Below are 55,671 nucleotides of genomic sequence, written 5' to 3'. Positions count from 1 at the left end.
CTGTAGCCCGGGGTGGGGTCGTCGCAAGCCTGCCAGCGCTTGCCCTTGAGTTTGAAGCCGGCGGCCTTGAAGGCGGCTGCCTCGTCGGCGGCGGAGAGTTTCCCGGCCGCAGCGACTGCCGCCGTGCCGTACAGGAGCGCCACTGCTCCCGCGGCCAGGATGATGGCTTTCATCGGGCTTCTCCCTCGTTGTGCGGGATTTAAGGACAGGTGCGGCCGGCCCTGTTTGCCGCGTCTGGCGGCCGCGCCCCGTGCTTGTCGTTGAAGTCTAGTAGACGGTGACCGCTCCGGCCGCAGGGCTTCACCGCCGCGTGCGCTCGTGTTCGTCGCCGGTCATCAGGCCGAAATGCCGCAGCTTGCGGTAGAGCGTGGCGCGCGCTATCCCGAGTTCGCGTGCGGTGGCGGAAAGATTGCGGCGATTCCGTTCCAGCGCACCGCGGATCGCTTCCAGTTCCGCGTGTTCCAGCGTCGTCTGCGGCGCGACACCGTCGTCGCGCTCGGCCGGTGCCGGGCGGAGGAGATCCCGCGGCAGGTGCTCCGGCGCTATCCGTTCGTGTTCGGCCAGCGCCATTCCCAGCCGCAGTACCTGCTGCAGTTCGCGGATGTTGCCCGGCCAGTGGCGGCGCCGCAGCATTTCCGCCGCACCGGGCGAGAGCGCGGGTACTGGACGGCCGCCGGCCTCGGCGCGCATCAGGTGGCCCACCAGCGCGTCGAAGTCATCGCGTTTGCGCAGCGGCGGCAGTTCCACCCGCAGCCCGTTGATCCGGTAGTAAAGGTCTTCGCGGAACTCGCCACGTTCGACGAGGGTGCGAAGGTCGCGGTGGGTGGCGCAGATCAGCGAGCAGTCGACGCGTTGTACGCGGCTGCCGCCCAACCGGGTCAGGCTGCGTTCCTGGAGTACGCGCAGCAGGCGGGCCTGCAGTTCCTTCGGCATGTCACCGATTTCATCGAGGAAGAGCGTCCCGCCGTCGGCCTGTTCGATGCGGCCGGCCATGCCGGTGCGGCGTGCACCGGTGAAGGCGCCGCCTTCGTAGCCGAAGAGCTCGGATTCGATCAGGCCGGCGGGGATGGCCGAACAGTTGATCGCGACGAAGGGGCCGCGCTTGCGCGGGCCGCTGTCGTGCAGGTGGCGCGCCAGCATCTCCTTGCCGGTGCCGGTTTCGCCGTTGACCAGGATGGGCAGATCCCACGCGAAGGCCCGTTCCGCCTGCCGGATGGCCGGTTCGCTGCCTGAATCGATGCACATTGCCCGCAGCGTGGCGGGCGCCTTGGCGTCTGCCGTGCGCGCTGCGTGGCTGCGCACCGCGCCACCCGGCTCTTCCAAACGGGCGTACAGGACAATGCCGTTGCTGCAGCGGACCGCTTCAGGCCGGCCGCCGGCGTGCCGCAGGCGGTCGAGCAGGCGGCCGAGCGGTTCGGCGAACAGCGTCTCGACCGCTTGTCCGCTTGCCGCTTCCAGACCGAGCAACTGCCGCGCGGTGGGCGTGGCGCCGAGCAGCCGGCCTTCTGCGGAGATCGCCAGCAGGCCAGCCAAGCCGGACAGCACCATTTCGGCGCTGTAGTGCAGGTGCAGCACATGGGCGGACGGAATGCCGGCGAGCATGCTGTTTTCGATCGCGCGTGCCGCGAGCGCGAGGGGTTCGACGATGCCGAGCGGGCGGCCGTCGTGATTGCGGGAGGCGTTGAGCGCACCGGCCAGGCGGCCGTCGGGATGGAAGATCGGCACCGCCACGCAACTGAACTTGCGTATTTCCTCGAGGAAATGTTCGGCGCCGCAGATCACCGACACACGTTGTTCGGCCAGCGCGCAGCCGGGGCCGTTGGTGCCGACGACACGCTCGTTCAGATTGACGCCCGGCCGCAGCGCGGTGGCGATGCCGCGCAGTTCCGGCCGGTCGCCGCCCAGCGCGCGGATGACATGCCCCTGCGCTTCGAGGCAGGCGACGATCCAGTCCGCCCCGCCCAGTGCCGCGAACAGGCGCCGCATTTCGGGCTCGGCGTGGCAGGCGAGCAGACGGTGCTCCTCTTCCAGATTGCGCAGCGGCGTTCTGGAAAGCGGCTCGAAGACGATGCGAGCGTCTTCGTCCAGGCCGTAGTCGCGCGACCGCAGCCAGGAACGCTGGACGGCGTCGGCGACGATGGGGGACGGGATCTCGCGGCCCTCGCGGAACAGGCGGCGGGCGTGCTGGATGCTGCGGTCGAAGTCCGAACTGGGGTGGTTCATGTCTCCTCCTGCACCGGCCGGCTCGTATCGATCCAGTTGCCTCGCGGCGTTGACCAGGAACGATACGGTTTCCGTTCGCAGTGCCTTCATGGTGTGCCCGGATGTATATCCAGGCATATGTTTTTTAATGGTTTTTTGTTTTCTGGCACGGTGCCTGCGATAGAGGCTGCGCCCGCTTCGTCGCGGGTATGCAATCCAGACACCATGAAGCATTTGCCGTCAAAACATACTAACGGAGACAAGGCAATGAAGCGAAGAGGGGAGGTGGCCGTCGGCCGCCGACAGTGCGCATCGACACTCGGACGGCTGGGCGCCGCGGCAGCGCTCGCAGTGGCGGCGGTGGGGCCGGCCCATGCGGTCGATGTCGATGCGGGTGACTACACGGCGCTGCCGGCCGGTACCAATCTGGCGCTCGTCTATTACCAGCAGGCCACGCGCGATGCGCTTTACGCCTCCGGCAAACGGGTGCCGATCGATGCCGGGCTCGATTCGCAGGTCGGCATCCTGCGCGGCGTTCACTTCACCGAGATCGGCGGCTACATCGTCGATCCGCAGTTCCTGCTGCCTTTCGGACGGCTGGAGGGCAAGGACGACCTGTCGCCGTTGGGCAGCGCCAGCGGTGTCGGCGACTTGATCCTGGCGGCGACGGTATGGCTGGTGAACCGGCCGGACAGCGGCACCTATTTCGGCATTACGCCCTTCCTCTACCTCCCGACCGGCGAGTACGACCGCAAGGACGCGCTCAATCTCGGTGAGAACCGGTGGAAGTTCGCGCTGCAGGCCGGCTTCATCACCAAGCTGTCGGAGAACTTTACCCTCGATCTGGTGGGCGACGTCACCGTCTACGGCGACAACGACAAGTTCGGCGCCGCCGGCGTCACGATGAAGCAGGATCCGGCCTACCAGGTGCAGGGCTTCCTGCGCTATCACCTCTCGCCCGGTCTGGATCTGCGCGCCGGTGTGTCGCACAGCTTCGGCGGCGAGACCCGCGTCGCCGGCGTGGATCAGCACGACCGCCTGGAAACCACCAAGGCCACCCTCGGTTCGGCCTGGTTCGTCACGCCCTCGGTCCAGCTGATGTTCAACTACGGCCGCGACCTTTCGGTCCGCAGCGGTCTGCGCGAAGACAATCGCTTCAACCTGAGACTGCTCAAGGTCTTTTGATCCGCACCGGGGCGGGCGCCGGCCGCGAGGCGGGCGGCCTCGCCCCCGAACAATCAAGAAAAAACGAGGAGACACCGTGAATCGACTGCATATCGATACCTGCGCTTCATCTGCCGCGCACCGACGGGGGCGCCGCGTCCGTGTCGCAGTGGGGCTGGGCTGGCTGGCGCTGGCAGGTCTGACCTGCGCGGCGCCGCAGGGTGCGGAATGGCGCACCCACGGCTACGACGATGCCGGCACCCGCTTCAGCCCGCTCAAGCAGATCAAGCCGGACAACGTCAAGGAACTCGGCCTGGTCTGGTCCTACGACCTCGGCTCGACGCGCGGCGTGGAGGCCACGCCCATCGTGGTAGACGGCACGATGTACGTGACCGCGCCCTGGAGCGTGGTGCATGCGATCGACGTACGCACCGGCAAGGCCCTGTGGTCCTACGACCCCGAGGTGCCGCGTGCCGTGGGCAAGAACGCCTGCTGCGACGTGGTGAACCGCGGGGTCGCGGTGCATGAGGGCCGCGTCTACGTCGGGTCGCTCGATGGCCGGCTGATCGCGCTCGACGCGCGCAGCGGGAAGAAGGTGTGGGAGAAGGACACCATCATCGACCGCAGCAAGCCCTATACCGTTACCGGGGCGCCGCGCGTGATCAAGAACAAGGTCATCATCGGCAACGGCGGCGCGGAGTACGGCGTGCGCGGCTACATCACCGCCTACGACGCCGCGACCGGCGAGCAGGCCTGGCGCTGGTTCGCGGTGCCGGGCGATCCGTCCAAACCCTTCGAGGACGAGTCGATGGCCAAGGCGGCCAAGACCTGGGACCCCGCCGGCCGCTACTGGGAGGCCGGTGGCGGCGGCACGGTGTGGAATTCGATGGTGTACGACGCCGAACTCGACCTGATGTACATCGGCACCGGCAACCCCTCGCCGTGGTCGCATCGCAAGCGCAGTCCGGGCGGCGGCGACAACCTCTACACCGCGTCCATCGTCGCGCTCAAGCCGGACACCGGCACTTATGTCTGGCACTACCAGGAAACGCCTGCCGACAACTGGGATTACACCTCGACGCAGGACCTGATCCTGGCCGACCTCAAGATCGACGGCAAGCCGCGCAAGGTGGTGATGCATGCGCCCAAGAACGGTTTCTTCTTCGTCATCGACCGCAGCAACGGTGCCTTCATCTCGGCGCAGAACTTCGTGCCGGTGAACTGGGCCAAGGGCTACGACAGCAAGGGCCGGCCGATCGAACTGCCCGGCGCGCGTTCGACCGAAGAGCCGTTCGACGCGATTCCCGGCCCCTTCGGCGCGCACAACTGGCACTCGATGTCCTATAGCCCGCAGACCGGGCTGGCCTACTTCCCGGCGCAGAACGTGCCGCTGGTGCTGGCCGAGGACAAGGCCTGGGCCTACAACAAGCCGCAGCCCGGCCAGGCGATGGCCAACATCGGCTGGAACCTCGCGATGCAGGTCAACACCCGGCCGCCCACCAGCAAGCCCTTCGGCCGCCTGATCGCCTGGGACCCGGTCAGGCAGAAGGAAGTGTGGCGCAAGGAGCATGTCTCGCCGTGGAACGGCGGCACGCTGGCGACTGCGGGCAACGTGGTGTTCCAGGGCACGGCCGATGCCCGGCTGATCGCCTACGACGCGCGCGACGGCCGTGAGCTGTGGTCCTCGCCGACCGGCACCGGGGTGATCGCGGCGCCGATCAGCTACGAGGTCGACGGCAAGCAGTACGTCTCGGTCGCGGTCGGCTGGGGCGGTGTCTATGGCCAGACCCAGCGCGCGTCCGAGCGCAACACCCCGGGCACGGTCTACACCTTCGCCCTCGGCGGCAAGGCGGCACTGCCGGCCTTCACCGAGTACCAGCGCAACGGCCTGGTGGGCGGGGTCAAGTACAACGCCGACCACGTCGACGAAGGCACCGGCCTGTACGTCATGAACTGCGCCTTCTGCCACGGCGTGCCCGGCGTCGACAAGGGCGGCAACCTGCCCAACCTCGGCTACTCGGCGGCGGCCACCATCGAGCACCTGGACCGTTTCGTCTTCAACGGCCCTTACGTGTCGCGCGGCATGCCGGACTTCACCGGCAAGCTGAGCGCCGACGAAGTCGAGAAGATCAAGGCCTTCATCCTCGGCACGGCGGATGCCGTACGTCCGAAGAACTGAGCCTCGTCCCGGGCGGGCTGCCCGCCCGCCCATTTCCGAATCCCGAACGACAGGCACCGCAGGATGCGGTGCCGAGGAGACGCACATGCAAGCCCCCAATGAACTGTTCGCGCGGTTGGCCGAAGGCACCCGCGATTTCCTGGCGCAGGCCCGCCACCGCATGCTGATCGGCCAGGACTGGACCGAAGCCGCCGAGGGTGGCTGGCTGGAGGTGGTGAATCCGGCCGACGAATCCATCATTGCCCGGGTGCCGGCCGGCGGCGCGGCCGATGTCGACCGTGCGGTAAGGGCCGCGCGCGCGGCCTTCGACGACGGCCGCTGGAGCCGGCTGCGCCCGTCCGAGCGCCAGCGCCTGCTGTTGCGGCTGGCCGACCTGATCGAGCGCGACGCCCAGGTGCTGGCCGAGATCGAATCGATCGACAACGGCAAGGCCGCACAGATCGCCCGCGTGGTCGACGTCGGCGTCACGGTGGAGTTCTTCCGCTACATGGCGGGCTGGGCGACCAAGATCGAGGGCTCGACCAACGAGGTGTCGGTGCCTTTCATGCCGCGAGAGAGCGAGTTCTTCGCCTGCACGAAGAAGGAGCCGGTCGGCGTCGTCGCCGCCGTCGTGCCGTGGAACTTCCCGCTGCTGGTCGCGGCGTGGAAGCTGGGGCCGGCGCTGGCGGCCGGCTGCACCGTGGTGCTCAAGCCGGCCGAGCAGACGCCGCTGTCGGCGCTCTACCTCGGCCGGCTGATCGAGGAGGCCGGCTTTCCGCCCGGGGTGGTGAACATCGTTACCGGCGATGGTCCGTCGGCCGGTGCGCCGCTGGTGGCCCACCCCGGTATCGACAAGGTGAGCTTCACCGGCTCCACCGAGGTCGGCAAGCTGATCGGCAAGGTGGCGATGGACAACATGACGCGGGTCACGCTGGAGCTCGGCGGCAAGAGCCCGATGATCGTGCTCGACGACGCCGACCCGACGCTGGCCGCGGCCGGTGCGGCGCAGGCCATCTTCTTCAACCACGGCCAGGTGTGCTGCGCCGGTTCGCGACTTTATGTTCACAAGAAGCACTTCGACCGGGTGGTAGCCGACCTTGCCGTCCATGCCGACGCGCTGCGCATCGGCCACGGCCTCGATCCGGAGACCCAGCTCGGCCCGCTGGTGTCGCGCGAGCAGGCCGAGCGGGTGTGCGGCTATATCGACATCGGCCGCCAGGAGGGTGCCCGCGTCGCGGCCGGCGGCGGTCGCGCCGACCGGCCGGGCTATTTCGTGCGGCCGACGGTGTTCACCAGCGAGACCGACGCGCTGCGCATCGTGCAGGAGGAAATCTTCGGCCCGGTCGTGGTCGCCATGCCCTACGACGACATCGACGAGGTGGCGCGTCGTGCCAACGACACGCCCTATGGCCTGGGCGCCAGCATCTGGTCCAACGACCTGTCTCGGGTGCATCGCCTGATTCCGCGGCTCAAGGCCGGCACCGTCTGGGTGAACTGCCACAACGTGCTCGACGCCGCGATGCCTTTCGGCGGCTACAAGCTGTCCGGCTTCGGCCGCGACATGGGGCGGCAATCGCTCGAGTCCTACCTGGAGACCAAGTCGGTGATCATGGCCTTGTAGGAACAGCCGACGCGGCCGCCGCTGCGGCGTTCAGACTGAAGTCGGCACGCCGCAGCGGCGGCTTGCGCGGCGTGTTCTTCACATGCAGGCGCCACAGGAAGCCGATCAGGTTGTCGCCGTAGGCCACCGCCTTGCGCGGCAGGGTAAGGGGGTCGTCGCCGGGCGTGGCCGGGGCGCGGCTGCAGGTGGTGGCGGTGAGGTAGCCGGCGGCGGCCACGGCGTTCACCACCCGCAGGTCGTGGCTGCCGTAGGGGTAGCAGAAGTGGTGCACCGGTGCGCCGAGCACGTCTTCCAGCACCGCCTTCGAGCGATGGACCTCGTCGTGAATGACGGCTTCGCTTTGTTGCGCCAGCTTGACATGGCCGGCGGTGTGCGAGCCGAAGCCGATGCCGTTGCGATGCAGGCAGCGGATGCGGGCGGCGCTCATCAGCGGCGGGGTGTCGCGCCCGTCGGCGGCGAACCAGCGCGCCGGATGGCCCAGCATGTCGGCGATCAGGTACACGGTGGCCGGAAAGCCATGGCGTTCCAGCTCCGGCCAGGCGTATTCGTAGAAGTTCTCGTAGCCGTCGTCGAAGGTCAGCGCCACCGCGCGCGGTGGGATGGGACGTTCGCCGCGCAGGCAGGCGAGCACCGCGTCCATGCCCAGCACGGTGTAGCCGTGGCGGGCCAGCCACGCCATCTGCGCGGCGAAGCGGCGATGGTCGCAGTAGGTGGAGGGATGCGCCCGGCGCGGCCCGCGCATGTTGCGCTGCCTGAAGTCGCCGACCTGGTGGTACATCAGGATGTTGATGCCGCTGCTTGTCATCAGCGCCGGTCCGCCAGTTGTGCGTACAGCGCGCGGTATTGCGCTACCACGCCGGCTTCGGAGAAGTCCTGGCGGATGCGGGCGAGGCCGCGCTCGACCATCCGGGTCTGCAGCGCCGGGTCGCGCAGCAGCTGCTCGATGCCGGCGGCCAGTGCTGCGGCATCGTCGCAGGGCACCACCCAGGCGTCGTCCTGGTGGCGGGCGATCTCGCGCGCGCCGCGGAAGGCGGTGGCCACCAGCGGTTTGCCGTAAGCCCAGGCCTCGAGAATGACGTTGCCCAGGGTCTCGGCATCGCGCGAGGGGAAGACCACCATGTCGGCGAGGTGGAACCAGGGCGCCGGGTCGTGCTGCCAGCCGGCCCACAGGATGCGGTCGGCGACGCCGAGCTGGCGCGCCTGCTGTTCCAGCTGTTCGCGCAGCGGGCCGTCGCCGAGTACCGCCAGGCGCAGGCGGCGGCCGCCGATTTCCTGCGGCAACCGTGCGAAGGCATCGACCAGGTAGCGCTGGCCCTTGACGTCGATCAGCCGGCCGGCGGTGAGCAGCAGGCAGTCGTCGGCGCGCAGGGCGATCTGCCGGCGCAGGGCGTCGAGTTCGGTGGCCGTCGCCGGCCGGGCCGGGTCGGCGAAGTTGGTGATGTGGAAGACGCGGTCGGCAGGCAGGCCGCCACGGATCATCCAGTCGCACAGGCCGCGGGTGTTGCCCACCCAGGCATGGGCGTGGGCGAAGGGCGGCAGCCGGTAGTAGCCGCCCAGGCGCGACACATGGACCTTGCCGCGGCCGGGCGCAAGGTGGGTGAGGCGGGTGGCACGGCCCATGTAGGTCTGCACGATGGGCGCATCGCTGCGGGCGATCAACTGCGCCACTTCGTAGCGCGACAGCGGATCCCACACGGTGCGCAAGGGCAGCTGGTCGACGGGCAGGCCGTCGAGGTGGCGGCGGGCGAGGTCGGAGCCGCGCCGCACCACCGCCGCCACCGGCGCGCCGTGGCGCTGCATGGCGGCGAGGAAGCGGGCGAACCAGCGTTCGGCGCCGCCCATTTCCTTGCTGCCGATGATGTGCAGGGATTTCATCGCGTGCATGGGCGGTCGGGGCGGATCAGAGCAGGCGGCCGGCGAGCTCGACGTCGGCCAGCGCCGGCGACAGCACGCGGCGATAGACCGCGAGATTGCCCTCGCACATGGCATCCACCGAGAACTCGCGCAGCATCAGCGCACGGCCGGCTTCGCCCATGCGTTCGCGCAGCGCCGGGTTGTCGAGCAGGTGGTTGAGCGCCGCGGCCAGACCGGCGACATCGCCCGGTTCGATCAGCAGGCCGTTCTCGCCGTTACGTACCGCTTCGGGAATGCCGCCGGCGCGGCTGGCGACGATGGGTACGCGTGCGGCCGAGGCCTGCAGCAGCGACACGCCCAGACCTTCCATGTCGGCCGGGTGGGCGAGGACGTCCAGGCAGCCGAGGGTCTCGGCGAGATTGTCGACGAAGCCCATCATGCGCACCCTGTCGCCCAGGCCCTGGTCGGCGATGGCCTGGCGCAGCTCGCCATCGAGCGGGCCGCGGCCGAAGATCAGGACCTGCAGGCCGGGATGGCGGGGCAGGATGTCGTGCAGCGCCGCCAGCAGGTAGCGGTGGCCCTTGCGCCCGATCAGCTGCGCCACCATGCCGAGCAGCGGCGTATCGGCGGGCAGGCCGAGCGCGGCGCGGTAGGCCGCCTTGTCGTAGTCGCGCAGGTAGGGCTGGGCGGTGATCGCGCTGCGCACGCAGCTGATGCGATCGGTGGCGACGCCGGTGCCTATCAGTACCTGGCGGATGCCCTCCGAGATGGTCACGACGTGGTTGTAGAGCGGGTACTTGGCCGCCGCCAGGATGCGCGCCTCCGGGTTGTCCACCCGGCGCGACAGTACGCAGGGCGTGCCGGTGAAGAGCGCGGCGAGTCCGCCCCAGAGATCGGCGCCGCGGCGGCTGTGGACATGGATCAGGTCAGGCTGCTCGCGAGCGATCAGGCGGCGCAGACGAAACACCAGGCCGATGTCGGGGTCGCCGTGCATGGGCATCTCGACCACCCGGCCGTGCACCCGCGCCGGTCCGGCGATGTGCGCACCGGTCGGACAGGCCAGCAGGTTGTCGATGCCGCGGCGGGCGAGACCCTCCATCAGGTAGAGCACCTGCATGCCGCCGCCGTAGAGAAAGCGGCCCGATTCGATATGCAGGATCTTCATGCTGCCTTCTCCTTGTGGTGTCCGCGGCGCTGCGCTTGGTGCGCCAGCACCGTGCGCGCTTCGTCCATGACGCGGCCGGGGTGGATGTCGTGCAGACAGTCGTGGCTGCCGCCGCAACTGGGGCGGCGGCGGCAGGGTGAGCAGGCCAGGCCCAGCCAGATTACCCTGGCATCGGGACGGCCGGCGTCGAGGTAGGGGCGGGTGGAACCGAACAGGGCAACGGTCGGCGTGCCGAAGGCGCTGCCCATGTGGGTGAGGCCGGTGTCGACGCCGATTACCAGACCCGCCTGGGCGACCAGCGCGGCGGCTTCCGGCAGGCTGGTGGCGCCGGCCAGGGCGACCGCGCCCGGTGCCGCCAGTGCGATGCGGCGCGCGGCTTCGCGTTCGCTGGGGCCGCCCAGGATCACTGCGGCGAGGCCGAACTCCTCGCGCACCCGCCGTGCCAGCGCCTGCCAGCCGTCTTCCGACCAGTGCTTCTGCGGCCGCGTGGTGAAGGGGGCGAACACCGCGTAGCGCCGCGGTGCCAGCCCGTGCTCGGCAAGCAGGGCGCGCGCCTTGCGCGTGTTGTCGTCGGCGACGGCGAGGCGCGGCAGGAAGTGGTCGGTGTCGAGGCCGAGGTGCCGGGCGAGGTGGCGGTATTCCGAGCTGATCTGGCCGGGCGTGCCGCCGGCGGGCACCACTTCGGTCATCAGCCAGCGGCTGCCCTCGCGCGAACCGAGGCCGATGCGGCGCGGCGCGCCCGACAGCCAGGCGAGCCAGCCGCTCTTGAAGAGGCTTTGCATGTCGATCGCGGTGTCGAAGTCGCGCGCCTTGAGCGTGGCTGCGAACGCGCGCACCGCGCGGCGTAGTTCGGCCAGGCGCCGTTCGCGCCACAGCCGCTTCCACTCGGCCTTGGGCCACAGGATCAGTTCGTCGATGCAGGGGTCGGCGGCGAGCAGGCCGTCGAGGCCGGGTTCGACCAGCCAGGCGATGTGGGCATCCGGGTAGCGCCGCCGCAGGGCCGCCACGAAGGGCGAGGCGAAGACGAGATCGCCGATGGCCGAGGTGCGGACGAGGAGGATGCGGTTCATGCAGCGTTCGGTTCTTGCGGTTTCGATGCGTGTGGCGAAATGGGTCGCCCCTTGCCGGATGCGGCGGGCGTTTGCTTGGATACCGAGTCTGCGGTCCGTTTTTTGCGCACCGATGTCCACCGTGTTTGGGTTTGGTGACGTGTCCGGGTGCGGCAACCGGCGCCCGAGGGTGCGCGGTGCCGCAGGGTTCCGCTGCTGTCGGCCCCGGGTGGCAATGTGACGGGATGGGTGTGAAGAAAAAGCGGCTTGTGTGTGAAAAAGCCGTTGAAGCGTGAGCGGCCGGGTGGCCGCCGGGGGGGGATTCAGCCGCGCATGCGGCGGGCGTCGAGCCGGGTGCGGATGGTGTCGAACATGGCCTTGCTGCGGCAGTGGGCCGAGACGAGGAATTCGGTCAGCGCCGCTTCCTCGTCGGCGTGCCAGCCCTGGGCAGCGGGGTCGGCCATCTCGTCCACCTCGGCGAGCGGGACCACCCGCCGGGTGCTGCCGAACACGTCTTCCAGCAAGCCGGAGATCTTGGGCGTGTTCGATTCGACGGCGACGAAGGGCGTACGTGTCGCCAGCGCCAGGGTGACGGCATGGAAGCGCCCGGTGCACAGCAGGCGGTGGCTGGCGAGGTAGGCGAGGAATTCCTGCCGGTTGCGGGTGTTGCGGCCGGTGAGGGTGGCATGCAGCCACTTGGCCTGGCGCCGCACGTAGTCGTAGCGCAGGCCGCAGTCGGCCAGCCGCGGCCGGGCGGCGTGGGTGAGCTTGCTGTAGTGCCAGCCGTGCGCGCGGCACAAGGCCTTCATGCTGCTGGCCACCTCGCTCTTGACCGAATCGGTGCCCAGCACGCCGCTGCGTTCGGCGGGCGGCGGCGGTGCGACGAGCAGGGTGAGGTCGGGCACTACGCTGGCGGCGATGCCGCTGCCGGCAAGCGCGTCGAGCGAGCGGCTTTCGCGCAGGTAGATCGCGTCGAAGTAGCGCAGCTTGTCGACCACGCTGTCTTCCAGCGCGTAGAGCGAGCTGTTCACCAGGTAGGCCGGGATGCTGGCGCTGTGGTGGGCATAGCCGGCGATCTCGGCCAGGTAGTGGGCGCGGTCGCGTTCGGCGCTGTCGTGGATCGAGCCTTCGCCGTTCACGATCACCGCATCCACATGGCGCAGCGCCTGCTCGACTTCCGGCCGGCCGCGCCAGTCGACGCCCATCGGCCAGAAGAACACGGGGTCGATGTCGCGCGCCCGCAGCTCGGCGATCAGCGTTTCCATGACGAACTCGCAGCCGTAGTGCGAGGTGCGGCGGGTGTCGTTGAAGATGGCAACACGGTGCAGGCGACGCATGATCAAGCCCCCGTTGCGAGTTTGCGCAAGCCGCCGGCGGCGATCATCTCGCCTACCAGGCGTGCTTCGGCGTCGCCGTCGTGCGGCTTCGAGGCCTTGCGCGGATGTTTGAAAAGACCGAAGAAGCGGCGGTTGTAGAAGGTGCCGCTGGCGAAGAAGTCGAAGCCGGCAAAGGCCAGCTCGGCGCAGTCGCAGTGGTTGCGGAAGAAGTTGAGCGCGATCAGCCCGGTGGAGGGGCGCGCCGGCGCGATGCGGCGGTAGAGCCCTTCCCAGATGTCGAGCGGATGCATCACCAGGCGGTCGCCGAAGGCGGTGAGGTCGGGCATCTTCTCGCGCTTGGGCGTGGCCCACATCACCCACTCGGGCCGGTAGGCGCTGCGGATGGTCGCGGCGTCGAGCTTGTCGGTGGAAGTCAGCACGATGTCGGTCCGGCTGCCCTGGTGGCGGGGATCGCGCACCAGGCCGAGGTTCATCCGTACCACCCGGTCGTAGCCGTCGATGACCGTGCCGAGCGACTGGCCGAACTGGCTTTCGCTGTTGCCGACGACGACCACTCGCTGCCCTGCCACTGCGCGGCGCAATGCGGCGATGCCTTGGGGTGTTTCGCTGTTCATGTTCGCTGTCCGACTGCCTGGATGGGGCGCTGGCGCTGGCGGTGAGCGAGCGCGCCGGCCGGGACTGCCAGGCTCATTATCAGGATGTTGGTGCCGGCGATCGCGGGAAAAAACACGTTTGTGAGCGAAAACATCGCCGCCGCAGCGGTGGCGAGCAGACCGACGAGTGCGAAATAGCGGCTGTCGGCGTCGGTGGCGGCAAGCGCGCGGTGGAAGTAGCGCAGGAAGCCGAGCACGCAGGCCGCCAGCGCGGCCAGCCCGAGCACGCCGCCGCGGGCGGCCATGTCGATCGGGGCCGAGTGCAGGTGGGTGTAATGCAGCACCGAGGGATTGACCGTACCGGCGGCGGCACCGGCCGCGAGCCAGTCGTGGAGATTGGCGAAACCGATGCCGAGCAGCGGATGGGCGAGGAAGGCATCGAGCCCGAGACGGTACAGATGGAGGCGGGTGCCGATGGAAGACAGCGCCGTGCCGGCGGCCTCGGCCGGGAATGTGCTCCACAGGCGGTGCAGGCTGTCGAATTCCGCCAGGGTGCGCTCGTTGATGGCCGGCGTGGCCGCGGCCACGGCGAGCAGGGCGAGACCGGCGGCGGCGACCGCCAGCCGCAGGCCGGGCCGGAGCCCGGCGGCGCCCAGGCTCAACAGCCAGGCCAGCACCGGGATGCATACCCAGCCGCCGCGGCTGCCGGAGGCGAAGGAGGCGTACAGTGCAGCGGCCGCGGCGAGTGCGGTGAGCGTGGCCAGACCGGGGCGGCGGGCGGCGGGCGGCCTCGCCACCCAGCCGGCCAGGGCCAGGAAGCCGAGCAGCAGCGCATCGTTGCCGAAGGGAATGGCGTTCATCGTGCCGCTGGCGCGCTCGTAGCCGAGGCCGTACAGCTGCCAGGCCGCCAGCGCCGCCGCGGCGAGGCAGCCGATCAGCACGCCGAGGCGCAGGTGGCGCGCATCGAGGCCGATCCGGCTGATCGCCAGATAGATGAAGAAGCCGAGCAGCATGCGGCCGGGCTTGTCGAGCAGTTCGGCATCCCAGCCGGTGAGGGCCAGGTTGAGCGCGGTGTAGAGCGGCAGGACGAGAAAGAGCGCGCCGACGCGCAGATCGTCGGCGTCCAGATGGCGTTCGCGCAGCGCCAGCACGATGCCGCTGCAGGCCAGCAGCGCGCCCATGCTGCCGGGGCTGAAGGGGCCGCGCAGGGTGACGAGGCCGGCGAAGGCGATCAACACCGCGTAGTTGCAGAACCGGCGCAGCAAGGGCGGTGCGAGGGCGGACTGCGTACTGGTCGCGGCCGGCATCCTCAAGAACGGATCTCCACGCCGACCGCGGCGAAGCTGCGTGCCATGTCGTCCTTCTCGGCCGCGGACTTGAAACGGATGCGCGACCAGCCGCAGGCTTCCACCGCGGTGTCGGGGCCGTAGAGCTGGCGGGCGAAGAGCAGCGCCGACGAGCGCACGCCGATCACCGCATCGTAGCGGCGGCCGGCCATGAAGCGCTCCAGCGGCTCGGCCGGGGCGATGGTCCGGTAGTCCGGGTGGCAGAGTTCGCGCTTCCCGTCCTTGGGATGAGGCTTGTAGTCGACCTGGCCGATGTCGAGCGCCGTCAGCCGGGCGCGGATCTCGGCGGTGACGGCGGCGAGGTCGGCGGCGGACATCAGGCCGAAGCCGGTGAGCGGCTGGCCGATGACCAGGGCGCGGCGTGCCCCGCCCGCTTCCTCATCGCCGCCGACTGTCGCTTCGACCAGCGGCGGTAGCACCGCCACCTTGTCCGCCGGGTATTCGTGCGGCAGGCCGGGCAATACGTAGATGCGGTCGCAGAAGGGCGCGTCCGAACCGATGCGGTCGCCGCCGAAGCACCAGTAGTCGAGTTCCGGTGCCGCCAGCCGGCGCAGCTTGCGGCCGTACTGGGCGAGGCGTCTGGCGAGGCTCAGGGGATAGCGCCGGGTGCTGATGATGCCGTCGGGCAGGATGCGGGCGCGCATGCGGCGGGCGCCGCAGGCCGGCGGCAGCGCTCGCAGGAAGTAGTTGATCGCCTCGGTGTCGAACACCGCGCTGTGGATGCGGATGTCGTCGCAGCGGCCGACCAGTTGCGCCACCAGCCGGATGTTGGCGCGCAGCCGGCGATGGCGGCCGCAGGGGCCGGGCAGCGGCTCCCAGCGCGGCCAGGGCATGAAGCTGGCCGCATCCCATTCTTCCGGCCGGACGATGCTGGCGACGCCGTGCTTGTACCACACCAGCACCTGCCGGCTGCCGGCTTCGAAGCTGGCGGCGATGCGGCGCGCGGCGAGGTACTGCAGCGGCGAGGCGACGAAGTAGAGGGCGACGGGGTTCATGCTGCCTGCGCCGCCTCCTGTGTTCGCGGGGCGGCGGCGAACTCCGCCGGACTTGCCAGCAGCCCGGCATAGGCGCCGCCGGCCGCGGCCAGCTCGGCGTGACAGCCGCTCTCGACGATGCGGCCCTGCGCCATCACCACGATGCGGTCGGCGTCGCGCACGGTGGACAGGCGGTGGGCGATCACCAGCGTCGTGCGCTGGCGGCGCAGGCGGTCGAGTGCGTCCTTCACCGCGCGCTCGGAAGCGTTGTCCAGCGCCGAGGTGGCCTCGTCCAGCAGCAGGATGGGCGCATCGCGCAGGAAGGCGCGGGCGATGGCGATGCGCTGGCGCTGGCCGCCGGAGAGCTGGTCGCCGTCGTGGCCGATGCGGCTGTCCAGCCCCTGCGGCAGTGCGGCGATGAAGTCCCAGGCGTGGGCAGCGCGGGCGGCAGCCTCGATGGCGGCGCGTGGCGCATCCGGCCGGCCGTAGGCGATGTTGGCGGCGACGGTATCGTCGAACAGCACCACCTGCTGGCCGACCCAGGCGATCTGGCGGCGCAGCCATGCCAGCGGGAGGTCGGCGAGCGGCTCGCCGTCGAGCAGGATGCGGCCCTGCTGCGGATCGAAAAAGCGCGCGATCAGGTTCACCAGCGTGCTCTTGCCGCTGCCGGAGGCGCCCACCAGCGCCACCGTTTCGCCGGGACGTATCATCAGGCTGATGTCGGCGAGCGCTGCGGCATCCTGGCCGGGGTAGCGGAAGCACACGCCTTCCAGCCGCAGTTCGCCGCGTGCCGGCGCGCGCGCGGGGCCGGCGCTGTCTGCTTCCACCGGCGTGTCGAGCAGTTCGAACAGGCTTTGCGCACCGGCCAGGCCGCGCTGGATCACCGCGTTGATGTTGGTCAGCCGGCGGATGGGTTCGAACAGCATCGCCATCGCGGTGACGAAGGCGACGAACTCGCCCGGCGTCAGGCGATTGTCGGCCGACAGCAGCGAAGCCACCCAGATCACCGCCGACACCGCGGCGGCGGCGAGGATCTGCACCAGCGGCGCATTGGCGGCGGCCACGCGCACGCTGCGCATGGTCTGCTTGCGCAGGCGTTCGGTCAGCGCGGCGAAGCGGGCGTCTTCGATGTCGTGGCTGCCGAAGAGTTTGATCTCGCGGATGCCGGCGAGCGATTCTTCCACCGCGCCGGTGACCTGCCCGGTCGTGGCCTGCATCTCGCGGTTGGTGCCGCGCAGCTTGCGGCTGGCGACCCGCACCAGCCAGGCGACCAGCGGTGCGACGGCGACGATCAGCAGCGTCAGCTCCCAGGCGGTGTAGACGAGATAGCCGATCAGCCCGGCGATGATGCAGGCGTCGCGGATCACCACGATCCAGGCATTGGACAGCGCCGCGCCCACCTGAGGAATGTCGTAGAGGATGCGCGACAGCATGCGGCCGCCGGCTTCGGCCTGGTGTACCGCCAGCGGCAGTTGCAACTGGTGATGGAAGACCTGGCGGCGCAGGTCGGTGATGGCCTTGTTGGCGATCCACTGGCTGGCCACGCTGGCGACGTATTCGGCGATGCCCTTGCCGAGGAAGGCAGCCATCAGCAGCAGCGGCACCTGCCACTGGGCGGTGGCGCTGCGGGCGATCAGGCTGTCGTCGACCAGCGGCTTCAACAGCGCGGGCAGCACTGGCTCCAGCGCGGCGGCGGCCACCATCGCCAGCAGCGATAGCGCCACCACGCCGCGGTAGGGGCGCAGGCTGCCGAGCAGCCGGCGGTAAAGCGCGAGGGAGTCCGTCATTCGCGGTGCAGTACCTTGTCGACCACCACGCTGGCCCAGCCGTCGTCGCGGAAGGCGGCTTTCAGCGCCTTCTCGTCGTACATCGTGTCCACCCAGTCGATGAAGGCGATCGGCCGGCGGGCATCGCACGCAAGGTAGCTGGCGAAGAAGAAGTCGAGGATGCCGGTGCGGGCGCGCCTGGAGTGGCCGTATTTCCACGACAGCTCGCGCATCGCCTCGCGCACAGGGTGGCCCAGCTGCAGGATGCGGAACAGCGCGGCGCCCAGGCCGGCGCGGTCGGCGCCCGACTTGCAGTGCAGCAGCGCCGGGTATTCCAGCCGGGCGTAGAGTTCGCGCATGCGGTGGATCTCTGCCACCGAGGGCGGCGTGCGCGAGTAGAGCTTGACGCTGTGGAGTTCGATGCCGAGCCGGGCGCAGGCTTCTTCCTCGTAGAAGTAGGAGCCGTAGTCGTGTACCCCGCGCAGGTTGACGATGCTGCGGATACCGTGGCGGACGTGGTAGCGGCGGATCTGCGCCGGGCTGGGCTGGCTGCAGCGGTACATGCCGCCGCCCAGGGCGTGGAAGTTGTTGTACACCGCGCGGATGGCGCCGTGATCCACCAGGTGCATGTCCAGCCAGGCGCGCAGCCGGCGGGTGGGGGTCGATAGCGCGATGCTCATGCCGGATTCGTTCAGTAGCCCTTGAAGCCCTTCAGCAGCCATATTGACGCCCTTCTGTGAAAATCCGGATACAGCGCCACGTCGATGTCGCCGAGGTGTTCGGCGGAGTCGAAACGCTGCGTCACCTCGGCCAGCGCGGCAGCGTCGCGCCGTATCGAGACGAACAGCACCGGGCCGGTGTCGGCCGCGGTGAGCGGCGCGGTCAGGCCGTAGTGATCGACGATGTGCGGGTCCGCCTGCCAGCGCGCGTAACGCGCCGGGCGCAGGCCGTAGATGAGCTGGGCCAGCAGCTCGCGGTCGTCGCCCATGAGGATGGTGTCCGGCGCGATGGCGCGCTGCGCTTCCAGCCGCGGGGCCACTGCCTGCACCATCTCGCTCCAGCCGCGGGCGCGCTTGTAGGGGTCGCTGCGCCCGCTCAGTGGCTTGCCGGCGGCGGCGAGGATGTCCTGCCAGTGGTAGAGGCCGAGGCCGAGTGCCACATTGAGCGCGATCGCAGCCAGCAGCAGGCGGCGGCGCCCGCCCGGGGCGGCGTCCGCAGCCACCAGCACGCTCGCCGCGACGAAGACGGGCGCGGCCCAGTTGCCGTTGGCGCGGCCGGTGAGCGCCTGTGCGCAGACCACTGCGAACAGCGGCAGCACGAAGATCAGCAGGAAGCGCAGCCGCGGCTCGGCCCACAGCCGCTGCGGCTTCAGCATAGGCAACAGCAGGCCCAGGCCCAGCAGCGGACCGAAGGACAACCACTGGGCCGCGAGGAATTCGCCCAGTTCTTCCGGGTGCCAGCCGCGCGCGCCGACGCGGGTGATCTCGGCGGTGTGCTGGAAGGTCGGGAAGCCGTGCCGCCAGTTCCACCACAGGTTGGGCGCGAAGATCGCCGCAGTCAGCAGCAGCCCGGCCCACGGCGCCGGCCGCAGGATCTGGCGGCGGCCGGCCGGGTGCGCCAGCAGGGCGAGGAAGGTCGTGCCGACGAAGGCGATCATCGTGTACTTCGACATCAGCCCCAGCCCGGCGATCAGGCCGACGCCCAGCCACTGACCGAGCCTGCCCTGTTCCAGAGCGTGCCACAGCAGCAGCAGGCCGAGCGCCCAGCAGAACAGCAGCGGTGCGTCGGTGCTGGCGAACAGGCCGAGCGCCGAGACCGCCGGCAGCGTCAGGAAAGCCAGCCCCGCCCATAACCCGACGCGGGCATCGAACAGCGTGCAGCCTAGCCGGTGGATGAGCAGCGCGGTGGCCGGGTAGAGGATGAGCGAGGGCGCCTTGAGCGCGAAGAGCGTATCGCCGAACAGGCTTTCGGACAGCGCCAGCAGGGCGGCGATCAGCGGCGGCTTGGAGTAGTAGCCCCAGTCCAGCGCCTGCGCCCAGCCCCGGTAGTAGGCCTCGTCTACATAGGGGTCGAGATCCAGCCGGCCGAGCGCCACCAGCCGATAGGCGGTCACCAGCGCCACGCAGGCGAAGAAGACCCGCGCCAGCGTGCGGTCGGCGGCGGGGCGGTCGGTGAGGATGGAGGTGGTGGCTAGCATCGGCGAGCGATTGTAGGGCGCCGAGTGTGAGCGCTTTGTGAAGGTGCCCGCGCCGCAGCCGGCCACCGCGGCGTGCCCTCACCGCCTGCAACTTGCGGGCGACGAGGAACTACGACCGCTAATCCGCCGTGGCGGTGGACTAGTCTGACATTCGTAGCGACACGTTTGCGAAGGGCAGGGCAGCCATGAACATACCGGCGGCGTACTTCGGCCGACTCCGGTCGCGCCTGCCGACTGTTCGCCGCACGGCGGGCAGCGGTTCGCCCTGGCCTGAAGAGCACATGGCCGGCGCATACCTCGTGCACGCCGATGTCATCGACAAGCCTTCCGGCTGCGGCGGAGGGATGGCCCCCCGCCGCGAAGCTGCGGTGCGCCGCCGCTGGCGGCGTCGCCCGCCGGCAGTGTAGATTAGGCCATCATGCAAGCGACCAGCCCATCATCCCCGAGTCGTATGTCGCAACTGGTCCTGCAGTTCCGGCTGCTCGTTGCGCCGTACTGGCGCAGCGACCGCAAGTGGATCGTGCGTGGCCAGGTGATGCTGCTCGTCCTGTTGACGATGGCGCAGGTGGCCCTTGCCATCTGGATCAGCTACTGGCACCGCGAACTGTTCGACGCGCTCGAGGCGCGCTCGTTGTCGGACCTGCTGCGGCAGGCGCTGATCTTCCTGCTGATCTTCGGACTGACGATGCTGGTCACCGCGGTGCATCTGTACGTCAAGCGCTGGGTGCAGCTCGACTGGCGACGATGGATGACCAGCCGCCTGCTCGATGGCTGGATGGCGCACGCCCACCTCTATCGCCTGCATTATTCCGACGGCGACCACGACAACCCCGACGGCCGCATCGCCGAAGACATCCGCATCGCCACCGAGATGGCGATCACGCTGGCGCACTCGCTGCTGTTTTCGCTGCTCATCCTCGGCTCCTTCATCGATATCCTGCTCGAAGTCTCGGGCACCGCCACGGTGCCCGGCACCACCCTGGCGGTGCCGGGCTACCTGGTGGTGATGGCCTTCATCTATGCCGGCGTCGGCACGGTGCTGGGGCTGATGCTGGGTCGGCCTCTGATCCGTACCACCAACCGGCTGCAGGCGGTCGAGGCGAATTTCCGCTACGGTCTGGCACGCGCGCGCGAACATTCCGAGGCGATCGCGCTGATGCATGGCGAGCGCTACGAGCGGCGGGGCGCCGACCGCCTGTTCGCCGAGGTGGGGCGCGGCTGGAACCTGCAGACCGTGGCTTACCTGGGCATCGTCTCGTTTTCCACCGGCTACGGCACGCTGCTGCCGGTCTTCCCCATCCTGATCGCGGCGCCCCAGTACATCGCCGGGGCGATGAGCCTGGGCCTGCTGATGCAGGCAGCGCAGGCCTTCCAGCGCCTGACCTCGGCCCTGTCCTGGCCGGTGGACAACCTCGGCGATCTCGCCCGCTGCCGCGCCTCCATCGACCGCATCGTCGCGCTCTACCAGGACATGGAGGCGCTGGAGCAGGGCGGCTGGAGCAACCACAGCGGTGGCGAGCACATCCAGCTCTGCCATTCCCACCATCCCGAGCTCAGCATCCGCAAGCTGCGGCTGACGACGCCGAGCGGCCAGCTGCTGCTGGAAGATTTCGACCTGCATGTGCGGCGCGGCGAGCGCATCCTCATCACCGGCGATCCGGGGGTGTCGATCAGCCTGTTCAAGGCGGTGGCCGGCCTGTGGCCGTGGGGGCAGGGCGAGATCAGCCTGCCCGAGGGGCGCGACATGATGTTCCTGCCGCAGCGCCCCTTCCTGCCGGAAGGCACGCTGCGTTCGGTGCTGAGCTATCCGCATGAGGCGGACCACTACAGCACCGCCTGCCTGCATCGCTCGCTGGAATGCGCCGGCATCGCCTGGCTGGCGCCGCGCCTGGACGACAGCGAGGACTGGGGCCGCAGCCTGCCGCTGCGGGCGCAGCAGCGCCTGGGCATGGCGCGGCTCTTCCTGCAGCAGCCGGGCTGGGTGTTCATCGAGGAAGCCACCGACGCCTTCGACCTCAAGGACGAGGTGTGCACCATGGAAATGTTGCACCACGAACTGCCCAATTCCACCCTGCTCAACATCAGCCTGCACAACGGCCTGTTCCACTTCTACGACCGCAAGCTGGTGCTCAAGCGGCACCGGGAGGCGCAGCCGCTCCCCCGGGCCGAAGAAGAGCCGGCGCTACCGGAAGTCTGACGGCAGCCAGCCGCGTTCGACGCTGTCGCGGAAGCACCAGGCCGGCGTGGTCTCCGTCTTGTAGCTCCAGAAGAACCAGCCGAGGTATTTCTCGAAGGTCGCCAGCTGGCCGGCGGCATAGCCGCGGGTGGCGACGTTCTGCTGGAAGTCATCCATGTACTCCAGCGCGTGGTTGAACGGCCCTTCGGCCCACAGCGATACGACGCGCAGGTCCAGCCCCAGACTCCATTCGCCGCAGAAGGTGGGCAGGCCGAGTTCGGTGATGATCTCGTCCGCCTCCTGCTTCCACTCGCCGGTAGCCTTGCGGATGTGGCCGTAGATGTCCATGTCGATCTCGGCGCGATCGAAGCACTGGTAGCGGTGGATGTCGAAGATCACGTTGCGGTATTCCGGCTCCTGCATGAAGCCGAGGTATTCGCGGAAGGAGCGGAAACCGTCGTGGAACACCACCGCCACGCGCTCGGGCGGGCAGTGCTTGCGGATGCGCGCGTAGGCGGCCAGGTAATAGGCCTTGAGGTAGTCGGTCGGCACGTCCCAGCGCGGCTCGTTGAGCGCTTCGATGGCGTGCAGCGCGGGGTGGGCGCGGTAACGTTCGGCAAGGCGTTCGAGCACGTCGAGCGCATGCTCCAGGTATTCCGGCTTGGTGTGCCATTCGCACACGCCCATGATGCCGCCGTTGTCGAAACCGTTCTGGCAGCCGGGCGCGGCGTGCAGGTCCAGCACCACGTGCAGGCCGAATTCGCGCGCCCAGTCCATCGCGCGGTCCAGCACCTCGATGCCGCCGGTGACGAAGGGATGCGGGTTGCTGCCGTATTTCGGGTGATAGGGGTAGCCGGGGCCGAAAATCCAGTGGCCGACCGGAATGCGCACGGCGTTGATGCCGCGTTCGGCCAGCCAGGCGAAATCGTCGCGGGTGACGAAGCTGTTCCAGTGGCGTCGCAGCTTGTCGGTGGCGGCGCTGCCGAGCTCGGCGCACCAGGTGGTTTCGTCGGTGGCCTCCAGACCTTCGAACAAGCTGGGCACCATCCATTTTTCCAGCAGCAGCCAGCTTCCGAGATTGACGCCGCGCAGCTTCATGCCTGTCGCTTTCATTATTCGTCTCCCGTTTGTCTTGCCCCGGTTCATGCAGTGTGCAACGGCCGTGCGGCGCGGGGGCGCGTATCCTGTCACGGTCTGATGACAGCATACGCGCCCCCGCGTCCGGCGGGGAGCGGCGGCGGAGGCCGATCATGCAAAAGCGATGGTGGCGCGAGGCGGTGGTCTACCAGCTTTACCCGCGCAGCTTCATGGATGCCGACGGCGACGGCATCGGCGACATCCCCGGCATCCTCCAGCGGCTCGACTACCTGCAGTGGCTGGGCGTGACGGTGATCTGGCTGTGCCCGGTGTACCGCTCGCCGGACGACGACAACGGCTACGACATCAGCGACTACCGCGACATCGACCCGATGTACGGCAGCATGGCCGACTTCGACCGCCTGCTCGCCGAACTGCATCGCCGCGGCATGCGCCTGGTCCTCGACCTGGTGCTCAACCACAGCAGCGACCAGCACCCCTGGTTCCTCGAATCGCGCGCCGGGCGCAACAGCCCCAGGCGCGACTGGTACATCTGGCGCGACGGCCGCGATGGCGGACCACCCAACAACTGGGAGAGCATCTTCAAGGGGCCGGCCTGGCAGTACGACGAGGCCAGCGGCCAGTACTACCTGCACCTCTTCACCGCCCGCCAGCCCGACCTCAACTGGGACAACCCCGCGGTGCGCGAGGCGCTGTGCGAGATGGCGCGCTGGTGGCTGGACAAGGGCGTGGACGGATTCCGGCTCGATGCCGTCACCCACTTCAAGAAGGCGCCGGGGCTGCCGGATGCGCCCAACCCGCTGGGGCTGGCCTGCGCGCCGGCCTACGGCCAGCACATGTGCGTGCCCGGCCTGCTCGACTACATCGACCAGCTCGACCGCGATGTCTTTCACCGCTACGACATCATGACGGTGGGCGAAGCCAACGGCGTTTCCGCCTCCGACGCGCCACCTTGGGTGGGCGAGGACAACGCCGCCGGGCGCGGCCGGCTCGACATGCTGATCCACTTCGAGCACTGGAACCTGTGGTCCAGCCAGCCGCGCGCGGCACTCGACGTGCGTGCGCTCAAGACCATCCTCAGCCGCTGGCAGAAAGCGCTCGCCGGGCGCGGCTGGAATGCGCTCTACCTGGAAAACCACGACCTGCCACGGGTGGTGTCGCGCTGGGGCGATCCCGAACGCTACCGCAACGAAAGCGCCACCGCGCTGGCGGCGATGTACTTCCTGATGCAGGGCACGCCCTATCTCTACCAGGGCCAGGAGTTGGGCATGGCCAACACCCGCTTCGCCAGCCTGGCCGACTTCCAGGACCGCTACGCGCAGAACCGCATCGCCCAGATGCGCGCCGACGGCATGGACGACGCCGACATCCTCGCCGAGATGGCCATCACCGCGCGCGACAACTCGCGCACACCGATGCCCTGGGACGACGGCCCCAATGCCGGCTTCACCACCGGCACGCCGTGGTTGCCGCTGAATCCCGACTATCCCGAATGGAACGTCGCGCGCGAGCAGGCCGATCCGCGCTCGGTGCTCAACTTCTATCGGGAAATGATCGCCCTGCGTGCGGCCGAGCCGGCGCTGATTCATGGCCGTTACCGCCCGCTGCTGAAGACGCATCGGCAGATCTACGCCTACCTGCGCGTACACGAGGGCGTGCGCTTTGCCGTCATCTGCAATCTCAGCCCCAGCCCCGCGCACTACCGCCACCGCGGCTTCGCACTGCACGGTGACGGCCTGCTGCTGGCCAACTACCCGGTCGAAGCGCATGGCGAACTGCGGGCGCTGCGGCTGCGGCCGTTCGAGGCGCGGGTTTACCGGATTGGCGGCGATTGAGGAGGCGCCATCCCGACGTCCGCTCGGTCATGAGAGATGGATGTGGAAACCGGACTGGCCCGGTGCAAGCTCGGGCCGTAGCGTCAATTCCGGAACGAGGTAGTCGCCGGCGTTCTGCCGGCGGAAAGGAATGGGCGCCGTGCTCCACAGATCGTCCAGCCGCTGGCCGAGCGCCGCGCACACCGTCGGGAACGCTGCCTCGTCGATTCGGCTGGTCCGGTAGATCACATGCGGCGGCAGCACGTCGAAGCCGGGATAGAACAGGATGCCGTGCTGGATGGGGAACAGGATGTCGTCGATCGGCCCGTTGATGCCGCGTGGCTCGTAGTGCGACATCCAGCCGCCGGTCGTGACCACCAGCATGGCGCGCTTGCCGGCCAGCGTGCCTTCGCCGTAGCGGTCGCCCCAGTGCGTGTCGGAATGCTCGCCCACGCCATAGGCGAAGCCGTAGGCATACACGCGTTCGACCCAGCCCTTGAGCAGGGCCGGCATCGAGAACCACCACAGCGGGAATTGCAGGATGACAGCGTCCGCCCAGCGCAGCTTGTCCTGCTCGCGCAGGATGTCCGGACTCTGGGTGCCGTTCCGGAACGCCTGCATGGAATCCAGGGACGGGTCGAAGCGCGTGTCGGCCTGCCGCGCGGTATTGTCATCCGCATCCAGGGACGCCTTCCACTTCATGGCGTACAGGTCGGACACCGCAACGCGATGGCCTGCACGCTCCAGACGCTGGACGGCGAAGTCCTTGAGCGAGCCGTTCAAGGACTGTGGTTCGGGGTGGGCATAGACGAGAAGGACGTTCATGGCTGGGGGCTCCGTCAGGGAATGAGCGCACGATAGGTGTGCCTGAGATATTCTTGAAATGAATTCCTCGAATATCTGGTATTGCCATGAGCAATTCGCTAAGCCGTCTCGACCTGAACCTGCTGGTTACGCTCGACACCTTGCTGACCGAGCACAACGTCACCCGCGCCGCCGAATGCCTGCATCTGGCGCAGCCAACGGTGAGCGTGCAGCTTGCGAAGTTGCGGGAACTCTTCGGCGATCCGCTGCTGCTGCCCGGCCCGCGGGGCATGCGGCCTACCGCCCGCGCCGATGAATTACGCGAGCCGCTGCGGCAGGCGCTGCAAGCACTGGCGCAGGCGGTCGCACCTTCCACGCCCTTCGATCCCGCACAGGCCAGCAATACCTGGCGGGTGGCGGCGTCGGATTACGGTGAATCCACGATCCTGCTGCCGGCGCTGGCCGGGCTGCGGTCGGCCGCACCGGCGGCGAGGTTGGCGATCCTGGAACTGAATCCGCCGATGCTGGCGCGGCAGGCCGAGCAGGGCGGCATCGATCTGGCCTTCCACATCAGCGCGGAAGCGCCGCCCGCTTTGCGGCGCAGGTCGATGTTCACCGAGCGCTATGTGCTGGCCGGCCGCGCCGGGCATCCCCGCTTGAAGCGGCGCCCGACGCTGGCGCAGTTCTGTGAACTGGATCACGTCATCGTGTCACCGGACGGCGGCGGCTTTCACGGTGTGACGGATACCGCATTGACCGCGCTGGGAATGACACGAAGGGTGGTGCTGTCGGTGCCGCACTTCCTGTTCCTCGGTGCGGTGCTGAGCAGCACCGATCTGGTGGCCCTGGTGCCGTCGCGCCTGGTGCGCGGTAATCCCGCGCTGCAGGTGGTAGAGCCGCCGCTGGAGGTGCCGGGCTTCGAAATGCTCATGCTCTGGCATGAACGCGTCCACCGCGACCCGGCGCACCAATGGCTGCGCGAGCACATCGTCAGGTCGGTAAGCGTGTAGGTCGCTATTCCGAGGCTGCTTGCACTATCAAGGGCTTCAGCATGGCCACGCTCGGCCGCCCCTCAGGCATCGGGCGCAAGGCGCCGGTCTGTGGCGGCGTTCGCGGATGTAAAGAGCATCGTGCCGGGATGGCGAGGCGCTATTGCGTGACATCTGTCATTACCGGAGGTGCCTGTATCGGGCACCATGCAACTATCGATAATCCCATAGGCATGATGCTTCGTGAGTGTCATGTCGCGGAACGGGTTTGCGATGGCTGGCTGGCTCAGGAGGCGCTGTCTTAGGCGAGTGCCGATCTATGGATGAATGGATGTATGGATGTTCGCGAAGTTGTCGGAAATTACCGGAATGAGGCGGTAATCGTCGCGTGGCTGCTTATCAGTCAGGCGGTGATGCAGCTGGTGTTGCGAGGATATTTCGCCGACGAGCTGGCGCTTCTGGCCGATGTACTCCAGGGATATGTGCCAACTCTGCGCCGAATGGAAAACGACGCGCTTTTCAGTGTCGCGGCAGCGAAATCTCAGGCTGCATTGATGGTGTGCCTGATACCCGTCGTGTTTGCGACGTACTTCGTCGTCAGGGGCGATGAGGTGTTCGCTAGTGTCCGGAAGAGGGGCGTGGAAAATACCGCCGTATTCATGGTTTTCTATACCGTGCTTATTCTCGCGTTGGCTTTCCTGGGGTTGAACGTCAGAGGGCCCGGTCGGCTGTTCGAAAGCACTCCTGCGGGCTTTTCATTGTTGTCGGCCCAATTTTCCCTGTTTGTCGGGCATTACTTCAGGGCAGTCGTTGCGGTTGTGTTCGGTAGATGAAATCTCAATCGAGGACGAGTGGGATTGACCTGCTCCGGGCTTTTCGGACCATCTGAAACTAAGAGGATGGCTTCCAGGAGGAAGAGGAAGTCATGCGCAAGAGCCGTTTTACCGAAGAACAGATGGTCAAGATCCTGCGGGAGGCGGATCGCTCGCCGGTCGCGGAGGTTTCGAAGAAGCACGGCGTGAGCGAGCAGATGATTTACACGTGGCGCAAGCGCTTCGGTGCCATGAACTCGGATGAGGTCAACAGCAGTGTTTGGGATTTTAATATTGGGAGGTAGTGCTTGATGAGGAGAATAGGGGGATACGATTTATTTTGCCGAGATATAAGAAAGGGTGTTGATTGGTACGTCAACCGATCTGTTGAAATTAATGAGTGCGTTGGAATCCTGTCTTTGTTTGGATGGATTGGAGTCTATCTTTTTGCATATTTTTTTTCGGTGGTCTGCCAGAAAATGTCATTAAAATAGTTGCGCTGTTTTCTATGTTGGGTCTTATTGTTTCCTTGAGTATATATATCCGGGTGCAAGGCCGCGTATTGGGTGGTGATGTCAGCTATGACAATATTCAGATTGTTGTTTGCAATGCTTGGGCTTCGGGGGACGTTAGTATTAGGAGAATGTGTGTTCTGTTCGCGCTTTCTAGATTAATGAATGCATTCTTCGGTGGTATGGCTTGCGCATCTGTGTTCCTCCTGGTTGGTAAGGGAGGTGTATGAAATTAGCATTGTCTGTGTCGGGGAAGCGGCTACTCTAGCGAATAATCTCAATGTGATGATGCAATGGTGATGTCGTTCTTAGTATTTCTCCGGGCTGTGTGATGCCGGGGCATGCAATTTTATAGAAATTCTGATTTTTATTGGGGTGATCTAGAGGTGAGAGTCTTCCGTTACCCGAGTGTTTTGGATTTTGCAATTCCTTCTATCGCTTATTTTTTTTTCAGGAAGATAGTGGTCTTGAGTTTGTCATTATTTTGATTTTTCTTGCATGCGTAAGGTATCTACTCGCTTTTGTGTGGTTTGGTGCCTACCAAGAGAGGTCAAGTGATGGGGTTAAGAAGCAATTTGTTCTTGTGATGGTTTCAGCCTTCTCTGCTTATGTATGGCGGGAGGGTGGGTTTGCATTGATGGTGTCGATCTATTTTTTTGCTGTGTGGATTCTAGAACTAGTGTCTGGTTTTCTGTTGAGAGGCAAGAAACGAGCTTGAGTGATAGTGAGCCAGAGCGGCTTTCGGGCCTGGCAGGGCGGCGCCACACCGGACCGCAGACGACTGACCGACGGCCAGGCGTTGGTTCTGATCCGCACGATTCACCAAGAGGTTCGGCAGGCGTACGGCGCCAGGCGCATTCACGCCGAGTTGCGTGGGCGTGACTACCGGATCGGTTTGCCGCGCATCGAACGCCTGATGCGTGAGAACGGCATCCGGGCGCGGCACAAGCGGCATTACAAGGCGACGACGGACTCCAGGCACAGCCTGCCCGTGGCGGCATGTGCTGGATCGCCACTTCGCACCTGAAGCCCCGAATCGCGTGTGGACGGGCGACATCACCTACATCGCCGCGGCTGTATCTGGCAGTTGTGATCGATCTGTTCAACCGCGAGGTGATCGGTTGGTCGATCAAGTCGCGGATGACGACCGACCTGCTACTCGATGCGCTGTCGATGGCGTGGTTCCGCCGTCGGCCCGAACCCGGGGTGCTGTTTCACTCTGACCGCGGAAGCCAATGCGCTAGTCATGCTTACCAGGCCTGCCTGGCTACCTACGGCATGCGCAGATCGATGTCGCGCAAGGGCAACTGCTGGGACAACGCCCCGACCGAGAGCTTCTTCAACAGCCTTAAGAACGAGCAGGTTCATGGCGTGAGCTATGCGACTCGCAACGAAGCCACGAGTGATTTGTTCCAGTACATCGCCGTGTTCTACAACCGGAGCCGCCGCCACTCCACCTTGGGATATCTGTCACCGACCACGTTCCTTCAGAACTGGATCGAACGGCAGGATCAGCAGGAAATGACTGCATGAAGGCGACTGCTTAGAAGGCGGAAAACGTAGGGCACCTCACCTTCGTGCTGGCGCTGCTCGCGGCCCTGCGGATGAAGCCCCGGCTAGCGCGCGACGCCAGGCCCTAGGCCCGGACAAACGAACAACCCGGCTATCGACGTGTTGCCTGCCGGGCGCCAACGGAAGGGTCAATGTTCCGTTCTTCGGCGTCACCGGGTCGGAGGTCGCAGGGCGAACACGCAGTGTTCCTTCCCACGTCCTTGTCCTTTATCGTCTGATAACCGGGCTGCACTCCGGTTATAGGACAGCGCAGGGGCGGGGGCAACCGCGATTTTCGAGCGTGCCGCCGGGGCTCCACGTTGTGCTCGACGACGCGCGGCGGAGGCCGCTTCAGCCCTCGTTCGCCGGCGGCGTGCAGCGGGCGATTTCGTCGGCGGTGGTGTTGCCGGCGGCGACGTGGCGGGCGCCGGCGAGGCGCAGCGGCTGCATGCCTTCGCGCACCGCCTGTTCGCGGAAAGGGGCGAGGTCCATGCCGGGCTGGACCATGCGGCGCAGGGCGGGCGACATCACCAGCATCTCGTGGATGCTGGTGCGGCCCATGTAGCCGGTCATGCGGCATTCGAGGCAGCCCTTGGGGCCTTTAGCGTGCTGCGGCACCGGCGCCTTCCACGGCTTCACCAGGTCGTTCCATTCTTCTTCGGACGGCGGCGTCGGCTGCTTGCAGTGCGGGCACAGCGTGCGCGCCAGACGCTGGGCGAGCACACCGAGCAGGGTGGAGCGGATCAGGTAGGGCGGCACGCCGAGGTCCATCAGCCGGGTGATGGCGGTGGGGGCGTCGTTGGTGTGCAGGGTGGACAGCACCAGGTGGCCGGTCAGCGCGGCCTGCACCGCCATCTCGGCGGTTTCGAGATCGCGGATCTCGCCCACCATGATCACGTCCGGGTCCTGCCGCAGCAGGGTGCGCACGCCGCTGGCGAAGTCGAGCCCGATGTTGTGCTGCACCTGCATCTGGTTGAGGTGGGGATAGATCATCTCGATCGGGTCTTCCACCGTGCACACGTTCATCTCGGGCGTGGCGATTTCCTTGAGGGTGGAATACAGCGTGGTGGTCTTGCCCGAGCCGGTGGGGCCGGTGACGAGGATGATGCCGTGGGCCTGCTGGTAGAGGCCGCGCCAGCGCAGTTCGTCGTCGCGGCCGAAGCCGAGGTCGGCGAAGGACTTGAGCTGCAGGCTGGGGTCGAAGATGCGCAGCACCAGCTTTTCGCCGAAGGCGGTGGGCATGGTGGACAGGCGCAGCTCGATCTCGTCGCCCTTGGGCGAGCGCGTCTTGATGCGGCCGTCCTGCGGGCGGCGCTTCTCCACCACGTCCATGCGGCCCATCAGCTTGACGCGGTTGGTGATCGCGGCCATCACCGGCGGCGGCGTCTGGTAGACCAGGTGCATCACCCCGTCGATGCGGAAGCGCACATTGCAGATCTCGCGCCGCGGCTCCATGTGGATGTCGCTCGCGCGCTGCTCGAAGGCGTATTGCAGCAGCCAGTCCACGATGTGCACGATGGCCTGGTCGTTGGCATCGAGCGATTTCTTGCTGCCCAGCTGCACCAGCTGTTCGAAGTTGCCGATGCCGGTGGGAATGTCCTGGTGCTTGTCGGTGGCCTGCCGGAGCGAACGAGCCAGGCTGTAGAACTCGGCGAGGAAGCGCAGGATGTCGGCCGGGTTGGACAGCACGCGGTGGATGCGGATGCGCAGCACCTGCTCCAGTACCGATACCCATTCGGTCTCGTAGGGTTCGGCGGTGGCGATGGTGACTTCGTTGCCTTGTACCGCCACCGGCAGGATGCCGAAACGGGTGGCGTAGGCATGCGATACCAGACCGCATACCGAGGACACGTCGATCTTGAGCGGGTCGATGTGGAAGTAGGGCACGCCGGTCTGCCCGGCCAGCCATTCGGTCAGCACCTCGGTGGTGAGCACGTCGTGCGGCGCCACTGCGCGCACCAGCCGGCGTTCGCCGATGAGCTGCAGCGGATGCAGGTCGTTGCGGCTGCGCATGCGCAGCACGGCCAGCGTGTCGTCGCGATCCTTGCGGGCGATCTGGCCGGCGGCGAGCAGGTCGTCGAGGATGCTTTCGGCGCTGAGGCGGGGACGGGCGGCGGGGGAGAGCTGGGTGGTCATCGGCAGTGCGGGCAAGGTGCCGCGATGCGGCGGAATCGGAGCAGCGGCAGGCTAGCGCATGCGCATGGCCCGGCTCAAGTGCGATGACGGATACAAACGGCATCGCCGGCGATGGTACGCCAGACGGCAGCGCGCAGGCGCGGCGCGGTTTTTGCGGGCGCTCGCCGCCTCGGATTGTTGGCGTTCCGGTACCGCGCCGATAACTGCCTACACATCGCCGACGAAAACCGGGAACGGACCGTGCCATTCCTTCATCGATCCCGGCTTCGTCGGCCGATGCGGACTACAGCAGGCGGAAGGCCAGGATTGCCACCAGCGTCGGCGGCAGCGCCGAGAACAGCAGGCCGAGCGGATTGACCGCTTCCTCGTCGAAGTTCTTGCGCAGGATGGACATGCCGGCCGGGTTGGGCGCGTTGGCGATCACCGTGAGGCCGCCGCCGGTCACCGCGCCGGCCACTACTGCCTGCTTGAATTCGACGCTCAGTCCATCCACCAGCGAGGCGAGGTAGGTCAGCGCCGCGTTGTCGGTGATGGCGGTGAGCGCGGTGGCGCCGAAGTACACCGTGGTCGCGTCCATCTGCGTCAGGATGGGCTGCAGCCACCAGGCCTGCTGCCCGCCCAGCACCACCAGGCCGGCGAGGAAGAAGGCCACCATCAGGCCTTCGCGCAGGATCAGCCTTTCCTGGTAGCGCGGGTAGGCGGTGGCCAGGCCCATGAACAGCAGGAAGACGCCGAGGAAGACCGGCGGATGGTGGGCGAAGGCCACGATCAGGAACAGCAGGAAGAGATGCACGCCCACCATGGTCAGCGGCACCTCGCGGCCGGCACCCACTTCGGCCGGCGGCAGCTTGCGCAGTTCCTGCTGGAAGATCAGCGTGAGGGCGAGGGTGTTCACCACGACCGCGACCGCCGCCTTCCAGCCGAAGTGCGACAGCATGTAGAGCGAATCCCAGTTCCAGGTGGTGGCCACCATCAGCACCGGCGGCGCGGCGAAGTTGGTGAGCGTGCCGCCGATGGAGACGTTCACGAACAGCGTTCCGATGGTGGCATACATCAGCCGGCTGGAGATGCCCTGGCTGTAGTAGCGCTCGCGCAGCATCAGCGCTGCCAGCGTCATTGCCGCCGGTTCGGTGATGAAGGAGCCGAGCAGCGGCACCACCGCCATGATGGTGAAGAACACCGCCACCGGTTCGGCCAGCGGCAGACTGCGCGCGGCGATGCGCACGATGGCCGATGCAAACTGCATCACCGGTTTGCTGGCGGCCACCACCATGATGGCAAACACGAACATCGGTTCGGTGTAGTTGCGGGTGTCGAGGTATTCGACCGCGGCGTCCTTGCCGACGGCGAAGCCCATGAAGACGATCAGGACGATGGCCCAGAAGCCGAACACCGCTTCGACCTCGCCGAGCAGGTGCCACAGGCCGGCATGTTTGGGCCGGGTATGCGCGAGGTGCTCGAAGAACTTGGTGGAGAAGGTGTGCACGATGGCGAGCGCGAAGAGCGTCGCGCCGACGAGCTGGATGGTCGTTGGATTCATGCGTTTCCTGGCAATCGGGGTGAGTGGGAGCGGGCTGCGCCGCAGCCGGTGGGTTGCAGCGTGCGGGCGTTACGGGGAGATACGGCGCTGGCGGGTGCGGGCGGCTCGCGCGGTGGCGGGCGCAGCCGGCCGCGTGCAATGCAGGGCGACAGGGCGAGGGCAGCCGGCGCAGGGCGCGCGCTTGCGGCGGGCGGGGCGGGGTCGGCGGAGGGCTGCAGGCGCAGCCGGACCTGGAGGGCGAGGTGTCGGTTCACGGGCGTACTCATGCACCGTGCGGCGGCCCGACCGACACGAGAAACCTGTTCGCCCGACAAGCGCCGAACGAACACCCGGGGCGAAGCTTACACAAGCCGGGGGGCATTCACCAAGCGCGACGGCCGCGGGGCGGGGCGCCGCTCACAGATCCGGCCAGGCGCGTTCGATCAGCAGGGCAGCCGCCGGGGTGGCGTCGAGCAGGCCGGCCACCTGACCGCGGCGGCGGTCGAAGCGGCTGGCGATGAAGGCGTCCGCCACTGCCTGGGGCGCGTGGCGCAGCAGCAGGCAGGCCTGGGCGATCAGCACCAGTTGCATGGCGACGCAGCGCGCCTGCCATTCGTTGTCGGCGGCTGCGCGCAGGGCACTGGCGAGGGTATGCAGCGCGGTGGCCAGAACGGGTTCGCCGGCGCAGGTGTCGCCGAAGTCGCGCAACAGCAGCGCCGCGCCTTCGGGATCGCGGGCCAGGGCGCGCAGCACGTCCAGGCACATGACGTTGCCCGAGCCCTCCCAGATGGAATTGACCGGCGCCTCGCGGAACAGCCTCGCCATCGGGCCGTCCTCGACGTAGCCGTTGCCGCCCCACACCTCCATGCACTCCCCGGTAAAGGCGACCGCACGCTTGCAGATCCAGAATTTGGCCGCCGGGACGAGGATGCGGCGCCAGGCGCGGGCCAGGGCGCAGCGTTCGGCGCCTGCGTCGGGCGTGTTGCCGCTGTCGGTGTCGACCGTCGCGGCCAGCCGCATCGCCAGCATCGTCGCCGCTTCGCATTCCAATGCGAGGTCCGCGAGCAGGTTGCGCATCAGCGGCTGGTCGATCAGGGTGTGGCCGAAGCTGCTGCGGTGGCGGGCGTGGTGCAGGGCTTCGACCAGCGCGCGCCGCATCAGGGCGGTGCTGCCGAGCACGCAGTCGAGCCGGGTCTGCGCCGCCATCTCGATCAGCGTCGGAATACCGCGTCCGGGCTCGCCGATCAGGGTGCCGACCGCGTCCTGGAATTCCACTTCGCCCGAGGCGTTGGAGCGGTTGCCGAGTTTGTCCTTGAGCCGCTGGATGCGCACCGCGTTGCGGCGGCCGTCGTCCAGCCAGCGCGGCACGAAGAAGCAACCGAGCGTGTCGTCCTCGGTACGCGCCAGCACCAGGTGGGCGTCGCAGGTCGGCACGGAGAAGAACCATTTATGGCCTACCAGCGCGTAGTCGCGGCTGCGGCCGCTGCCGTCCAGCGGCCGGGCGCGGGTGGTGTTGGCGCGCAGGTCGGAGCCGCCCTGCTTTTCGGTCATTCCCATGCCCAGCGTGATAGAGCGCTTGGCCGCCAGCGGCAGGTCGCGGCCGTCATAGTCGCGCGTGGCGAGCTTGTCGGCCAGCGCGGCGTAGAGCGCCGGCTCGCGCCGCAGTACCGGGATGGCGGCGAAGGTCATCGTCACCGGGCACAGCGAGCCGGCCTCTACCTGGCCATGCAGGAAGAAGCTGGCGGCGCGTGCCACGTGCACGCCGGCACCCGGCTCCGTCCAGGCAGCGCCGTGCACGCCGTCGGCGTAGAGCAGTCCCATCAGGCTGTGCCAGGCGGGGTGGAAGTCGATCCGGTCGACGCGGTGGCCAAGCCGGTCGTGGGTCTGCAGCACCGGCGGGTGCCGGTTGGCGAGTTCGGCCAGACGCTGCGTCTCGGCACGCCCCAGACGTTCGCCCTGCGCCTCCAGCGCCGGCACCCGCCAGGCGGCGCCTTCGCGCACCACCGCTTCGCGCAGCACGGTGTCGGTGGCGAAGAGGTTGTAGTCGATTAGATCCGGGACCTGGTTGAACACCTCATGGGTTTCCCACATGGTTCCTCCAGCGGGCGGGTTTTCGGATGGCACGCCGGGCGCGCCGCGGGCTTCAACCGAAACGGACGCAATAGATGGGCGGCAGATGGGCCGACACGCACTGCCAGCGTCCGCCGCCGTCTTCCGAGATCCACAGCGCGCCGGTGGTCGAACCCATCGCCAGGGTCTCGCCGCTGTCATCCACCGCCAGTCCGTGGCGATAGACGAGGTCGTAGCCGGGGGCCGGGGGCAGGCCTTCCGACAAGGCTTCGAAGCTGGCGCCGCCGTCGCGGCTGCGGGTGACCACCAGCCGGCCTTCGACCGGGATTCGGCATTCGTCCTTCACCGCCGGCACGAACCAGGCGGTGTCGGGCCGCAGCGGGTGCGCCGCCACCGTGAAACCGAAGCTGGACGGCTGCGCCACCGCGTCTTCCCAGTGATGACCGGCGTCGACCGAGCGGAAGATGCCGTTGTGGTGTTGCACCCACATGACCTCGGGCTGGGCGGCACACTGGACCAGGCGGTGCGGATCCTGGATGGTCGGGTCGTCGCGCCGCTCGGGCGGCATGTAGTCGGCGTGCATGCCGAGCGTGGTGCAAGTCCAGTGTTCGCCGCCGTCGTCGGTCTGCCACACGCCGCCGCAGGAGACGGCGACGGTGAGGTGGCGGCTGTCGCGCGGATCGACGCAGATCGAGTGGATGCCGGGGTAGTCGTAGCCGCCGCCGAACCACAGGGCGCGCTCCGGGCGGTCCCACAGCGGACGGTTCAGCGTCCAGCTGTCGCCGCCGTCGGCCGAGCGGAACAGACCGCCCGGGATGGTGCCGGCCCACAGCACGCCGGCCTCGTCGGCGCCGCCAGCTTCCAGCGACCAGATCTGCTGCAGCGACCAGGGGGCCGCCGGCGGCTGGTCGGGCGTGGGCGGTGGCGGCGGGTCGGCGGTTTCCGGCTGGGGCGGATAGACCGGCACCGCGCAGGCCTCCCAGTGCGCGCCGCCGTCGCGGCTGCGCCACAGCTTGACGCCGAAGTGTCCGAGGTTGAGCGCGGCGTAGAGCGTGCCGTCGCGCGGATCGGCCAGCGCCATGCTGACCGGTTCGCCGATGAAGTGGGGGGCCGTCAGCTGCCAGCCGCCGGCCCTGCGATGGAGGATGAAGAGGCCCTTGCGGCTGGCGACGAGCAAGCGATCGTTCATGACATGCGCCTCCCTTGGGGTGCCTCAGCCGCCGGACAGCGCCTGGGCCACGTAAATTTCAGCGTCGATGGGGACGGCCTCGTCCAGCCGGCGCCGGTCGCGCAGCGCGACGCCGTCGATGAACACGGCGACGTGGCGGCGCAGGCCGCCCTGGTCGTCGAGCAGGTAGCCGCGCAGCATCGGCTGCAGCGCGAACACGCTGGCCAGCGCCTCGCCCACGGTGGGCGCGTCGACCTCGCAGGCCGGGCAGGCTACGTGGCGCTGGATGGCGGGGGCGATGACGACACGCGGCATGGCGGGCACCGGCGGGGCGATGACTGCAGTGTAGGAAATTCCGCCGGATTATTCCTCCGGCGTGCCGGCGATTTCGTTGGTCTTGGCCGCCATGATGAAATCGTTCTCGTGCAGGCCCCGTATTTTCTTGGTCTGCCACGACACCGTGGCACGCCCCCAGCCGAAGCTGATGTCGGGATGATGGCCCTCGTCCTCGGCGAGCTGGCTGACATCGACCACGAAACGCAGCGCGCTGCGGTAATCGCGGAAATTGAAATGGCGCTCTATCCGGCGGCCGTCGTCGGCCAATGCCCAGCCGGGCGCATGGCTGAGATAGCGCTCGGCTTCGCTGCGGTCCAGGGCAGGCATGCCACCCTGGCAGGGGGTGCAGGTCCGGGTGGAGAGTTCGTCGCGCATGGGGAACCTCGCCTTCGTTCGCAAAGTTGAAAGAAGACAACAGGTCCGATCCGCGCGCGCTACCGCCGGCCTGAAGGGACGACGAGGCCTTGCGGCCCCCTTTCGGGCGGGCTGCCGCGGCGCAGGTGGCGCACGCGGTCGTGACCGGCTGATGCGTCGGGGAGGCGGTGTCAAAGGAGAACCGCCGTGCCCCATGGCTGTAGACAGCGTGCGTGGCAAGGGTTCTGGCGAGTTTTGCCGATGTTGCTGGTGCGTTCGCGCTCGGCCGCGCTCCTGCCGCCGGGTCGGGCTGTTTCAATTTGGGCAAAATGAAAACCCGCGCGCCGGCGGATCGCGACCTACAAAGAGGGAAGCGGACGGGCCGCAGCACTGCCGCGCGCCACCAGCCAGGAGGAAGTCGATGCCGTACATGCTGTTGATCATGGAACCGACCGGGCAGCGCAAGACGCGGACCGAGGACGAGGGGCGCGCGCTCTACCAGCGCATGCTGGACTTCGGCGCCGACCTCGAGGCGCGTGGCCTGTTGCTGGCGACAGAGTCGCTGCACTCCGACGCGGAAGGTGTGCGGGTCCAGGTGCGCGAAGGCAGGCGCATGGTCATGGACGGACCGTTTTCCGAAGCCAAGGAGATGGTCGGCGGCTTCTTCCTGCTCGCCTGCGAATCGCGTGCCGAGGCGGTGGAGATCGCCGCGGCCTGCCCGGCGGCCGAGTGGGCGACGGTCGAAGTGCGGGCCTTCGGACCCTGCTACGCCGGCTGATAAGAAATATTTTCGGCGGCGTGTCGATTGCGCTGCGCGCCGTTCGACGTAGGGATGAGCAGGGCACAGTCCTGCCAAGCGTCCGGCACGCCGTGCCGGAGCTCAAGCCCAAGGAGACGAACCATGCTGGTCCAGCCCTATCTGTTCTTCGACGGTCGCTGTGAAGAGGCGATCAACTTCTACCGCGACGCGCTCGGCGCCCAGGTGTCGATGCTGATGCGTTTCAAGGAAAGTCCCGAACCGCCGCCGCCCGGCGCGGTGGCGCCCGGCTCCGGCGACAAGATCATGCACGCCGCCTTCACCATCGGCGACACCACGGTGATGGCCTCCGACGGCGGCTGCAGCAGCCAGACCGAGTTCAAGGGCTTCTCGCTGTCGATCACGGTGGACGACGCGGCCGCCGCCGACCGCGTGTTCACTGCCCTCGCCGACGGCGGCCAGGTACAGATGCCGCTGGGCCAGACCTTCTTCTCGCCGCGCTTCGGCATGGTGGTCGACCGCTTCGGCGTCGGCTGGATGGTGATCGTGCCGGGGCAGGCCTGAGACCCGGGGAGGAGGACGAGGATGAACATGAATATCGAAGCAGGCGAGGAACACCGCTGGCTGCAGCGGCTGGTGGGTGAGTGGCGCTACGCGTGCGAAATGGCCTGCGAGCCCGGCCAGCCGGCGCAGATCTGCGAGGGCAGCGAGCGGGTGCGCAAGCTGGGCGAGCTGTGGGTGCTGTGCGAAGGCGAGGGCGACATGCCCGACGGCGGCCGTGCCGCGATGCTGATGACGCTCGGCTTCGACCCGCAGCGCGGCCGCTTCGTCGGCAGCTGGATCGGCTCCATGATGACCTGGATGTGGCGCTACGACGGCCAGCTCGACGCCGGACGCCGGGTGCTGACGCTGGACACCGAGGGGCCGAGCTTCACCGCCGAGGGCAAGCTCGCGAACTACCAGGACATCATCACGCTGGGCGACGACGGCCAGCGCACGCTCACTTCGCGGGTGCAGGGCGAGGACGGCGAATGGCGCCCGATCATGAGCGCCCAATACACCCGCATTGCTTAGGAGGAAGACCATGCGCTTCATGATCATCGTCAAGGCAACCAGGGACTCGGAGGCCGGCGTCATGCCCGGGGAAAAGCTGCTCGCCGAGATGGGCGCCTACCACGAGGAACTCGCCAGGGCCGGCGTGCTGCTCGACGGCACCGGCCTGAAGCCGAGCTCGGCGGGCTGGCGGGTGCGTTACCACGGCAAGGAACGCAGCGTGATCGACGGGCCCTTCACCGAATCCAAGGAGCTGATCGCCGGCTATACCCTGATCCAGGTGAAGTCGCGCGAGGAGGCGCTGGAATGGACGCGGCGCTTTCCCAACCCGGTGGGCGAGGGCATGGACGCCGAGATCGAGGTGCGCCAGCTCTTCGAACTCGACGACTTCGGCCCGAGCGAGGCGGTAGACCGGATGCGCGAGATCGGCATGGGTACGGCGGGCTGACCGGGTCCGATGGGGAGCGAAACCCATTGCAGCATCGAAGCGATCTGGCGGATAGAGGCGGCGAAGATCATCGCCGCGCTCACCCGCCGGGTGCGCGACGTCGGCCTGGCCGAGGAGCTGGCGCAGGATGCGCTGGTGGCGGCGCTCGAGCAGTGGCCGCGCGATGGCGTGCCGGTCAACCCGGCCGCCTGGCTGATGGCTGCGGCCAAGCACCGCGCCATCGACCACTTCCGCCACCGCGCGCTGCACGAGCGCAAGGAAGCCGAGCTGACCTGGGAGATCGAGGCCCAGCTGGCGGACGGCGCACCGCCGGCACCGGGGGCCTCGCTGGAAGACCCGGTGGGCGACGACCTGCTGCGGCTGGTCTTCATCGCCTGCCATCCGGTGCTGTCGCGTGAGGCGCGGGTGGCGCTCACCTTGCGCCTGCTCGGCGGTCTTACCACCGACGAGATCGGCCGCGCCTTCCTGGTGGCCGAGCCGACTGTCGCCCAGCGCATCGTGCGTGCCAAGCGCAGCCTGGCCGAGGCGCGGGTGCCCTTCGAGGTGCCGGAGGCGGGCGAGTTGGCCAAGCGGCTGTCGTCGGTGCTGGAGGTGATCTACCTCATTTTCAACGAAGGCTATTCCGCCACCGCGGGCGACGACTGGACGCGGCCCGAACTGTGCGGCGAGGCGCTGCGGCTTGGCCGCATCCTCGCCGGGCTGATGGCGGACGAGCCGGAAGTGCATGGTCTGGTGGCGCTGATGGAGATCCAGGCTTCGCGCCTGCACGCGCGGCTCGGACCCGACGGCGAACCCGTCCTGCTGATGGACCAGAACCGCGCACGCTGGGACCGCCTGCTGATCCGCCGCGGCCTGGCCGCGCTGGCCCGGGCCGACGCGCTCGGCGGCGCCTATGGGCCGTACGCGCTGCAGGCCGCCATCGCCGCCTGCCATGCGCGCGCCGCCGATGCAGCGCAGACCGACTGGGTGCGGATCGCGGCGCTCTACGACGCGCTCGCCCAGCTCACGCCTTCGCCGGTGGTGGAACTCAACCGCGCAGTGGCGCTGGCGATGGCCTTTGGTCCCGCGGCCGGGCTGGATGTGGTCGATGCGCTCGCCGACGAGCCTGCGCTGCGCCACTACCATCTGCTGCCCAGCGTGCGCGGCGATCTGCTGCAGCGGCTGGGGCGCGATGCCGAGGCCGCGGTCGAGTTCCGGCGCGCCGCCACGCTCACCCGCAACCTGCGCGAACGCAATCTGCTGCTGGACCGCGCGCGACGCTGCGCCGGCCTCTGAGGGGCATCGCAGCGGGTCGGCAAGGCGCGGGTCATGAATCCGCATGGCTACGGCATCGGCAGTCGCCTATATCGAGATCAGGGGAATATTCCGATCGTGTGGGGCGATGCCATGGACGCCAGCAAACAGAAGAAACCGCGCGCCGAGCGCGGGCCGCGCAGTTTTGCCGATGTGCTGCGCATGGAGCGTCGGTGCAATGCGCGCGCCCGCAAGGCGCAGGGCATCGCCTCGGGCGGGGAGTGGGGGCTGGCGCTGTCCGGCGGCGGCGTGCGCAGCGCCACCTTCTGCCTCGGCGTGCTGCAGTGGCTGGTACGCAGCCGGCGCATCGCCGATTTCGACTACCTGTCCACGGTGTCGGGCGGCGGTTATATCGGCGGTTGGCTGGTGGCGCTGCTGCACCGCTTCGGCAGCCTCGACCGGCTTACCGCTTGGCGGCTCGACGCCAGCGTCGCCTACCTGCGCCGCTACAGCAACTACCTGACGCCGCACGCCGGGCTGTTCTCGCTCGACGCCCTGGCCGGCGCGGCGATCTACCTGCGCAACCTGCTGCTCAACGCGGCGATGCTGGTGGCGGTGCTGTCGGCCGCGCTGTTCGCGCCGATACTGCTGTCGGCGCTGACGGCGGCGCTGGTGGGCTATGGCCATCATGTCGCGGCCTGGCTGGCGGCGGTGCTGTTCCTGTGGGTGGCCTTCTGGGTGGGCTACGCCGGGCCCAGCAGCACGCCGCCGCGCAGCCGCTTCCGGCGCGAGCACTTCGCCGGGCTGGCGATCTCGCTGCCGCTGCTGCCCGCCTTCCTGCTCGAAGCGCACGGCCTGATGGCCTACAGCCGCAGCATGGCCGGGGTGCCGGCCAGCGGCGTGCTGGGGAGTTTCGTCCTCGCCGGGGCCGTCGCTTACGGCGTGTTGTCGCTGGTGGCCTACCTGGCCTGGAGCAAGGCCCGCTACGGCCGCTTCTTCGTCAGCGCCCAGACGGCCGAGGCGCAGCGCAAGCGCGAGCTGCTCGATTCGCCCGAAGCCTTCTCGCTGAGGATCTTCGCGCAGCATGCGCTGTTCACCCTGCTGGCAGGCAGCCTGGGTGGCGCGATGCTGTGGGTCATCCAGCATTACCTGGCCGGCTGGCTGGCGACTGCGCCGCCGACCGGTACGCCGGGGTTCGCCAGCCTGCTGCCGCAGCTTTACCAGGCCGACCCGCAGGCCTCGCACGTGATCGCTGCGCTGCTGGTGAGTCCGGCGATGTTCCTGGCGGGCTTCTGCACCCTGGCCATCCATGTGGCGGTGTGCCGGCGCCTGCTGACCGAGCACGACCGCGAATGGAGCGCGCGCTGGATCGCCGCCGGCGGACGTCTGCTGCTGCTGTGGTGGAGCGCCTGCCTGCTGGCGGTGGCAACGCCACCGCTGGTGCATGCAGCCGGCAAGATAGGCTGGGGCGCGCTGCTGGCCTGGCTGGCCGCGAGCGGGATGACGGCGCGTTTCGCCAACGCGCTCAATGCACCGCCCACGGCAGGCGGCGGGGTCAAGCGCCGGCTGCTGGTTGCGCTCGGGCCCTATGTATTCGTGGCCGGTGCGCTGGTGCTGGTGGCCTTGCTCAATTTCGAGTTTGCGGTCGCGGCGGGCGGCAGGCCGTCGCCGCTGGCGCTGGGCGTTTCGCCCAGTTGGAGCGACACGGTGATCGCCCAGCAGATCGCCGACATCGGCGTGTGGCGGATCGACTGGGCGAGCCTCGCGCTGCTGTGCGCGCTGCCGGTGGGCTTCGCCTTTGTCGCCGGCTTCGCGGTGGATGTGAACCTGTTCTCTTTCCAGAGCTTCTACCGCAACCGGCTGACGCGCTGCTATCTCGGCGCCTCGCATTTCGTCGATGTCGACGACGCGCAGAAGGTGGAGTGCCGGCGCTGGGGCGGCATGGGCGGACGCACCCCGCATTCGCCCACCGACCTCGACCCGGAGGACGACATGCGGCTGGCCGATCTCCGGCGGGTGCGGCCTTACCCCATCGTCAACACCGCGCTCAATCTCAACGTCAGCAGCGAGACGGCCTGGCAGCATCGCAAGGCGGCGTCCTTCGCCTTCACGCCGCTGCTGAGCGGCTTCCAGTTTCCGCTGTGCTTCGACGGCGCCCCGGCGGCCGAACTGTTCGGCCCGCCGGCCGCCGGGCGCTGGGTGGCCGGCGGCTACCGGCCGACGCGCCATTACCTGTTCGATGGCAACGACGGCCCCAAGCTCGGCCTGCCGGTCGCGATCTCGGGCGCCGCCTTCACCGGCAACGCCGGCTTTCACACCACGCCGTGGATGACCTTCCTGCTGACGGTGTTCGGCGTGCGGCTGGGACGCTGGTGCAGCAACCCGGGGGTGGCGAAGACGTGGAAGCATGCCGCGCCGCGCAATTCGCTCGGCCTGCTGGTCGACGAGCTGCTCGGCCGCACCAGCGAAGCGCGGCCGTACGTGTACCTCAGCGACGGCGGCCATTTCGAGAACCTCGGCATCTACGAACTGGTGCGGCGCGGCTGCGTGCGCATCGTAGCGATCGACGTCAGCGCCGACCCGGATTACGCCTTCGACGACCTGGCGAACGCCATCCACAAGTGCAGGGTCGATTTCGGCGTGGAGATCTCCTTTGCCGACGGCGCGCTCAAGCGCCTGCAGCGCGGCGCGGACGGGCGCTCGTCGGCGGCCGTCGCGGTCGGGCGCATCGTCTATCCGCAGGGGGCCGCGGAAGGCATGCTGATATACGTGAAGCCGGCGCTGATCGGCACCGAGCCGGAGGACATCATCCACTACCAGTCGCAGAACGCGCGTTTTCCGCACGAAACCACGGTGGACCAGTGGTTCTCCGAGAGCCAGTTCGAAAGCTACCGGCGGCTGGGGGAGCACATTGCCGAGCGTCAGCTCTCCAGCGTGCTGGAAAAGCGCGACTGAGGCGATGCGGCTTCGCCGCGCAGCCAGCGCAGTACCTGCTGCGCCACCCAGGCGCCATCGTCCAGCGGCAGGTCGTGGCCGGCGTCCGGGTGCAGCACCAGTGGCTGGTGCCAGCGCGCGGCGATTTCCGCGGAACAACGTACATCGACCATGCCGTCTGCCGCCGAACCGAGGATGAGCATCGGCACCGGCGGCGGATGGCGGGGCGCGCGGTAGCGTGCAGCCGCGGCGAGCTGGCGCAGCACGTTGGCGCGCCGCATCGGATGCTGGCGGCGCAGCGCCACCCAGTCGTCCAGTACCGTGGCCGGCGTCTGTCGGGTAGTGAGGCGCAGGACGGCGGCCTCGCTGGTGCGGACGTCGCGGCTGGCGAGCGCGCGCAGCAGGGCGGGCCAGCCGGCCGGCCGCAGTCGCTGGCGTAGCGGGCTGATGCCGCGCAGGCTGGTGTTGATGAGCACGCAGCCGGCGAGTTCGTCCGGCCAGTCATCCGCCCAGGCCACCGCCACCATGCCGCCAAGCGACATCGCCAGCAGGAAGACCGGTTCGACGATGCCCAGGGCCCGTAGCCGGGTGCGGCAGTCCGCCGCCATGGCCTCGACCCGCAGCGGGCTGGTTTCGGCGTAGCGGCTGCCGCTGCCGGGCAGGTCGAGGGCGATGATGCGCGCGTCCGGCAGGGCCTCGGCGAGCCGGCGCGGGAAATCGCCCCAGTGGCCGGCCTCGCGGGCGAGGCCGCGCAGCAGCACCCAGGTGCTCATCGGCGGGGCCTCTTCGGACGGCGCGGTAGCCGGTTCATGCCGGCGCCCAGCCATACCAGCGCACCAGCGCGTCGCGGCGGTGGCGTTCGCGTTCGGCGCCGGTCGGCCGCCAGCCGCGATGGCCGCAGGTTGCGCGGCCGACGAAATCCAGCCAGTTCACCTGGCGGCGCAGCACCCGCGCCTGGCGGTGGGCGATCAAGGGATTGAACAGGCCCTGCAGCGACAGCATCTGGCGCGGATTCTTCTTCACCCACAGCCACGAGCCCATCTCCAGCGTCAGCGGCAGATGTATCCGGCCGGGATCGGCGCAGGCGCGCTGGTAGAGGTGGTCCCACAGGTCGCCGTGGGCGAGGTACTGGCGGCTTTGCGGCTCGAACACGTAGCGGTGGTGCAGCTGGGTCTGGTCGAGGATCTCGCACAGTGCGTGCATCTCCGGCAGGTGGGCGATCGGTTCGCGGGTGTGGGCGTAGGGAAACCAGATGCGGTCGTTGAGGCCGAAGCCGGAGTGGCAATCCACCGCGATACTGAAGCGGTGGCTGAGCAGTTCGTCCTCTACCACCTTGCACAGGGCGGCGCTCTCCGCCTGCATCGGTGCGCTGCGCACGCCGCGATACCAGGGCAGGCGGGCCGACAGGCGCTGGCCGCCGACCATCATCGCCACCCGCTCGCTGGCTTCGACAGGGGCGTTGCGCATCAGGTCCACGCCCTGGGGATTGGCACGGGTGCCGCGCAGCAGGCCACCAGGATTGACCACCGGCATGAAGACCATGCGCATCAGTTCGAGCTGGCGCTGCAGGGTGGCGTCCCAGCGCAACCGCATCGCAATGCTGCGCAGGAAGCTGATCACCACCGCGGCGCCGATGCGTTCGAGCCCGTGCACGCCGCCGAAGTAGCCGACGGCCGGCGCATCCGGCGAGGGATTGCCCAGGGTGATGGCGTACACCGGTAGCGGCCTCGCGCCGGCGCGGCCGGCGTCGACCTCGCACACCACCCGGGCTTCCATGGCGCCGTCCAGGTGATCGACGAGGCGCTGGAGCTCTGCCAGTTCCAGCGGGTCGGCCTCCGGCGCGGCGACGTCGCGCCCGGACGGGTGTGCGGTGTCGGCTGGCAGACAGGGGCGGGACGTGGTGGTGGTCATGCAAGCGCTCGCAGTAGCGCCGGCGGCAGGGGAAGGGGCGGTAACAAGGGGCCGGTTCAATGAAACATGGGTCAGCCGTTGCCGAAAATCAATGTATGCGGTGGGCCCTTGGCTTGCCGGCTTGAAACGGTGCCGGTCTTTGACTAGCTTGCGATTTGACAGGCTTGTTCGGGTGGCGGTGGCAGCCATGGGGTTGCCGGCGCGGACCCGGGCCGGAAAGTGAGCAAAGCATGACCCGTTCGGCAGGTCGACGTTCGGTAGGCCGTTATTCCCGCTGCGCGCTGCTGGTGGGCGCCAATGCCTTGCTGTTGGCGCATGTTCCGGCGGCGGCCGAGTTCAATCCGCCGGGGCGCGAGGTGCGTCCGGCCCCGTTGCGCGTCATGCTGGAGGTGGCGCCGGGCAATTGGGGCGAGGCCGACGTCGCGGACGTGCAGTTGGTGCTCGAATCGGTTGCGCGCGAGTTCCTGTCTCACGTAGCCGCCGGGCACGGCGGCGAACTCCGGCTGCGGGTGATGCCGCGCGGCACGGCACCGCGGGTGCTGTTCGAGCGTGGGGGCGAGGGCGAGTACATCGTGCACCTTACCGCGCGCAACCAGCGCTGGTACCAGTACGCCTACCAGTTCTCCCATGAGCTGTGCCACATCCTGTCCAATTTCGACCACAAGGATGGCGGCGCTGCGGACCATGCCAAGGCCAACCAGTGGTTCGAGGAAACACTGTGCGAAACGGCGTCGCTGTTCACGCTGCGGCGACTGGCGAGCAGCTGGGAGACCTCGCCGCCGGCGCGCAAGTGGGTGGGCTATGCGCCGGCGTTTGCGGCCTACGCCGATCAATTGCTGGCCGCGCCCCACCGCCAGCTGCCGCCGGGCCGGACCTTCGACGCGTGGTTCCGGGAGAACCGACCGCTGCTGGAGGCCGATCCCTACCTGCGCGACAGCAACGAACTCCTCGCCGCCGTGCTGTTGCCCTTGTTCGAGCGCGATCCGGCGCGCTGGCAGGCGATCACCTACCTCAATGCCGACACGGCCAGTGCGGGCAAGCCGCTGGCGGGCTACCTTGCGGACTGGCTGAGAGCCTGCCCGCAGCAAAGCCGGGCCGTGGTGCGCGACACCATGGCGGTGCTCGGCCTGACCGAGGTGGCGACCGCAGGCGCTGCGGCTTCTACCGATCCGAGCTTCCTCCTGCGTTGAGCGCCGCGGTGGCGGCGCCCGGCGCGGCGGCGAGTCAGCCGGTCAGAAGCGGACGGCCTGTTCCTTCTCGCGCAGATAGCGGTTGAGGTTGTCGATGTAGTTGTTGAACCACACCGAACCGGTGTCGAGCTGGACGAAGTTGGAGACGTAACCGTCGAAGCCCGCCATCGGGCCTTCCGGTCCGGCGACGCCATAGGCTTCCTGCGCGTCCTTGGCGGCGATCTCCTGGTTGAGCGTTTCGACGTAGTAGTCGAACCACATCGACCCGGTATCGCGGCCGGCGAGTTCCGACACCATACTGTTGAATGCGGCATCCGAGCCGCTGCCAGCGGCGCTGGCGGCAGCGAGCGGCCACAGCAGCAGGCTGGCGCAGCAGACCGCCCCCATCAGACGTGCCCTGAAGTGTTTCATGGCGTTCTCCTGGAACAGAGGGTTGCAGCGCCGGGGGTGGGATCGTGGCGGCGGGTCGGTGGCTAGCAGGGATTCGCCGCGGCTGTCGGGCAGATGGCGCCGGGATTCGGCCTTCTGCTTCTCTATAGGTTCGGCTTCGGAGGCGGTCAAGCATGCTTTGCGAGCGCTGCGGCCTGCACCCTCGAGCGCGGCTCGTGCCATGGGCACGAGGGCGAAACGCAGGGCCTCAGGGGGCGTCGTCTCGCGTGTGGCTGACCCAGATCAGCCTGTCGGTGTCGATGCCGACGGCGCGCGCCTGGGCGAGGAGTTCGTCGCGCACCGGCTCCGGCACTTGCCTGTCGCGGGCAAGGATCCAGAGGTAGTCGCGGTCGGGGCCGAGCACCATCGCCCAGCGGTAGGCGCTGCGGTCGAGCGCGATGATGTTGTAGCCGCCGTAGAAGGGGCCGAAGAACGAGACTTTGAGCGAGGCGCGCTCCGGATCGCCGGTGAACAGCGCCCGCCCCACCGCCTCGCGCCATTTGCCGCGCACCGGGTCGTAGCCGCGGTTGATGACTTCGACGCTGCCGTCCGGCTGGCGCTGGTACCGGGCGCTGACGTCGGTCAGGCCGCGTTCGAAGCGGTGGTCCAGCCGGGCGATTTCGTACCAGCGGCCCTCATAGCGCGCCAGCTCGAAGCCGTCGACCACATGGATGCCTTCGGGAGGCTGCGTCGCGCACGCGGCAAGCGCGAGGATGCCCGCCAACAGGATGCCGTGGAGCAGCTTCCGGCCAACTTCTGGAAAGTGGAGGGAATTGATATTTGTCATGGTCAAAAGTAGGTCTGGAGACGGTGTTCAGAATGGCGATATCAAGATGAAATTTAATTTTCTACTTAAAAATAGCGCATTCAGTGAGCAAGAGGGCTGTGGGTAGAAGTGATGAGTTAATCTATATTGTCCTGGACAAAATAGACAGCCTTGAATAGTATTTTCACTACTTTAGTGGTAGAGGCCGGTTAGCCGGCAGCAAGGGGAACGAGGCAGCGGCGGCCGGCTTCCCCGGTACGACAGGCGTCGCATCCCTTTCGAAGGAGCTCATCGATGTTCGCTTTGTCCAGTCAGATCCGGCGCCAGCTTGCCGAATCCCAGCAGGCCCTGCAGCAGATGGAAGACGTGCTCGGCGCACTGGATCGCACCATGGCGATCATCGAGTTCTCGCCCGATGGGCGGATACTCAAGGTCAATGCCAATTTCTGCCGCAGCATGGGCTATGCAGCCGAGGAGATTCGCGGCGCGCACCACCGCGTGCTGTGCGACGAGGCCTATGCGCGCTCCGCCGAATATGCCGATTTCTGGCGCCGTCTCGCGCGCGGCGAGGCAGTCAGCGGCAAGTTCCGGCGGCTGGGCAAGGGCGGCGGCGTTGTGTGGCTGGAGGCGTCCTACGTGCCGGTGACCGATCGCGACGGCGCCGTCACCAAGGTTGTCAAGCTCGCCAGCGACATCACCGCGCATGTGCAGGAGAGCACCTATGCACAGAATCTGGTGAGCGCGCTCAACCGCTCGATGGCGGTGATCGAGTTCGACATGGAGGGCAAGGTGATCACCGCCAATCCCACCTTCCTGCGTGCCATGGGCTACTCGCTGGAGGAAATCCGCGGGCGCCATCATCGCATGTTCTGCACGCCGGACTACGCGGGCAGCAAGGACTATCAGGCGCTGTGGCAGCGGCTGAACCGCGGCGACTACTACGCCGGAGAATGCGAGCGGGTGACGAAGAATGGCCGCAGCGTGTGGATGGAGGCGACCTACAATCCGGTGCTGGACGAATCCGGCAAGCCCTACCGCGTGATCAAGTTCGCGGCCGACATCACCGAGCGGGTGCTGCGCCACCGGGCGGAGCAGGACGGCGCCCGCGTCGCCTACCAGACCTCGGTCGAAACCGAGCAGGTGTCTACCGCCGGCGAGCGCATCATCCTGCAGGCGATCGACAAGATGCACGCCTTGTCGGGGCAGGTGGGCGTGTCCGCACGCCAGGTCGAAAGCCTGGCGGTGCAGGCCAATCGCATCACCTCCATCGTCAATACCATCAGGGAAATCGCCGACCAGACCAATCTGCTGGCGCTCAATGCCGCGATCGAGGCCGCGCGTGCGGGCGACAGCGGCCGCGGCTTCGCAGTGGTGGCCGACGAGGTGCGCAAACTCGCCGAGCGGACGAGCAATTCAACCAGCGAGATCGCCGCGATGGTCCGCCAGATCCAGGACGAAAGCCGGGCCGTGATAGGCAGTATGGAAAGCAGCCAGGCCGCTGCAGAAGAAGGCGTGAACCTGGCCAACGATGCCGGCGCTTCGATCAACCAGATCCGCCAGGGTGCGCAGCGGGTGGTGGAGGTGGTGAAGTCCTTCTCACTTGCGGTCGCGGCCTAGGGCGGTGTCAGCCCGCCTTGCGGAAGGTGAGGTTGAGCCGTCGCCGGCCGAGCAGCGGGTGTGCGCCTTCCTTGAGCGCCAGCACGCCGTGATAGCGCAGCCGCGCCGGCCCGCCCCACACCACCACGTCGCCGTGTTCGAGCGGAATGCGCCGTGCCGGCTCGGAGCGCCGCAGGCCGCCGAACAGGAATACCGCCGGCAGGCCGAGCGAGAGCGACACGATGGGCTGGCGGAAGTCGCGCTCGTTGCGGTCCTGATGCAGCGACAGCCGCGCGCCAGGTTCGTAGCGGTTGATCAGGCAGGCGTCGGGCATGAAGTCCGGGAAGCCGGCCGCCGTGGCCGCTGCCGTCGCCAATTCGGCGAAGACCGTCGGCATCGCTGGCCAGGGACGGCCGCTGACCGGGTCGCAGGCGTCGTAGCGGTAGCCGCTTTCGTCGGACACCCAGCCGAGCGGGCCGCAGTTGGTCATCGCCACCGACATGCGGTAGCCGCCGGGGGTGAGCATGTGGCGGAAGGGCGCAGCGGCGGTCACGCTATCCACGGCGGCCAGCAGGCTTCGGTCCTGCGCCAGGGCGTAGCGGCGCAGGACGACGGCGCCTTCGCACACGGCTTCCTGCCAGGGCGCGCAGCTGTCGGCGAACAGATCCGGCGTCATCGCTCGTCCCGCGATTCCGCCTCGCGCAACAGCAGCGCGCGCTTGCGTTCCACACCCCAGCGGTAGCCCGACAGGCCGCCGTCGCTGCGTACCACCCGGTGGCAGGGAATCGCCACCGCCACCGGATTGGCGGCGCAGGCGCCGGCCACCGCGCGTACCGACCTGGGCGCGCCGATGCGTTCGGCGATCTCGGCATAGCTTGCCGTGCGGCCTGCCGGAATTTCGCGCAGGGCCTGCCACACCCGTTGCTGGAAGGCGGTGCCACGCACGTCCAGCGGCAGCGCCAGGCCGATCGCCGGGGCCTCGACGAAGCCCACCACCGTCGCCACCGTCTGCTCGAAGCCGGCATCGCCGCCGACCAGGCGGGCGCGCGGGAAGCGGTCCTGCAGATCCCGCAGCAAGGCTTCCGGGTCGTCGCCCATGAACACGGCGCAGACGCCGCGCTCGCTGGCTGCGACCAGGATGGCGCCGAGCGAGCACTGGGCGATGGCGAAGCGGATCTCGGTGCCGGCGCCGCCGGCCCGGTAACGGCTGGCGGGCATGCCGAGCACCGCGTCGGCCTCTGCGTAGAAGCGGCTGTTGGCGTTGTAGCCGGCGTCGAAGATGGCCTGCGTTACCGTGGTGCCGCTGTCCAGCCCGGCGCGCAGGCGCTGTGCGCGGTGGGCGGCGGCGTAGGCACGCGGGGTGAGCCCGGTGAGCTTGCGGAAGATGCGGTGGAAGTGGTGCGGGCTGAGCCCAGCCGCAGCCGCGAGCGCTGCCAGCGTGGGCGGCGCTTCCGCCTCTTCGATCAGCCGGCAGGCGGCGGTGACGCCGGCGGCGTGCTGTTCGGCGAGCGCAGGGTGGTCGGGCCGGCAGCGCTTGCAGGGGCGAAAGCCGGCCGCTTCGGCCGCCTCGCGGCTGGCGTGGAAGCGGACGTTCTCCGGCCGTGCCCGTCGCGCACCGCAGGACGGCCGGCAATATACGCCCGTGGTCGCCACCGAGTAGAAGAAGCGGCCGTCGGCCGCCGGGTCGCGCGCCACCACCGCCGCCCAGCGCGGGTCGCGCTCGGTGGCTGCGGCGAGTTCGGCCTTGAGTGCGGCCTTGCCGAGAGGGGCGTTCATGTCGGGTTTCTCGTGTTTCTACGGGATGGCTGCAAATCTAGCCGCGGATGCGGCGGCGCGCATCCCGCGTCTTGCTGCCGAATTCGACCGTCGCGGCCGGGGTCGGGTTGCCCGTCGCCAGCGTCGCAAGAAACGGGAGGCCGGCCCATCGCGCCTGCGGCATCATGCAGGGCTCGTCGCGAGCGCGCAGGACCGCCATGGCAGAAACCGAATTCCGTGACCGGCTCTACCGGCAGGCCGCCGAGCAACTCGCCGCCATCGATGGCGACTGGGCCCGGCTGGTGGCTGCGGTCGGCCCCTGCACCCACGAGCCGCGGCCGGCGCGCGAGCCCTACGAGGCGCTGGTGCGCGCCGTGGCCTATCAGCAGCTCAACACGCGGGCGGCTGACCGCATCGTGGCGCGTTTTCTCGACCTCTATCCCGGCTGCGAATTTCCGGCGCCGGAGCAGCTGCTGGCGACCGGTTTCGATCAACTGCGGGCCTGCGGTTTTTCCGCCCGCAAGATCGAAACCATACAGGGACTGGCGCAGGGCCGGCTGGCCGGCTTGGTGCCGGATCGCGACGAGGCCGATGCAATGGAGGACGAAGCCCTGATCGCCCGGCTGGTGAGCTTGCGCGGCATCGGCCGGTGGACGGTCGAGATGCTGCTGATCTACACCCTGGCGCGGATGGACGTGATGCCGGCCGACGACTTCGGCGTGCGCGAGGGCTACCGCCACCTCAAGTCGCTCGCCGCCTTGCCGGGCCGGCGTGAAATGGCCGAGGCGGCACTGCCGCTGCGGCCCTATCGCACCATCGCCGCCTGGTATCTGTGGCGGGTGTCCACCTTGCCTGACTACACGCGGCGCAGCCGGGTAGTGCCCGGCTGAACCGCCGCCTCAGTACGCGTCGAGCCGCCTCAAGCGTACTGACGCCCCCTTGGGGCCGCGCACGCAGTGAGCGTGGGGGCTGTTTCAGTGGCGCCCGGCCACCCGAAGCCACTGAACGCCCCCTTGGGGGGGCGAGGCAGGGGTCTCGCGGCGTACCACGCTGTGCCTGCCGAGCGGGCCGGCTGTGCAAAGCCGGCCCTACGCGCACGCAGTGAGCGTGGAGGCTGTTTTGTCTCAGTGCAGCTTGAGCCGGCCGGATACCCGCTGCTGCAGCAGCCGTGCCAGCGCCAGCACCGCGGTCTTGCCGGTGCCGAGGATGGCGCGGTGGTGGTTGAGGTGCAGCGACATATACATCCACTTGGCGATCAAGCCTTCGACGAAGAAGTTGCGGCCGGACAGCCCGCCCATCAGGTTGCCGATGCCCTTGTTCTCGCCGAGCGACACCAGCGAGCCGAAGTCGCGATAGACGAAGGGGGCATCGACACGGCGTTCCTGCTGGGCGGCGAGCAGCACGCCGGCCAGGTAGTCGGCCTGCTGGTGGGCGGCCTGGGCGCGCGCCGGCACCAGCTTGTCGTCGTGCCAGATGCAGGCGGCGCAGTCGCCCAGCGCATAGACGCCGGGGACCGAGGTCTCCAACCTGTCGTTCACCACGAACTGGTTGATGCGGTTGGTTTCCAGCCCAAGGCTGCGGTTGGCGTCCGCCGCCTTGATGCCGGCGGCCCAGACGATGATGTCGGCGGGGATTTCGCCGGCGCTCGTCATCAGCCGGTCGCGCTTCACTTCCGTCACGCGGGTGTTGGTGAACACGCGCACGTTCTTGCGCTCCAGCGCCAGCCGGGCCTGGGCCGATATCTGCTCCGGCAGACCGGCGAGGATGCGGTCGGCGGCTTCGACCAAGGCGATGTCGAGGCGGAAACGCTGTTCGCTGCCCAAGCTCTCGAGCAGCTCGCTGTGCGCCTCGATCAGTTCGGCGGAAAGCTCCACGCCGGTGGCGCCGCCACCGACGATGGCCACGCCCAGCGTCTTCTCGGTGGAGAAGGAGGCCTTGGCGAAGGCGGCAAGCAGCTTGGCATGGAAGCGCTGGGCGTCGCTCGCGTGTTCCAGCACATGGGCGTTTTCTGCGCCCGGCGTGCCGAAGGAGTTCGAACCGCTGCCCATCGCCAGCACCAGGCGGGTGAAGCTTACGGTGCGTGCCGGCACCAGCACTTCGCCACGTTCGTCACGGGTCTCCCCCAGGGTGATGAGGCGACGCTCGCCGTCGAGCGCGGCGAGTTCGCCGAGCGCAAAGCTGAAGTGGTTGCGCCGTGCCAGCACGGTGTAGGACAAGCCCTCCTGGTGGGCGTCCAGCGTGCCGGCGGCCACCTCGTGCAGGGTCGGCTTCCAGATGTGGAAGACCGCGCGATCCACCAGCAATACGCGCTCGCGGCCCTGGCGGGGGCCGAGTTTGCGGCCGAGGCGGGCAGCCAGCTCCAGACCGCCGGCGCCGCCGCCGACGATCACGATGTCGAAATGCATGTCGGGCATCCTTTTGATTAGTTCCGTTTATCAGTATCGCCCGACTGGGGTCTTCATTGCATCTGTGTGAAGCGGTACGCCTGCCGCAAGTGGCACGCGCCGCGCAGGCAGCTACGCTGGGAGTAACGGAAGACCGGCAGGAGACAGCGGTGACCATGTCGAACGAGGGTGGGGTACGCCACGGCCCAACGGCCTGGGTGCTGGCGGGGGGCGGCAGTTTCGGCGCGGTGCAGGTCGGCATGCTGCAGGCGCTGGTGAACTATGGCGAAGCGCCGGATCTGGTGATCGGCTCGTCGGTCGGGGCGATCAACGGCGCCTATTTCGCCGCCCAGCCGGATGCCGCTGGCGTGGCGCGGCTGGCTGCGCTGTGGATGGGCCTGCGGCGGAGCGAGGTGTTTCCCGTCACCTGGCGCAGCCTTGCCCGGCTCGCACGCAACGACTTCGTGGCCGATTCCAGTGGCTTGCGCAGCGTGTTGGAGCGCCATCTGCCTTACCGCAACATCGAGGACGCAGCAGTGCCGCTGCACATCGTTGCCACCGATCTCCTCGGCGGCGTTTCGGTGTGCCTGTCGCACGGACCGGCGGTGGACGCCATCCTGGCGAGCTGTGCGATTCCGGCCATCCTGCCGCCGGTGAGCATCGACAACCGGTATCTGATAGACGGCGCCGTTTCGGAGAACACGCCGGTGAGCGTGGCCGTGGCGCTGGGAGCACGCCGGGTGATCGTGTTGCCGACCGGTTTTGCCTGCTCGCTGGAAACACCGCCGCGTGGCGCCCTGGCCAGCGCCTTGCACGCGATCACCCTGCTGGTGGCGCATCAGCTGGTGATGGAGCTGGAGCGTTGCCGCGACCAGGCGGAGATCGTCACCGTGCCGCCCTTGTGCCCTCTGTCGTCTTCGCCCTACGACTTTTCCGCGGCCGGCGCACTGATCGAGCGGTCTGCCGAGCAGACGCAGCGCTGGCTGAGCCACGGCGGGCTGAACCGCCAGAAGGTACCGTCGGCCCTGCGCGCCCATCTGCACTGAAGCGGCGTAACTGGCGCGGTTTGAGCCTGCCTACTACGATCAGAGGGTCGGACCGATCGGAGGATTTGCCATGAAGAGCGTGGGTAGCGTGCTCCGCGCCAAGGCCGACTGGACGGTGCACCGCATCGCGCCGCAGGCTTCGGTGTTCGAGGCGGTCAAGCTGATGGCGGACGAGGCGATCGGCGCCTTGCTGGTGATGGACGGCGAAGATCTCGTCGGCATCGTTACCGAGCGTGACTACGCCCGCAAGGTCGTCCTGGTGGGGCGCTCGTCGCGTGACACCCCGGTGCGCAGCATCATGTCCTCGCCGGTGCTGTGCGTGCGGCGCGACCAGAGCAATGAGGAATGCATGCAGCTGATGACCGAAAGGCGACTGCGTCACCTGCCGGTGGTGGAGGATGGCCGCGTGATCGCACTGGTTTCGATCGGCGACCTGGTCAAGGACATCATCTCCGAGCAGGAATTCATCATCGAGCAGCTGGAGCACTACATCGCCGGCGATCGCGGCTGAGCCGGCTCAAGGCCGCAGGCAGCCTGCAATGCGCGGCAACAGTTGCACCCGCGTCGCCGCTGCGGCCGGCGCTAAGCTTCCCCCTTGATACGGCGTGTCGTCGGGCGACGACGCCTTGCCGGCACCGGACAGGGGAGTAAAGCATGCAGGCGGCAGATTCGTGGATTCATCGTTTCGGCGGACGGGGAGGGCGCATCGCGATGCTCGCCGCGGCCCTGTTTCTGCACATGGGTACGGCGCAGGCGCGTGAGCTGGTGTGCGTCGGCTATCTGGGCGAGGTCCGGCTGGACGACAATCTCGTCGTACCCGAGGGCGAGACCTGTGTGCTCGACGGTACCGTCATCCGCGGCAACGTGGCGGTGGAGCGGGGCGCCACGCTGGAGGCGCGCGGTGCGCGCATCGCGGGCAACCTCAATGCCGAACGTGCGGAAGGGGTCAGGCTGGTGGCCGATACCGATGTGCGCGGCAATGTGCGCATCCGTCGCAGCTGGGCCGCCGATGTGATCGACGCCGGGATCGCCGGCAACCTGCAGCTGGAAGACAATCGCGGCGCGCTGCGCATCGGTCGCAACGAGGTGGCTGGCAATGTGCAGGCGGTCGGCAATCGGGGTGGCCTGCGCATCTACCGCAACCGCATCGACGGCAATCTGCAGTGCGGCAACAACCGGCCGTGGCCCGACGGCGGCGGCAACCGGGTTCGCGGCAATCAGGAAGGGCAGTGCCGGCGGATGTAGCGCCGGCGCGCGGCGTTCAGTCCTTCAGCGGGCGTCGCTTCGACGGCCCCGGCTTGCGGCCGCCGGCGCGCAGGGCGGCGGCCAGCGCCCGCTGCGCCCATATGGCCGCGAGGTCGCGGTCGTCCAGGATGTCGTCCGGCGCGCGATAGTAGGAAAGCC

At 68.3% G+C, this 55,671-nt stretch carries 49 protein-coding genes and 2 pseudogenes (2 of these 51 running past the window's edge); 21 read left to right on the top strand and 30 right to left on the bottom strand.

The features are described 5' to 3' along the window. Positions 1 to 173: the start of a hypothetical protein gene (locus CJ010_RS14985; protein WP_141018776.1), read on the bottom strand. It extends 316 nt beyond the left edge of the window; the window shows 173 of its 489 coding nt (coding positions 1–173); its start codon is at positions 171 to 173; its stop codon lies off the left edge, out of view. Positions 174 to 300: 127 nt separating this feature from the next. Then, on the bottom strand, positions 301 to 2,223 hold the full coding sequence (locus CJ010_RS25635) for a sigma-54-dependent Fis family transcriptional regulator (protein ID WP_141018775.1): 1,923 nt from the start codon (positions 2,221 to 2,223) through the stop codon (positions 301 to 303). 246 nt (positions 2,224 to 2,469) lie between these two features. Between CJ010_RS25635 and CJ010_RS14975 the strand changes: the two genes are divergently transcribed. From CJ010_RS14975 to CJ010_RS14965, 3 genes are all read left to right on the top strand, one after another. Continuing rightward, on the top strand, positions 2,470 to 3,387 hold the full coding sequence (locus tag CJ010_RS14975; protein WP_141018774.1) for a transporter: 918 nt from the start codon (positions 2,470 to 2,472) through the stop codon (positions 3,385 to 3,387). A 76-nt stretch (positions 3,388 to 3,463) separates the two neighbouring features. Then, positions 3,464 to 5,545, top strand: coding sequence for a PQQ-dependent dehydrogenase, methanol/ethanol family (locus tag CJ010_RS14970; RefSeq protein WP_240794375.1), 2,082 nt, complete (start codon positions 3,464 to 3,466; stop codon positions 5,543 to 5,545). Between the two features lie 85 nt (positions 5,546 to 5,630). Beyond that, entirely contained in the window at positions 5,631 to 7,145 is a 1,515-nt protein-coding gene (locus CJ010_RS14965) for an aldehyde dehydrogenase family protein (RefSeq protein WP_141018773.1), read from the top strand. Here CJ010_RS14965 and CJ010_RS14960 read toward each other — a convergent pair. From CJ010_RS14960 to CJ010_RS14910, 11 genes are all read right to left on the bottom strand, one after another. Next, positions 7,132 to 7,950 carry a polysaccharide deacetylase family protein gene (locus CJ010_RS14960; protein ID WP_141018772.1) on the bottom strand — a complete coding sequence of 273 codons (819 nt, stop codon included), beginning with the start codon at positions 7,948 to 7,950 and terminating at the stop codon, positions 7,132 to 7,134. The genes CJ010_RS14965 and CJ010_RS14960 overlap by 14 nt on opposite strands. Next, positions 7,950 to 9,029 carry a glycosyltransferase gene (locus tag CJ010_RS14955; protein WP_240794374.1) on the bottom strand — a complete coding sequence of 360 codons (1,080 nt, stop codon included), beginning with the start codon at positions 9,027 to 9,029 and terminating at the stop codon, positions 7,950 to 7,952. Before CJ010_RS14955 ends, CJ010_RS14960 begins: the two co-directional genes overlap by 1 nt. Before the next feature lie 16 nt (positions 9,030 to 9,045). Then, on the bottom strand, positions 9,046 to 10,164 hold the full coding sequence (locus CJ010_RS14950; protein WP_141018771.1) for a glycosyltransferase family 4 protein: 1,119 nt from the start codon (positions 10,162 to 10,164) through the stop codon (positions 9,046 to 9,048). Further along, positions 10,161 to 11,234 (bottom strand): glycosyltransferase family 9 protein, encoded by a 1,074-nt coding sequence (locus CJ010_RS14945; RefSeq protein WP_141018770.1) that lies wholly within the window; start codon positions 11,232 to 11,234, stop codon positions 10,161 to 10,163. Before CJ010_RS14945 ends, CJ010_RS14950 begins: the two co-directional genes overlap by 4 nt. Before the next feature lie 302 nt (positions 11,235 to 11,536). After that, positions 11,537 to 12,550 carry a polysaccharide pyruvyl transferase family protein gene (locus CJ010_RS14940; protein WP_141018769.1) on the bottom strand — a complete coding sequence of 338 codons (1,014 nt, stop codon included), beginning with the start codon at positions 12,548 to 12,550 and terminating at the stop codon, positions 11,537 to 11,539. 2 nt (positions 12,551 to 12,552) lie between these two features. Then, the gene (locus CJ010_RS14935) at positions 12,553 to 13,164 is read right to left on the bottom strand and encodes a glycosyltransferase family 29 protein (protein ID WP_141018768.1); all 612 of its coding nucleotides are present in this window, start codon (positions 13,162 to 13,164) and stop codon (positions 12,553 to 12,555) included. Beyond that, a complete protein-coding gene (locus tag CJ010_RS14930) occupies positions 13,161 to 14,450 on the bottom strand; it encodes an O-antigen ligase (protein ID WP_240794624.1) in 1,290 nt (429 codons plus the stop codon). Before CJ010_RS14930 ends, CJ010_RS14935 begins: the two co-directional genes overlap by 4 nt. A gap of 2 nt (positions 14,451 to 14,452) precedes the next feature. Next, a complete protein-coding gene (locus CJ010_RS14925) occupies positions 14,453 to 15,484 on the bottom strand; it encodes a polysialyltransferase family glycosyltransferase (RefSeq protein ID WP_141018766.1) in 1,032 nt (343 codons plus the stop codon). Continuing rightward, complete coding sequence (msbA, locus tag CJ010_RS14920) at positions 15,481 to 17,250, bottom strand: lipid A export permease/ATP-binding protein MsbA (protein WP_141018765.1); 1,770 nt, start codon at positions 17,248 to 17,250, stop codon at positions 15,481 to 15,483. The genes CJ010_RS14925 and msbA overlap by 4 nt, the downstream gene beginning before the upstream one ends. Continuing rightward, complete coding sequence (locus CJ010_RS14915) at positions 17,247 to 17,909, bottom strand: tyrosine-protein phosphatase (RefSeq protein ID WP_240794373.1); 663 nt, start codon at positions 17,907 to 17,909, stop codon at positions 17,247 to 17,249. The genes msbA and CJ010_RS14915 overlap by 4 nt, the downstream gene beginning before the upstream one ends. 11 nt (positions 17,910 to 17,920) lie before the next feature. Then, positions 17,921 to 19,426, bottom strand: a complete 1,506-nt coding sequence (locus tag CJ010_RS14910; protein WP_141018763.1) for a glycosyltransferase family 39 protein — start codon at positions 19,424 to 19,426, stop codon at positions 17,921 to 17,923. A 451-nt stretch (positions 19,427 to 19,877) separates the two neighbouring features. Between CJ010_RS14910 and CJ010_RS14905 the strand changes: the two genes are divergently transcribed. Beyond that, a complete protein-coding gene (locus CJ010_RS14905; RefSeq protein ID WP_240794372.1) occupies positions 19,878 to 21,623 on the top strand; it encodes an ABC transporter ATP-binding protein/permease in 1,746 nt (581 codons plus the stop codon). On the opposite strand, the gene CJ010_RS14900 is transcribed toward CJ010_RS14905, so the two are convergent. Then, complete coding sequence (locus CJ010_RS14900) at positions 21,609 to 22,715, bottom strand: glycoside hydrolase family 5 protein (RefSeq protein WP_141018761.1); 1,107 nt, start codon at positions 22,713 to 22,715, stop codon at positions 21,609 to 21,611. The two genes, CJ010_RS14905 and CJ010_RS14900, sit on opposite strands and share 15 nt — an antisense overlap. Positions 22,716 to 22,852: 137 nt before the next feature. Between CJ010_RS14900 and CJ010_RS14895 the strand changes: the two genes are divergently transcribed. After that, on the top strand, positions 22,853 to 24,535 hold the full coding sequence (locus CJ010_RS14895) for an alpha-glucosidase (RefSeq protein WP_141018760.1): 1,683 nt from the start codon (positions 22,853 to 22,855) through the stop codon (positions 24,533 to 24,535). A 27-nt stretch (positions 24,536 to 24,562) separates the two neighbouring features. Here CJ010_RS14895 and CJ010_RS14890 read toward each other — a convergent pair whose 3' ends face one another. Further along, positions 24,563 to 25,339, bottom strand: a complete 777-nt coding sequence (locus tag CJ010_RS14890; RefSeq protein WP_141018759.1) for an NAD(P)H-dependent oxidoreductase — start codon at positions 25,337 to 25,339, stop codon at positions 24,563 to 24,565. Positions 25,340 to 25,425: 86 nt separating this feature from the next. Between CJ010_RS14890 and CJ010_RS14885 the strand changes: the two genes are divergently transcribed. From CJ010_RS14885 to CJ010_RS14870, 4 genes and pseudogenes are all read left to right on the top strand, one after another. After that, complete coding sequence (locus CJ010_RS14885) at positions 25,426 to 26,328, top strand: LysR family transcriptional regulator (RefSeq protein ID WP_141018758.1); 903 nt, start codon at positions 25,426 to 25,428, stop codon at positions 26,326 to 26,328. Between the two features lie 314 nt (positions 26,329 to 26,642). Next, entirely contained in the window at positions 26,643 to 27,140 is a 498-nt protein-coding gene (locus tag CJ010_RS14880; protein WP_141018757.1) for a hypothetical protein, read from the top strand. Positions 27,141 to 27,232: 92 nt separating this feature from the next. Then, positions 27,233 to 27,388, top strand: a pseudogene (locus CJ010_RS14875) (transposase); the annotation flags it as partial. 967 nt (positions 27,389 to 28,355) lie between these two features. Beyond that, positions 28,356 to 29,164 (top strand): annotated as a pseudogene (locus CJ010_RS14870) (IS3 family transposase); the annotation flags it as partial. A gap of 369 nt (positions 29,165 to 29,533) precedes the next feature. Here the strand turns inward: CJ010_RS14870 and CJ010_RS14865 are convergent. The 6 genes from CJ010_RS14865 to CJ010_RS14840 form a co-directional block, all read right to left on the bottom strand. Continuing rightward, the gene (locus tag CJ010_RS14865) at positions 29,534 to 31,318 is read right to left on the bottom strand and encodes a GspE/PulE family protein (protein WP_141018756.1); all 1,785 of its coding nucleotides are present in this window, start codon (positions 31,316 to 31,318) and stop codon (positions 29,534 to 29,536) included. A gap of 283 nt (positions 31,319 to 31,601) precedes the next feature. Next, positions 31,602 to 32,858 (bottom strand): putative Na+/H+ antiporter, encoded by a 1,257-nt coding sequence (locus CJ010_RS14860; RefSeq protein WP_141018755.1) that lies wholly within the window; start codon positions 32,856 to 32,858, stop codon positions 31,602 to 31,604. 396 nt (positions 32,859 to 33,254) lie between these two features. Beyond that, on the bottom strand, positions 33,255 to 34,928 hold the full coding sequence (locus CJ010_RS14855; RefSeq protein WP_141018754.1) for an isovaleryl-CoA dehydrogenase: 1,674 nt from the start codon (positions 34,926 to 34,928) through the stop codon (positions 33,255 to 33,257). Positions 34,929 to 34,980: 52 nt separating this feature from the next. After that, positions 34,981 to 36,096 carry an exo-alpha-sialidase gene (locus CJ010_RS14850; protein WP_141018753.1) on the bottom strand — a complete coding sequence of 372 codons (1,116 nt, stop codon included), beginning with the start codon at positions 36,094 to 36,096 and terminating at the stop codon, positions 34,981 to 34,983. Positions 36,097 to 36,120: 24 nt separating this feature from the next. Next, on the bottom strand, positions 36,121 to 36,390 hold the full coding sequence (locus CJ010_RS14845; protein ID WP_141018752.1) for a MoaD/ThiS family protein: 270 nt from the start codon (positions 36,388 to 36,390) through the stop codon (positions 36,121 to 36,123). Between the two features lie 48 nt (positions 36,391 to 36,438). Next, complete coding sequence (locus tag CJ010_RS14840) at positions 36,439 to 36,786, bottom strand: 4a-hydroxytetrahydrobiopterin dehydratase (protein WP_141018751.1); 348 nt, start codon at positions 36,784 to 36,786, stop codon at positions 36,439 to 36,441. Positions 36,787 to 37,186: 400 nt separating this feature from the next. Here CJ010_RS14840 and CJ010_RS14835 point away from each other — a divergent pair, with 400 nt between their 5' ends. The 6 genes from CJ010_RS14835 to CJ010_RS14810 all read left to right on the top strand — a co-directional run bounded on the left by CJ010_RS14835 (position 37,187) and on the right by CJ010_RS14810 (position 43,211). Next, positions 37,187 to 37,543 (top strand): YciI family protein, encoded by a 357-nt coding sequence (locus CJ010_RS14835; RefSeq protein ID WP_141018750.1) that lies wholly within the window; start codon positions 37,187 to 37,189, stop codon positions 37,541 to 37,543. Between the two features lie 123 nt (positions 37,544 to 37,666). Continuing rightward, a complete protein-coding gene (locus tag CJ010_RS14830; protein WP_141018749.1) occupies positions 37,667 to 38,086 on the top strand; it encodes a VOC family protein in 420 nt (139 codons plus the stop codon). A 27-nt stretch (positions 38,087 to 38,113) separates the two neighbouring features. After that, complete coding sequence (locus CJ010_RS14825; RefSeq protein WP_141018748.1) at positions 38,114 to 38,596, top strand: DUF1579 domain-containing protein; 483 nt, start codon at positions 38,114 to 38,116, stop codon at positions 38,594 to 38,596. Positions 38,597 to 38,606: 10 nt separating this feature from the next. Then, positions 38,607 to 39,023 carry a YciI family protein gene (locus tag CJ010_RS14820; protein ID WP_141018747.1) on the top strand — a complete coding sequence of 139 codons (417 nt, stop codon included), beginning with the start codon at positions 38,607 to 38,609 and terminating at the stop codon, positions 39,021 to 39,023. Positions 39,024 to 39,032: 9 nt separating this feature from the next. Next, complete coding sequence (locus tag CJ010_RS14815) at positions 39,033 to 40,298, top strand: RNA polymerase sigma factor (RefSeq protein ID WP_141018746.1); 1,266 nt, start codon at positions 39,033 to 39,035, stop codon at positions 40,296 to 40,298. Between the two features lie 111 nt (positions 40,299 to 40,409). After that, positions 40,410 to 43,211: a hypothetical protein gene (locus tag CJ010_RS14810; RefSeq protein ID WP_141018745.1), complete on the top strand. Its 2,802-nt coding sequence runs from the start codon at positions 40,410 to 40,412 to the stop codon at positions 43,209 to 43,211. Here the strand turns inward: CJ010_RS14810 and CJ010_RS14805 are convergent. Together CJ010_RS14805 and CJ010_RS14800 are read right to left on the bottom strand one after the other, a co-directional pair. Then, a complete protein-coding gene (locus CJ010_RS14805; protein ID WP_141018744.1) occupies positions 43,178 to 43,963 on the bottom strand; it encodes an alpha/beta fold hydrolase in 786 nt (261 codons plus the stop codon). The genes CJ010_RS14810 and CJ010_RS14805 overlap by 34 nt on opposite strands. A 34-nt stretch (positions 43,964 to 43,997) precedes the next feature. Continuing rightward, positions 43,998 to 45,101 (bottom strand): M14 family zinc carboxypeptidase, encoded by a 1,104-nt coding sequence (locus tag CJ010_RS14800; protein ID WP_141018743.1) that lies wholly within the window; start codon positions 45,099 to 45,101, stop codon positions 43,998 to 44,000. 230 nt (positions 45,102 to 45,331) lie between these two features. Here CJ010_RS14800 and CJ010_RS14795 point away from each other — a divergent pair, with 230 nt between their 5' ends. Beyond that, positions 45,332 to 46,291: a hypothetical protein gene (locus CJ010_RS14795; RefSeq protein WP_141018742.1), complete on the top strand. Its 960-nt coding sequence runs from the start codon at positions 45,332 to 45,334 to the stop codon at positions 46,289 to 46,291. Between the two features lie 42 nt (positions 46,292 to 46,333). On the opposite strand, the gene CJ010_RS14790 is transcribed toward CJ010_RS14795, so the two are convergent. Then, positions 46,334 to 46,702: a hypothetical protein gene (locus tag CJ010_RS14790; protein ID WP_141018741.1), complete on the bottom strand. Its 369-nt coding sequence runs from the start codon at positions 46,700 to 46,702 to the stop codon at positions 46,334 to 46,336. Between the two features lie 226 nt (positions 46,703 to 46,928). Next, complete coding sequence (locus tag CJ010_RS14785; protein WP_141018740.1) at positions 46,929 to 47,507, bottom strand: lipocalin family protein; 579 nt, start codon at positions 47,505 to 47,507, stop codon at positions 46,929 to 46,931. A 273-nt stretch (positions 47,508 to 47,780) separates the two neighbouring features. Here CJ010_RS14785 and CJ010_RS25630 point away from each other — a divergent pair, with 273 nt between their 5' ends. Further along, positions 47,781 to 49,103: a PAS domain-containing methyl-accepting chemotaxis protein gene (locus tag CJ010_RS25630; protein WP_141018739.1), complete on the top strand. Its 1,323-nt coding sequence runs from the start codon at positions 47,781 to 47,783 to the stop codon at positions 49,101 to 49,103. A gap of 7 nt (positions 49,104 to 49,110) precedes the next feature. Here CJ010_RS25630 and alkB read toward each other — a convergent pair whose 3' ends face one another. The 3 genes from alkB to CJ010_RS25170 are packed head-to-tail and all read right to left on the bottom strand — an operon-like array spanning position 49,111 to position 51,057. Beyond that, positions 49,111 to 49,758 (bottom strand): DNA oxidative demethylase AlkB, encoded by a 648-nt coding sequence (gene alkB / locus CJ010_RS14775; RefSeq protein WP_141018738.1) that lies wholly within the window; start codon positions 49,756 to 49,758, stop codon positions 49,111 to 49,113. Next, positions 49,755 to 50,858 carry a bifunctional DNA-binding transcriptional regulator/O6-methylguanine-DNA methyltransferase Ada gene (gene ada, locus CJ010_RS14770; RefSeq protein ID WP_141018737.1) on the bottom strand — a complete coding sequence of 368 codons (1,104 nt, stop codon included), beginning with the start codon at positions 50,856 to 50,858 and terminating at the stop codon, positions 49,755 to 49,757. Before ada ends, alkB begins: the two co-directional genes overlap by 4 nt. Positions 50,859 to 50,895: 37 nt before the next feature. Beyond that, a complete protein-coding gene (locus CJ010_RS25170) occupies positions 50,896 to 51,057 on the bottom strand; it encodes a hypothetical protein (protein WP_168224966.1) in 162 nt (53 codons plus the stop codon). On the opposite strand from CJ010_RS25170, the gene CJ010_RS14765 reads away from it, so the two are divergent. Further along, a complete protein-coding gene (locus tag CJ010_RS14765; RefSeq protein ID WP_141018736.1) occupies positions 51,056 to 51,727 on the top strand; it encodes a DNA-3-methyladenine glycosylase in 672 nt (223 codons plus the stop codon). The two genes, CJ010_RS25170 and CJ010_RS14765, sit on opposite strands and share 2 nt — an antisense overlap. A 234-nt stretch (positions 51,728 to 51,961) precedes the next feature. Here the strand turns inward: CJ010_RS14765 and CJ010_RS14760 are convergent, their stop codons facing one another. Further along, complete coding sequence (locus CJ010_RS14760; RefSeq protein WP_141018735.1) at positions 51,962 to 53,242, bottom strand: NAD(P)/FAD-dependent oxidoreductase; 1,281 nt, start codon at positions 53,240 to 53,242, stop codon at positions 51,962 to 51,964. A gap of 155 nt (positions 53,243 to 53,397) precedes the next feature. Between CJ010_RS14760 and CJ010_RS14755 the strand changes: the two genes are divergently transcribed. The 3 genes from CJ010_RS14755 to CJ010_RS14745 all read left to right on the top strand — a co-directional run bounded on the left by CJ010_RS14755 (position 53,398) and on the right by CJ010_RS14745 (position 55,512). After that, entirely contained in the window at positions 53,398 to 54,267 is an 870-nt protein-coding gene (locus CJ010_RS14755; protein ID WP_141020721.1) for a patatin-like phospholipase family protein, read from the top strand. Between the two features lie 70 nt (positions 54,268 to 54,337). Further along, on the top strand, positions 54,338 to 54,778 hold the full coding sequence (locus tag CJ010_RS14750; RefSeq protein ID WP_141018734.1) for a CBS domain-containing protein: 441 nt from the start codon (positions 54,338 to 54,340) through the stop codon (positions 54,776 to 54,778). 143 nt (positions 54,779 to 54,921) lie between these two features. Next, positions 54,922 to 55,512 carry a hypothetical protein gene (locus CJ010_RS14745; protein WP_240794371.1) on the top strand — a complete coding sequence of 197 codons (591 nt, stop codon included), beginning with the start codon at positions 54,922 to 54,924 and terminating at the stop codon, positions 55,510 to 55,512. A gap of 16 nt (positions 55,513 to 55,528) precedes the next feature. On the opposite strand, the gene CJ010_RS14740 is transcribed toward CJ010_RS14745, so the two are convergent. After that, positions 55,529 to 55,671, bottom strand: partial view of a TfoX/Sxy family protein gene (locus tag CJ010_RS14740; protein WP_141018733.1) — the 3' portion only. The gene runs 220 nt beyond the window's last position; the window shows 143 of its 363 coding nt (coding positions 221–363); its start codon lies off the right edge, out of view — the gene reads right to left on this strand; its stop codon occupies positions 55,529 to 55,531.

It is taken from the genome of Azoarcus sp. DD4, assembly GCF_006496635.1.
GTDB lineage: Bacteria > Pseudomonadota > Gammaproteobacteria > Burkholderiales > Rhodocyclaceae > Azoarcus.
This window is presented reverse-complemented; position numbering and strand designations above follow the sequence as displayed.

Excerpts from the sequence above, each read along its gene's own strand:
- CJ010_RS14880 (WP_141018757.1), top strand. The coding sequence starts at position 26,643 with ATGGATGTTCGCGAAGTTGTCGGAAATTACCGGAATGAGGCGGTAATC.
- ada (WP_141018737.1), bottom strand. The coding sequence starts at position 50,858 with ATGAACGCCCCTCTCGGCAAGGCCGCACTCAAGGCCGAACTCGCCGCA.
- msbA (WP_141018765.1), bottom strand. The coding sequence starts at position 17,250 with ATGACGGACTCCCTCGCGCTTTACCGCCGGCTGCTCGGCAGCCTGCGC.
- CJ010_RS14850 (WP_141018753.1), bottom strand. The coding sequence starts at position 36,096 with ATGAACGATCGCTTGCTCGTCGCCAGCCGCAAGGGCCTCTTCATCCTC.
- CJ010_RS14820 (WP_141018747.1), top strand. The coding sequence starts at position 38,607 with ATGCGCTTCATGATCATCGTCAAGGCAACCAGGGACTCGGAGGCCGGC.
- CJ010_RS14940 (WP_141018769.1), bottom strand. The coding sequence starts at position 12,550 with ATGCGTCGCCTGCACCGTGTTGCCATCTTCAACGACACCCGCCGCACC.
- CJ010_RS14785 (WP_141018740.1), bottom strand. The coding sequence starts at position 47,507 with ATGACAAATATCAATTCCCTCCACTTTCCAGAAGTTGGCCGGAAGCTG.
- CJ010_RS14800 (WP_141018743.1), bottom strand. The coding sequence starts at position 45,101 with ATGACCACCACCACGTCCCGCCCCTGTCTGCCAGCCGACACCGCACAC.
- CJ010_RS14905 (WP_240794372.1), top strand. The coding sequence starts at position 19,878 with ATGTCGCAACTGGTCCTGCAGTTCCGGCTGCTCGTTGCGCCGTACTGG.
- CJ010_RS14930 (WP_240794624.1), bottom strand. The coding sequence starts at position 14,450 with ATGCCGGCCGCGACCAGTACGCAGTCCGCCCTCGCACCGCCCTTGCTG.
- CJ010_RS14840 (WP_141018751.1), bottom strand. The coding sequence starts at position 36,786 with ATGCGCGACGAACTCTCCACCCGGACCTGCACCCCCTGCCAGGGTGGC.
- CJ010_RS14865 (WP_141018756.1), bottom strand. The coding sequence starts at position 31,318 with ATGACCACCCAGCTCTCCCCCGCCGCCCGTCCCCGCCTCAGCGCCGAA.
- CJ010_RS14760 (WP_141018735.1), bottom strand. The coding sequence starts at position 53,242 with ATGCATTTCGACATCGTGATCGTCGGCGGCGGCGCCGGCGGTCTGGAG.
- CJ010_RS14895 (WP_141018760.1), top strand. The coding sequence starts at position 22,853 with ATGCAAAAGCGATGGTGGCGCGAGGCGGTGGTCTACCAGCTTTACCCG.
- CJ010_RS14950 (WP_141018771.1), bottom strand. The coding sequence starts at position 10,164 with ATGAAGATCCTGCATATCGAATCGGGCCGCTTTCTCTACGGCGGCGGC.
- CJ010_RS14915 (WP_240794373.1), bottom strand. The coding sequence starts at position 17,909 with ATGAGCATCGCGCTATCGACCCCCACCCGCCGGCTGCGCGCCTGGCTG.
- CJ010_RS14745 (WP_240794371.1), top strand. The coding sequence starts at position 54,922 with ATGCAGGCGGCAGATTCGTGGATTCATCGTTTCGGCGGACGGGGAGGG.
- CJ010_RS14855 (WP_141018754.1), bottom strand. The coding sequence starts at position 34,928 with ATGTGGGAAACCCATGAGGTGTTCAACCAGGTCCCGGATCTAATCGAC.
- CJ010_RS14805 (WP_141018744.1), bottom strand. The coding sequence starts at position 43,963 with ATGAGCACCTGGGTGCTGCTGCGCGGCCTCGCCCGCGAGGCCGGCCAC.
- CJ010_RS14815 (WP_141018746.1), top strand. The coding sequence starts at position 39,033 with ATGGGGAGCGAAACCCATTGCAGCATCGAAGCGATCTGGCGGATAGAG.
- CJ010_RS14910 (WP_141018763.1), bottom strand. The coding sequence starts at position 19,426 with ATGCTAGCCACCACCTCCATCCTCACCGACCGCCCCGCCGCCGACCGC.
- CJ010_RS14945 (WP_141018770.1), bottom strand. The coding sequence starts at position 11,234 with ATGAACCGCATCCTCCTCGTCCGCACCTCGGCCATCGGCGATCTCGTC.
- CJ010_RS14835 (WP_141018750.1), top strand. The coding sequence starts at position 37,187 with ATGCCGTACATGCTGTTGATCATGGAACCGACCGGGCAGCGCAAGACG.
- CJ010_RS25635 (WP_141018775.1), bottom strand. The coding sequence starts at position 2,223 with ATGAACCACCCCAGTTCGGACTTCGACCGCAGCATCCAGCACGCCCGC.
- CJ010_RS14750 (WP_141018734.1), top strand. The coding sequence starts at position 54,338 with ATGAAGAGCGTGGGTAGCGTGCTCCGCGCCAAGGCCGACTGGACGGTG.
- CJ010_RS14825 (WP_141018748.1), top strand. The coding sequence starts at position 38,114 with ATGAATATCGAAGCAGGCGAGGAACACCGCTGGCTGCAGCGGCTGGTG.
- CJ010_RS14860 (WP_141018755.1), bottom strand. The coding sequence starts at position 32,858 with ATGAATCCAACGACCATCCAGCTCGTCGGCGCGACGCTCTTCGCGCTC.
- CJ010_RS25170 (WP_168224966.1), bottom strand. The coding sequence starts at position 51,057 with ATGGCGGTCCTGCGCGCTCGCGACGAGCCCTGCATGATGCCGCAGGCG.
- CJ010_RS14900 (WP_141018761.1), bottom strand. The coding sequence starts at position 22,715 with ATGAAAGCGACAGGCATGAAGCTGCGCGGCGTCAATCTCGGAAGCTGG.
- CJ010_RS14755 (WP_141020721.1), top strand. The coding sequence starts at position 53,398 with ATGTCGAACGAGGGTGGGGTACGCCACGGCCCAACGGCCTGGGTGCTG.
- CJ010_RS14885 (WP_141018758.1), top strand. The coding sequence starts at position 25,426 with ATGAGCAATTCGCTAAGCCGTCTCGACCTGAACCTGCTGGTTACGCTC.
- CJ010_RS25630 (WP_141018739.1), top strand. The coding sequence starts at position 47,781 with ATGTTCGCTTTGTCCAGTCAGATCCGGCGCCAGCTTGCCGAATCCCAG.
- CJ010_RS14845 (WP_141018752.1), bottom strand. The coding sequence starts at position 36,390 with ATGCCGCGTGTCGTCATCGCCCCCGCCATCCAGCGCCACGTAGCCTGC.
- CJ010_RS14795 (WP_141018742.1), top strand. The coding sequence starts at position 45,332 with ATGACCCGTTCGGCAGGTCGACGTTCGGTAGGCCGTTATTCCCGCTGC.
- alkB (WP_141018738.1), bottom strand. The coding sequence starts at position 49,758 with ATGACGCCGGATCTGTTCGCCGACAGCTGCGCGCCCTGGCAGGAAGCC.
- CJ010_RS14830 (WP_141018749.1), top strand. The coding sequence starts at position 37,667 with ATGCTGGTCCAGCCCTATCTGTTCTTCGACGGTCGCTGTGAAGAGGCG.
- CJ010_RS14925 (WP_141018766.1), bottom strand. The coding sequence starts at position 15,484 with ATGAACCCCGTCGCCCTCTACTTCGTCGCCTCGCCGCTGCAGTACCTC.
- CJ010_RS14965 (WP_141018773.1), top strand. The coding sequence starts at position 5,631 with ATGCAAGCCCCCAATGAACTGTTCGCGCGGTTGGCCGAAGGCACCCGC.
- CJ010_RS14765 (WP_141018736.1), top strand. The coding sequence starts at position 51,056 with ATGGCAGAAACCGAATTCCGTGACCGGCTCTACCGGCAGGCCGCCGAG.
- CJ010_RS14935 (WP_141018768.1), bottom strand. The coding sequence starts at position 13,164 with ATGAACAGCGAAACACCCCAAGGCATCGCCGCATTGCGCCGCGCAGTG.
- CJ010_RS14955 (WP_240794374.1), bottom strand. The coding sequence starts at position 9,029 with ATGCACGCGATGAAATCCCTGCACATCATCGGCAGCAAGGAAATGGGC.
- CJ010_RS14790 (WP_141018741.1), bottom strand. The coding sequence starts at position 46,702 with ATGAAACACTTCAGGGCACGTCTGATGGGGGCGGTCTGCTGCGCCAGC.
- CJ010_RS14960 (WP_141018772.1), bottom strand. The coding sequence starts at position 7,950 with ATGACAAGCAGCGGCATCAACATCCTGATGTACCACCAGGTCGGCGAC.
- CJ010_RS14975 (WP_141018774.1), top strand. The coding sequence starts at position 2,470 with ATGAAGCGAAGAGGGGAGGTGGCCGTCGGCCGCCGACAGTGCGCATCG.
- CJ010_RS14810 (WP_141018745.1), top strand. The coding sequence starts at position 40,410 with ATGGACGCCAGCAAACAGAAGAAACCGCGCGCCGAGCGCGGGCCGCGC.
- CJ010_RS14890 (WP_141018759.1), bottom strand. The coding sequence starts at position 25,339 with ATGAACGTCCTTCTCGTCTATGCCCACCCCGAACCACAGTCCTTGAAC.